This is a genomic window from Bartonella sp. B10834G3 (assembly GCF_016102505.1).
GTDB classification, from domain to species: domain Bacteria; phylum Pseudomonadota; class Alphaproteobacteria; order Rhizobiales; family Rhizobiaceae; genus Bartonella; species Bartonella choladocola.
This window is the reverse complement of record NZ_JACFOM010000001.1, coordinates 115,344-173,014: the sequence shown is the minus strand read 5'-3', so window position 1 is coordinate 173,014 and position 57,671 is coordinate 115,344. Positions and strand designations below refer to the sequence as shown.

Below are 57,671 nucleotides of genomic sequence, written 5' to 3'. Positions count from 1 at the left end.
CTTGCGTTTGTCAGCAAATTTTTCGCCTGTATTCGCATCATAAAATTTTGCAAAACGATCAAGAAAATTATCAGCGTTTACGGTCAAGTCCATGCTCTTTGCATGTATGACAAGACCTGCCGCGGCAATAGTCATAACATTATCCGAGAAAAATGCCGGATCGACATTGACGAACGAGCCTTTAAGAGACCAACGTCCTATGTCGGGATAATCCATAGTCAACTCCTTAATATCAAGAGTTTCATTGTCGGCGTTCCATGAACCATCAAAAATAAAATCCTCTGATATTGTCTTATAGCCGAGCTGACTGAGCAATCCACTGTTTGTTGTTTTAGAAAAGCCTAACTCGGTTAAAATGGGGAATTTCTTATCCCAATCTGCCGCAGAGCCTTGCAACCCTTTCCAGTCTATTTTCAGTGATGTCGGAATGGCTCCCAAGCTGAAATTCGCTTTCACGTCCAGAGAATTGAATGTGACAGGCGAGTTGTCAGAGCCGTTTTCCGAAGGCGGAGGCAATAATGAAAAACCGGACAGGTGAATAGTGTCGAATTGCGGCATCAAAGGAAGGTTCTCACTTTGAAGAAAAGCTTTGAAAACACGGCTGATACTATCAAAATCGCCTTTGTCCAATTTGTCCAATTTGGTCAGCATGTCGTTAATATGAGGAAAACGCAGTTGCGAGATTGAAAAATCGTCAAGCGTTGCTGTCTCGTTGTCTCTGTCTATGGTTTTTATGCCTTTCAACGCGATGTCGAATTTGCCATTATTGTAAGTAAAAGAGCTGTCTTGAACATTTGCGCTGCTATCGGGGTGTTTTATAGCGAGTCCGGTCAAATGTATATCGGCAAAGCCGATAGACGGGATAACGGCAAGTTTCTCGGTGAGCAATCTTGCCTCATCAGATTTGCCGATGCTGCTATTGCTATCGGCATTGTCAAGCTGTTTGACCATTTCCGAAAGGGAAAATGGCAGTCGACGCACCGAAATTTTTGTTCCGGAAATTTTTTCGATCGTTGTATTGCCGGCGTTCTCGTTATCTATAACGTCGTCAATCGACAAAGTTTGAACTGACCAGTTGCCCGTTATGTCTTTAAACGGGTTTTCTGTTTCGCCAGCAGAAGACGGTTCGCTATAATAGCGAACAAGATAACCGATATTGAAATTGTCAATTTCAGCCTTGCCGGTTTTGGTCGATATAATACGATTGATCGTAGAAGCATCACTTTCACCGGCCAAACGGACTTCGCCCGAAAGACCATCGCTCGTCAATTTTTTGACAATTCCTTTGTCAATATCGTTGAACACAACATTATTATAAGTCATTGCCTCGCCACCGTTACCGGTTTTGCGTGTCACAATCATTGAAGGGGCGACAATTTTTTTTACCGCAATATTTGTAACGTCAAAAACGACATTTCCATTATTGGCGCCGGTCTTTTCATTAAGTGCGAAATTTTGCACACTCATCGCGGGAACCGAGATTTCGGTTTTGCCAAAATGATAAGACAGGTTTTCCAGTTTCAGATTTTTACTGGTTTTACCGGAAAAATTGACCTCACCATTGATTGTTTCGACGTTCAGGCTTTCTTCGGACGAGAGTTTCACCTTTGCATTATGGGCAGTGAAATGACGCCGCCAATTGACGTCAAGTGAACCGACACTGATACCATTGGCTTTAAGAAAATTTTCAACATGCTTTTGTGCCGAGCGTGCAAGATAAAAGACAAAGCCGCCACAAATAAGGGCAATAATAACAAGGCCTGTAATGATCTTTTTCCAAGGCGATTTTTTTATAGTCTTATCTGCGGTCTGTTCACTCATTGAATTCACCCTCGATTGACACAAAGTTTTGTTGCAATACGGCTTGTCCCATTTCTTTTAATGCCAAACAATCGCGACTTTTTTCTGGCAGAACAATCCTTAATATAAGCGAGTGCCGGAGTCTCGTTCTTTTTTAAAACCTTAGCCCGACAATTGCAGTTTAAGAAATGGATTTTGAATGGTTGAACCGGTTTCGGGCTTGAAGTTGCGGTTGCAGAGCCAGACTTTAATCCTCGAAGCTCTTTGACATATTGTCGAAGAAATAATTATTTTCCTGGCAGCAAAAAGGAAGCTTAATTACAAAATTTATTAATTGCTCTTTGGCTATAAACCATAAAGGAACCGTTCTTAGAAAGGCCTATTCAAACGAATATCTTGACATTTTCTGTTTAATGACCGGCTATTCTGTTCTGGTCTTTTCTTTCTAAGGAATAGTTATCGTTGACTGCTATAGAAAATGGACTGACCAAACTTCGAGAAGTCAATTTACCAAGCAATTCAAAAATAATCGGGGTTACCACAATAACCGGAATTTTTCCGGCAACAACGATGCCACTTGTTAAAAATGCCACTTGTTAAAAACCGGCCCAAACGCGATGGACTTCGTTGATACATTCGCTCCCGCCTTGGTCATAATTCATATGATTTATTCGGGAACACCGGATTAAAGCGATTATCAGGCAAGCGAAAAACAATGAAACATCAGGTTTTGCATGAATAAACGGCAAATGTTTTTGAAGCTCAGGCAATAACGCCTTCGGGTTTAATGTATTTTTTTACCGCTTTCTCCAAATTCTTTTCAAGGTGAACCGAAGGTGGCTTGATCCCGTGTGAAATAAGGTCTTTCAGAACCTGTTCGGAAGCTCCACAAATAACAAGGGTAATGGCCTGTTTTTTAGCTTTTTCAGCCAGACTTTCAATGGTATTTGCGCCTGTTGCATCGAGAAAAGGCACTTGGGCAAAATCGAGAATCATCGTGCGATAATTGTCGCCGATGCGATCAAGAACAGAACCGATGGATGCTGCCGCACCGAAAAAGAATGCACCGGAAATATGGTAGATAACCGTATGGCTATTTTTCGATATTTCGCCTTCGTAGTTGTCAACCGGTTGTTTTGTAACATCGGCCATGTCTTCGGCAACCAGCGGCCGGTCTGTTGTGACGCTTGCAGCTTTCGACATGCGATGGATAAATAATAATGCGCCCAAAGCAAAGCCGATGATGATGGCTTCAGTCACATTGCGGAATATTGTCAATGATAGCGAAACAAGAAGGACAACAGCATCGCCCGCAGATGCTTTGAGAAGAAGTAGAATGGCACGTTTGTCAATCATATTCCACGAAATAATGGCAAGAATTCCGGCAAGGCACGCCAATGGAATGAAGTTTGCAAGGGGAGCCAATATAACAAGGAATAAAAGCAGAAAGATCGAGTGACAAATACCGGCTACAGGGCTTCTTGCACCCGCGCGGATATTGGTGGCTGTGCGTGCGATAGCACCCGTCACACAAATGCCGGTAAAAAAGGCCGAAGCGATATTTCCGACACCTTGGGCCACCAGCTCGCAATTCGAGCGATGCCGTCGGCCGGTCATACCGTCGGCAACAACTGCCGATAAAAGGGATTCAATCGCACCGAGCAATGTAAATGTCATGGCATTCGGAAAAACAGCTTGAATCTTCTCGAAACTGAAATCCGGCAATCGCGGAGACGGGAGCGTCGAAGGCATTGTGCCGAATTTTGAACCGATAGTGACAACATCAAGATTGAAAAAGGCTGTGACAGCACCACCAATAATGATTGAAAGCACCATGCCCGGCCAATTCGGACACAGTTTTTTCAGGACAGAGATAAATATGATTGTTCCTGCACAAAAACTGATCGAAAGCAGGCTACAAGTTCCGATATGATTCCAGATAACCGGCAATTTTTCCAAAATCGGTCCCGGCTCTTTTTCGGTAAGCTCAAGTCCGAGCATATTGATAAGCTGGCTTGAAAAAATAATGACAGCAATACCGGCGGTAAATCCTACCGTGACAGGATAGGGAATAAATTTGATATAAGTACCAAGCCGGAGATAGCCGAGCACCATAAGCATCAATCCCGACATCAATGTTGCAAGCAACAGCCCGTCCATGCCGTGTTCGGCGACGGTCGTTGAAACAACGATAATAAAGGCACCGGCGGGACCACCGATCTGAAAACGGCTGCCGCCAAGAAGGGCAATGAAAAATCCCCCCACGATCGAGGTGTATAATCCCTGTACCGGTGATGCACCCGATGCAATGGCGATTGCGATTGAAAGAGGCAGGGCAACGATGGCAACAGTCAGACCGGCAATAATGTCAGCACGCAAATCAACAAAATGATAACCTTCGCGTAAGACTGTTACAAGCTTTGGCTGGAAAAGCTCGCTAAAAGATATTTTGTCGACAGCCGTTTTTGATCGCACCATGATTTAACACAAATGAACCCCGAAAAGTAATTCAGGACTAATAGCATGGATGGTCTGGTCTATCTACTTTATTCAAGCAGAATAAAGCCGCTCTCACATAAATTTTATAGCCTGTTGGAGTAGAAAATAATTATCTCTTCATTATCATCGCAGCAGCAATAATATCGAAGCAAGAATAATAGAACAGTGAGCTTTATGCCTATGGCAGAAGAGTACGATAAAAAAATTGGCGCGGAAAATGTCAGCCTTGCGCGATGGGTTGCAATTCTCGTAGCTGCTGCATTTTTTATGGAAAATCTTGATGCGACAGTTATTGCAACAGCTTTGCCGCAAATGGGGGAAACTTTTCGTACCGATCCGGTCAATATCAACACCGGCATGAGCGCTTACATGTTGACACTTGGCGTTTTTATTCCCGCAAGTGGTTGGCTGACAGACCGGTTCGGTTCGCGCGCTATGTTTTCATTAGCTGTTCTCATCTTTACGCTTGCGTCTTTATTATGCGGGCTATCTTCCAATTTGACTTTTTTTATCTGTGCCCGCATCCTGCAAGGCATAGGTGGTGCACTCATGGTTCCCGTCGGTCGCCTCGTCGTTTTGCGCGAAACCCCGAAGAACAAGCTTGTCGATGCTATTGCACTGCTCACCTGGCCAGGGCTTGTAGCGCCGATTTTGGGGCCGCCGCTCGGTGGTTTTATCGCCCAGCATTTCCACTGGAACCTTATTTTTTATCTGAATATTCCGTTAGGTTTTATTATTCTTCTTTTCAGTTTGAAAATTTTCCCTGATGAAAAAAGTAAAGCACCGCGATCGTTCGATCTTATGGGGTTCCTGCTTACAGGCATAGGACTGGTGACCTTGCTTTTTGCCGCAGAAAAAATCGGTGATAGCCATGGTCTCACACCGCTTGTTATCACTTGTTTTGCTATTGGTGTGACATTGCTTTTGTGGAGTATTTTCCATCTCAAGCATGTCAAGGCACCGCTGGTTTCGTTAAAAGCTCTTTCTTATCAAACATTTGCCGTGTCGATCTATGGCGGGACAGGTTTCAGGATGACAACCAATGCTGTCATCTTTATTCTGCCGTTGATGGCCCAATTGGCGATGGGATATACCCCGACCGGGGCGGGACTTCTGTTAATGCCGATCTTTATCGGTACTCTCGCAGTCAAACCATTTACAACGCCCCTTATGCGCTATTTCGGTTTCAAACATACACTTGTTGTCAATTGTCTGCTCAATGCGTTATTTCTTGCCCTTTGCGGAACCTTTTCCCGTGATATGCCGGTTTCACTTATAGTGGCCGTGCTTACGTTAAGTGGCGTGTTCCGGTCTATCCAGTTCACAGCTTTGAATGCAATTGCATTTGCCGATATTCCGGGCGAGGAAATGAACGGTGCCAACACACTGTTTTCAACAGTTTTTCAATTGGGTATCGGTCTTGGAATTGCATTGGGTGCAATATGTTTGCGAGCAGGCGTTGCAATAACCGGCGCCGAACTCGAGATGTCCCTTCAACCGTTCAAAATGGCACTTTATATCGTTGCTTTTATCAGTCTCTTGCCATTATGGGGATTGTTGCGGTTAAAACGCGACGCGGGGGATCTTGTCGCCGGACATGTGAAGAGCTAGATTTAAAAAAGCCATAAGCCGTCTTCCAGAACAGGCTGGCAAAATAGAACAACAAGAAGGTGGGCGGCATTTCATTATGACAACAGATCAGGTTATGGCTTTTTCCATTATTGGTCTCATGATGGCGGTCTTCATATGGGACCGGTTCCGCTATGATGTGGTGGCGGTGTTGACGTTGTTGCTTGCCTGCGCTGTCGGTATTGTAAGCCCTAAAGAAGCTTTCAGGGGGTTCAGTGATGATATTGTTATCATTGTTGGAAGTGCCCTGTTGGTAAGTGCCGGTGTTGCACGTTCCGGAATAATGGAACTTATTATCCAGCGTGTTTGGCCGGATGTGAAATCGGTGCGTCTGCAACTTTGTTTTCTCGTTATCGTGGTCACAATTTTATCTGCATTTGTGAAAAATATCGGCGCTTTGGCAATTATGCTGCCGATTGCTTTCCAATTTGCCCGCCGTTCCAATGTTTCGCCTTCGGTTTTCCTTATGCCTATGTCATTTGGTGCTTTGCTCGGAGGGCTGATGACACAGATAGGAACCTCGCCGAATGTGGTTGTTTCTGCCATGCGGGAACATCTTGTCGGCAAATCGTTTACGATGTTCGATTTTACACCGGTGGGTGCAACCGTTGCGGCTGTAGGCGTTCTCTATCTGGTATTTTTCTCATGGCTGGTGCCGGCGCGAGCGAGAAAAACTGTCTCGACAAACAGTAGTCTGGCCAATCGTGACTATATTTCGGAAGCACGTGTGGTGACCGGCTCGACAGTCATTGGAAAACAGATCTCCGATCTTGTCAAACCGGCGGGCGGCGATGCAATGGTTCTACAAATTATAAGAAACAAGAACCTTATTTCACCGCTTCCGGATTTTTTACTTGCTGAAGGAGACACGGTGGTTCTTGAAGGCACACATGGCGGGCTTGATTCGGTTATCAATACGGCAAAACTCGATATTGCCAAAGGTCGCGATGTCCAGACAGGTGACAAATTGCGCCAGATAGATGTGGTTGAAGCGGTCGTTACAGACAATTCGCCTCTCATTGGCATTAATGCCAAACGGCTCAATCTGTTTGATCGCTACGATGTCAATCTTCTGGCTCTGAGCAGGCCGCAGGAACGCGTAAGACAGCGCCTCGGTGATATTGTCTTCCGGCTTGGGGATGTCATTGTATTGCAAGGGCGGGACGATATTATTCCCGATCTTTTACAGGAACTGAAATGTCTTCCACTCGCCAAACGCAATATTATGTTCGGTAGTCTGCGTCATGGCTTGGTGCCACTTACCATTCTGTTTATCGCGATTGTAGCAACCGCCTTGCAGATTGTTCCTGTTGCTCTTGCTTTTTTTGCCGCAGCCGCTGCCATGATCGTTTTTCGTGTTATACCCGCGCGTGACGCCTATCAGGCTCTTGACGGACAAATATTGGTCATGCTGGCAGCCCTTATTCCGGTAAGCGAGACCTTGGAAAAAACCGGTTGCACAAAAATTATCGGCCATTGGTTAAGTATGTTTGCCTCCTCGCTCCCACCTTCGGGTGCTTTGGCAGTTATTCTCGTTGCGGCTATGCTGGTTACACCATTTCTCAACAATGCTGCGACCGTTATGGTGATGGCACCGATTGCAACAAGCTTTGCCGAATCGCTTCAATTCAAACCGGAAGCATTTTTAATGGCTGTTGCCATCGGTGCGGGGTGTGATTTTCTCACCCCCATCGGTCATCAATGCAATATGCTGGTTATGGGGCCGGGGGGATATTATTTCAGCGATTATCCGCGACTTGGCGCGCCATTGAGTATTCTGATTGCGGTGGTTTCTGTTCCTATGTTGATGTGGGTGTGGCCACTGACATGATGACAACCGGTTTCAGAATCAAACTCCGGCAGGCGTTCAACCAGGTTCAGGCAAGCTGGAAAGATGCTTTATGTGCAGGTCTTGCTGCCGGACTTGCATGGTTTGTTTCCTTTCATTTCCTCGATCACGAACATCCAATTTATGCTGCAATGACGGCTCTTATCTGCCTTGCACCGGGAATTCCGAGTCATGGGCGGCAGGCGATCTATGTATTGGCTGGTGTCTTGACCGGTGTCGCTGTCGGCGAACTGACATTGTTATTGCCGCCGATGCCGACCGAAGTTCGTATTGCCATTGTGGGTTTTGCAGGAATGACGATTGCTTCGGCTTATTCGATCGTTCCGGCCATTATTATCCAAGCCGGTATTTCGGCGGTCATGGTTTTTGCTCTGGGGGCGGATGTCGCCGGTTGGACGCGGGCAATCGATGTTGCGGTGGGTACGTCGATAGGTCTTGTCTTCAGCCAGATTCTGTTCACTCCCGATCCTTTGAAAACACTGCATTCGGCGGTGGAACGTTTTTTCAAGGAAGTCGCTCTCAATTATACTCTTGCAACCGACGCACTTGAGCGGAATGATGTTGCCGCAGCAATCAAGGCAATGAAGAGTTGTAGTCGTACCCATTCGGCGTTAATCGGATTGATAGGCGCAATTGACGTTACAAGATCCAATGCACGATGGACATTGCGCGGCCGATTTTCGTCGCGCGAGGTTGCTTCGCTCTCGGCACGTTATGACCAGTCGGGTATCAGACTTTACGCTTCGTCCTTGTTGTTTTGCGAAGCAATGGTCAACGCTATACGAAAAGGACGGGAGCCACCGCCCGATTGGCTGGTGGAAGCCTTGAAGCTTATTGTCAAGAATTGCCGTTTCATTGCGGGAGAAGCAAATTCGGGGCAACAATTTGTTTTTCCTGATCGCTCTGACAGAGCCGAAGCTTCGCTTACTTGGCGTGAATGTGTTATCGACATTGAAATGGTAGAAACAACGCTCGCCCGATTCTATAAAAGCCGGACACGCAAACACCGTCTTGCCGCTTACAGAAAAAAGCAGATTCTGGATGCAGTCAGAAAAGAGATTGAAGAACGCAAACGCGAAGAAACGCTTCTCTCTGCTGAAGAGGACGAAAAAAGCAATAAAACACCCCTATAATCGACTTATTCTGTCCTTTTTTTGTGATAAGGACTACCATCTTTGCCAAATTATGCTTAAAAGCCCTAAAACCCCTTTTTTTGACAGGAAAAAATAATGTCGGATGAAAGTTTTATTCGTGAGGTCAATGAAGAAATCCGTCAGGAAAAGGCCAAAGCCTTATGGGGGAATTATGGGCCTTATCTAATTCTGGCTGCTGTTCTTCTCGTGCTGGGAACGGGTGTCTATCAGATTTACGACCATTGGCAGACCTCGAAGGCCGGTCATATCGGCGATACATTTCTTGCAAGTTTCGATCTTGGCAATGAGCAAAGTTTTGACGAAGCCTTGCAAAAACTTGATGACGTCGAAAAATCGGGTTTCGGAGATTATCCCCTGTTGGCCGGATTGAGAAAAGCTTCGATCTACATGGAACAGGGTGATCCGGAAACAGCGGTAGCAGAATTTGACCGGATAGCCGACAATAAAAATGCACCGGAAATGATACAAAAAGTGGCAAAGATCCGCGCAGCTTATATTCTGGTGGATAGCGGCTCGTTCGAGGATGTCGAGAAACGCGTCAAAGATCTTGCCACCGATGTTGACCCTACTCGCATAATGGCGCGTGAGGCTTTGGGGCTTTCGGCCTATAAAGCTGGAAAAATGGATGAAGCACATTATTATTTCCAGAAAATCGTCGATGAGAGACTTGACGGAATCAAGGCAACAGAGCGTTCGCGTCTCATGCTTGAGCTTATGCAAGGTTCCGGTGCTATTGCCAAGGAATAAAAAATGGGCTTGACCATTGCAATTGTAGGCCGCCCGAATGTCGGCAAATCCACACTCTTCAATCGCCTTGTCGGACAAAGATTGGCTCTTGTGGATGATACGCCAGGCGTCACGAGAGATCGTCGCCGTCATGAAGCGCGTTTGATGGATTTGCGTTTCGATGTCATTGATACGGCTGGTCTGGAAGAAGCAAAAAGCGATAGTCTGGAAGGGCGTATGCGCGCCCAGACAAAAGCGGCAATCGATGAGGCCGATCTTATCCTTTTTGTACTTGACGCGAAAAGTGGCATGACATCAAGCGATCTGAATTTTGCTTCGCTTGTTCGCAAGTCGGGTAAGCCGATTGTGCTCGTTGCCAACAAATCGGAATCGAAACAGGCAACGGCAGGCTTTTATGAAGCATGGTCACTCGGCCTTGGCGAGCCTTGCCCGATTTCTGCCGAACATGGCTTGGGGTTGCAGGATTTGCGAGACGCTATTGTTGCTGCCGTTGGCAGGCAAAAAGCTTTCGACCGGACAGAAACGGGCAAGGAAAACCGGCAAAGCGACAACGAATTTGGCGAGAAAATTGACGATCCGGAGGCGGAAGAGCCGGCTTATGATCCGACAAAACCCTTGCGGATTGCAATTGTCGGTCGCCCCAATGCGGGCAAATCCACCCTTATCAATTCAATGCTTGGACAAGACAGGTTGCTGACAGGTCCGGAAGCGGGAATAACCCGTGATTCTATTTCTGTTGATTGGCAGTGGCGAGGGCGGCAAATCAAGCTTTTTGACACGGCAGGTTTACGTCGAAAATCGAAAGTCGAAGGAAAACTCGAAAAGCTCTCTGTTGCAGAAACTTTGCGTGCAATACGTTTTGCAGAAGTTGTCATTATTGTTCTTGATGCAACTATTCCGTTTGAAAAACAGGATTTGCAGATTGCCGATCTTGTTATACGGGAAGGGCGTGCACCCGTCATCGCTTTCAACAAATGGGATTTGATCGACAACCGGCAGGAAACACTTGCCCGATTACACGAAGAATGCGCCCGCCTTCTGCCGCAAGTCCGTGGATTGAGAGCAGTACCGGTTTCCGGTGAACGGGGCGAAGGGATTGATCGGCTTATGGAAAATGTCGAGATGATCCACCGTATCTGGAACCGGCGTGTGTCGACCGGCAAGCTTAACCGGTGGCTTGCGGAAATTACCGCCTATCATCCGGCTCCAGCCGTTTCAGGGCGGCGTTTGAAGGTCAAATACATCACCCAGATTAAAACCCGCCCACCGGTTTTTGTTATTTCCTGCTCGCGACCGGAAGCAATGCCGCAATCCTATTTGCGCTATCTTATAAACGGCTTGCGCGATTCGTTCGATATGCCCGGTGTTCCAATACGGTTGACCATGACAACCTCCGACAATCCATTTGCCGGACGGGCTAAAAAACGGTGAGTCGTTTTTAAAAAAAATTCCGTTTGTACTTTATTCAGAAAGCTTAACACTATCGCTTTGTTTTTTTATCAAAGCCGGTAAATGCGCAATTTTTGCGTTAACCATTATCGTAAATTAAGAAAAAATTAAGCAATAAAATCAACGAATAAAGGGGTTTTTGTTAACCATAAATAAAGGTTGATGAGGCAATCTCCCAATCACAGAAAACAAGTTTTTCTTTTTGTTTTGCGTAAGCGTATTTGCGTTGGAGTGATGTGGTGTTTGAAGTGTCTTTCATACCGTCTTTGCGCCGTCATGGTAACAAAGGAGAGCGGACTGAAATGCTTCGCGCCGCATCCTCTTATTATATGCCGGAGGGGCGCTTTTATGACGCGCCGGTTGTTTTAAAACAGAAAAAACGCAAGTCCCGTGTTTTGCCGGTTTTTTTTGGTGCAAGTCTCTCTGCACTCGCTGCTACATCGGTGCACAAAGCAGATCTTGTCAATCTCGCTTCGCCTTATAAAGCTTTAATGGCGAATGGTTCCGAAATTCAGGCAAATAGCGTGGCAGCGAATGATAAAGAGATCACTTCCAATATAACTTTATCAAAAAACGAGCAGAAAGAGCCTCTTTCAAAAACAGATAAAGTCTACACAGACTATGTCAAAGCTGTTGATGCAACTGAAACAAAAACAACCAAAGAAGAAAAGAACACAGGCAAAAAAGCTGCCACAAAATTTGATCTGTCAGCCTCAACCAGACTGGAATTGCCACATATCGGTATGCGGATACCTTATTCGGAACATCTCGAACAAACCGATACATTCGCGATTGCCCGGAACACGGAAAAATCGGGTGACAAGTCAGGGACTGCCGACAAGAATATGAAGAAAATCGCTGACAAGGCCGAAACAAAGATCGCACTTGTTATCCCGCAGAAAAAACCGGTTGCAAAACTGCCGGTACCAAAGATTCTAAAAAATCTCGTCACCAATGATAATCCCGATATTCTGGCGCTCGGTTATGCCCCTGCCAATGCAAAAGTGGATACAAGTGCATTTGACAGTGTCTTGACCGATCAACATTCGCCAATCGACCGGAACGGGCGCTTTATTCCGCCAATAGGGCGTAACGATCACGCATGGGCTGCAACGCCTTTACCGGCTGAAGCCTTTACAGCGAAAGAACAAAAGTGTCTGGCTGAAGCTGTTTATTTCGAATCGCGCGGAGAATCGATAAAAGGGCAAGCTGCTGTTGCCCAGGTTGTTTTGAACAGGGTCAGAAATCCGGCTTATCCCAAGACAATTTGCGGCGTTGTTTATCAGAATACAAACTGGATCAATCACTGCCAGTTTTCATTTGCTTGTGACGGGCGCAAGCACAAAGTAACCGAGATGGCCCAATGGACAGTGGCTCAACAGGTTGCCAGAGCGGTTTCGGCAGGGCAGATATGGTTTCCCGAAGTCGGTTCCGCCACCCATTATCATGCTGTTTATGTGCGCCCCCGCTGGGCAAGTACAATGATTAAGGTGGACAAGATAGGATTGCACATTTTTTATCGGACCCGCTATGGCGGATGGATCTGATATTACGACTATTCTAAAGCAGAAAATATAATTCAAAACAGCAGAGTAATGCACAGTTTGAAATTCTGTTGGCAGAAAAAACAAGTTAATAAATGTCTTTACTTCCTTTTTTGAAGAAAAATCCTTTTGAACTTGGGGCTTGCGCCTTGACGAATGCCTCTGGTCACAATATGTTGCGCGCAACTCTAGAGGTCAGACCTTTACTTTGCATTCGGGATTGAGGGGCCAGAGATGGCAAAAGATGCCAAACCTGTTAAGCCTGAGAAGGATACTCAAATGCCGGAGCAGGGGAACAGTCCTGAAACTTTGGATCTGGAAACACGCAGACGCAATCTGCAGGAAAAATTGGCTCGTTATCAAAGGGACAAAAAACCGGATCCATCGGAACAGGAATCTGGACCACCTAAAGGAATGGCACAGGCAATCCGGTTATCCAGCGAATTTTTGGCTGGTGTTGTGGTTGGTGTTATACTAGGGTTGGGATTTGATCAATTGGCAGGAACTTCGCCTTGGGGATTGATTATTTTTCTTTTCCTTGGATTTTCTGCCGGAGTGTTGAATATATTACGGTCGGTGGGGGCTGTGGCTCCCAGTCAAATTGGCAAAAACGGCGCATCGCGCCAAGATGATGGGCCCAATAAGCCCAAGTAAAAGAGGTTAAGGTGTCAGCGAGCGGTCCAGATCCTATTCATCAGTTCCAGATGTCTAAGCTGATTAATATTTCCGTCGGAAATATGGATTTATCATTCACGAATGTTTCGCTCTTCATGGCAATAACGGTAGTTTTTTCTTCGATGTTTCTATTTGCATCGTCGTCGAGTCGGGGAATAATCCCGACCAGGATGCAATCAATCTCGGAAATTACCTACGAGTTTGTCGCCAATATGTTGCGCGGTTCGGCAGGGGCACAAGGTATGCGGTTTTTTCCGCTGGTGTTTTCAATATTTGTATTTGTGCTCGTAGCGAACTTTTTAGGATTATTCCCTTATTTTTATACGGTTACCTCCCAGATCGCCATAACTTTCGCCCTCGCCATGCTGGTTATTTTTACAGTGGTTATTTATGGCTTTATCAAAAACGGGTTCGGTTTTCTAAGGCTTTTTGTTCCTTCGGGCGTACCGGTTGTCATTCTGCCGCTGGTGACAATCATCGAAGTTATTTCCTTTCTTTCACGTCCGATCAGCCTGTCGGTTCGTCTTTTTGCCAACATGTTGGCAGGGCACATTACACTAAAAGTATTTGCGGGCTTTGTTGTCTCTATGATAGGCCTTGGTGCAGCAGGCATTGGTGGTTCTGTTTTGCCTCTCATTATGACAGTGGCGGTTACGGCTCTTGAAGTTCTTGTGGCATTCCTGCAAGCTTATGTCTTTACTATTCTAACCTGTATGTACCTTGCTGATGCGGTGCATCCCGGACATTGATGAAACTGGTGGGGTTCCACCGCTTTTAAATGCGATTTTGCTTCAAAGGAGAATGATATGGAATTAGCACTCGCAGCAAAATATATAGGCGCTGGTCTTGCCTGCTTTGGTATGGCAGGTACAGCTCTTGGCCTTGGTAATATCTTTGGCAGTTATCTTTCGGGTGCGCTTCGCAATCCGTCCGCTGCTGATGGTCAGTTTGCACGGTTGGTTTTCGGCTTTGCTGTTACAGAAGCTTTGGGCATTTTCTCATTGCTCGTTGCCATTCTGCTTCTGTTTGCTGTTTAATAAATTGATTGCCTTTGGCTATTGCATTTGGCGGGGCAGGCGTGAAAGCCTGCCACTCGCTTTCGATGCTAAAGCCAATGAAATAGAAAACCTTGAGCTGCCAAAAGGCTGTTACAAATTGTATTAAAGCATTGGAGCTTGTGAGAGGGTAAAACGGGATGTTTCTATCAAGCGCATTTGCGCAAACTGTCGAAACGCCAGTAAAACATGCGGGCGAAGCTGCACAACATGCAAAGGGTGTTTTTCCGCCTTTTGATTTTTCATATTATGAGTCACACATATTTTGGCTTATTATCTGTTTCGGCCTGTTTTATATAATCATATCCAGAATTATTGTGCCGCGCATTGGAGGTACAATTGAAATCCGTCGTGACAGGATTGCATCCGACCATGACAAAGCCGAACGCATGAATATGGAACGTGAAAGTGCTATCGCTTCCTATGAACGCGAGCTTTCTGAAGCCCGTTCACGCGCCATCGCCATCGCCCAGAGCTCTGCTGATGAAATTCGCGGCAAGATAGACGAAGAACGTAAAAAGTCGGAAGCCGAACTGGATAAGAAACTTGCGGAATCCGAAGAGCGAATTAAAAAAATTCGCGACGGTGCTATGGGGAATGTGAACAAGATTGCCGAAACGACAGCAGCCGAAATTGTGGAACAACTGATCGGTACTAAAGTCAGTGCATCGCAAGCAACTGCAGCCGTCAAGTCTGTAAGCGGTGTGGAGTAAAAGCCATGATGACAGATACCTTCTGGGCGCTGATAGGATTGCTTCTTTTTATAGCTATCCTTGTTTACTATAAAGTGCCTGCACTTCTTAACCGTTTTCTTGATAAACGGGCAGAACTTATTCGCAGTGAACTTGATGAAGCCCGCCGCACACGTGAAGAAGCTCAGGAACTTTTGGCGGTTTATCAGGCCAAGCGCGAGCAGGCTGAAAAGGAAGCAAAAGAAATTATTGCCGCAGCAAAACGCGAAGCAGAATTGCTTGCCAAGGACGCACACCAGAAAATGGCCGATTATGTTGCCCGTCGTAATAAGATGGCCGAACAAAAAATTGCACATGCTGAATCGGAAGCTGTCGATGCGGTGAGGTCTTCGGTTGTTGATATTGCGGTCGCTGCCGCAAAAGAAATGCTTGTTAAAGAAATTGATGAGAAGAAATCTGCCAGTCTCATTAAAGAGTCACTGGCCGATGTTAAAGCGCATCTGAATTAGACTATTTCAATCAGGCCAGTTTCCTTTAGCTGAAATCGAACCACGCTTTATGCGTGGTTTTTCTGTGCCTTCCGATAACAAGGTTTTCAGAATTGGAAAAATAGTTCCAATATTATTTCTTTAAAGACACCAAGTTTTTCGGAAAGCGCATCTGCCGCCACAATTGATTTTTTATTTAAAGCCTTTCACGGTGTGAAAAAAATTTCGGTTAGCTGAGTCGAGCCCAAAAAAATCTGGTGAACTGAGGAAATCTCCCAAGAAACCGGTTAGCGACGTAAATCTTTCAAAAAGCAGTTAGCAGCGTAAATCTTGAAGTGACTTTCTTTAAAATTTTTCAGTAAAGATTTGTATTGTGGTGGCTAGTCATAGAGCGGTTCGAGGATTTACGGTAAAACGGCTTCTTCTTCGTATGGGCGATAGTAATTCGCTTAACCTCCAGTGGGCCGGAGCATCAGGTCGGTATATTTTTAAGCAGGATGGACAGCGTTGTCTTTTTAAGAGCCTGCCATGGTCGATACCGTCTGCGAAAGACGTTGTCTTTGCATATTGTAAATTTCCGGTTTTTACAAAAAGATGACGTTAGAATGGGCGCGAGCTCGGTAGAAGGGGGACTGAAAGACCCGAAGTGCTATGACCGGCAAAAAGGGCAAAAGCTTTCAATTGTAAAAAACTTCGGAAACGCAATAGCAGGGCAAGATGAGAAAAAGTCTTTGAAGCATAAAACCTGTGAAAAATTCGTCTCGATATGGAGGCTACGTCAATTTCAAGAGATAGCGGCGTTTGAATATTCTACAGCAACAGCGGCACGTAAAGCGATAGGCGTATGAGGGCATGATAATTCCGTCGGCGAAATGATAAGGATTATTGGTTTAGCTGCATAATTTATTCCGGAGGTTCTTGGCGAGGTTTCTGGGGGAGCAAAATTTCTGGAACGACAGAGGTTTGAATGAAACACATTTTCTCTTTTGATATGAGAGCCTATGTCGAAATGAATGTGTTTATCCGATATAGCTATTGCTACTGGCGGCAGCATCGACCTTCCGGCTTTGTCGTAATCCATTGATCGGCAAAGGCCTATATATTTTTGGTTCAGTATTTTGTGCCGATATATTTCCTATTGATCACCTCGTTTTGCACAAGTGGGATCGAACATTGATATGATCGGAAATATTGATCGGCATTTTTGTTCAAGCTTTGAAAAAACTTAGAAAATAGGTGCATTAGGCGATCTAATTCAGAAATATGAGAACAGAAATAAAATAATTTATTTAAAAAATAAATTCAAACGGGTTTAGATTTTTTAATATAATTAATCTTATATAGAATAAAAATAAAACTGTTGAAATAAGAACTAAAATGTGTAATTATAATTAATAAATATATTATTATTATATAATATAATTATATATATAAAATATAATTCATTATCATGGGATAGGATGTTCCTTATGGCAAAGAATGAAAAAACTTCAGCAGAAGTGGCGAAAAAAGCGGCAAAAATATTGAGAGATCCTAAATCAACCAAAGCGCAAAAATCAGTCGCTGCATCTGCCTTGGCTCAAGCTCCCGATAAAAGCAAAGCAAAAACACCGGCTAAAAAAAAGACAAAATCCGATCAAAAAAATCTTAAAAATACAAAAACAAGCTCGCCGGATAAGCCCTGTATAACCGGTCTTTGTCAAGTCTCCAGTTCAAGGAGCTTTTTATTGATTAACGCTGGCGATGAAGCGTGAAGTTTACTTCAGACGGTAAGGAGTGAAGTTTGATGCGGGCAATGAAGCGTGAAGTTTGGTGCCAGCGAAAAAGCACAAAGTTTCATGCAGACGATAACGCGCAACGTTTATTACCAGCGATGAAGTGTGAAGTTAAATGCGGCAGATAGGGGTGACGGTTAATGTCGCCAATCAAGCTCAAAGTTTAATGCGGGCGATCAAGAGCAAAGTTTAATACTATTCAGCTTTCAGTTTTATGCCGCCGATAGAACGTGAAGTCTAGCGTCACCGATATAGTATGAAGCTTAATGCCGCCGATATAGTGTGAAGGTTTACGTCGACAATAATAGAAAAACCGGAATCGGGAATGGCAATTTGGTTTGTGCTATAAAGCCGGAGCGAGGAGCTGGCAAATGCTTGAAATTCGGTTTTTCGGCGTCAAACAAGTTGTAGGAGAAACTTTTTTCGGCGCTTGGCTTCCGGTTACGAAATCTCTTTCAACTGTCTATAAAAGCTTCTGTTTGAAGAATTTTAAACCGCAGCTCTTCGGGAAATCAAGTGGCAAGGGGAAAATGCCGGAGGGGGGAAACAGGGCAAAGAACTCTAGTTGGCATGTTTTTACCATTTTCAAGTCGGGGGTAAGAATTTCCGCCATTATGGTTGATAGTTTGTAGAACTCGACCCGTCCGGATCGTTATATTGCGACTTTTTCTTAATGTTTACGGCAATTTGCAGGGTGGAGGCGAGCAATTAAATATTTTTCTTTGCCTCATGGACAAATTGTAGAAACCAAAGCTAAAATATCCTCCGCTTAAAGCTTATATATAGTAAAATACGTTTTAAGAGCGGGGAGCTTTTATGACGTTGGTTGTCAAATTGGAGCGTTTAGAAGGATATAAAATGTTTAAAGCTGGCAATATTGTTCGGTTGAAATCCGGCGGTCCTAAAATGACTGTCGATAAAGTCAATAATAGCAAAATTTCTTGCGTATGGTTCAAGGATGAGCATTTGAAGACGGCGATTTTCCGCAAAGATACGCTTGAACTCATGGACGAGGGAGAAAAGCACAAATCTTCAAAGAATAAAGGCAAGATCAAAATTGAAGAAAATGGCAGAGCTATGGCCACGTTCAAGGCGGCAAAAAAAGCCGAGAAAAAGTCTGTCTAGATTTGTCCCGATAAAAGCATCCGGTTTGTTTAAAAAACCGCTTTGAATTTTTGAAAAACCGCTTTGAAACCTGTTTTGATTGAAACAATCGGAACGTTTTAAAGCGGTATTTTATGCCAATATTTTTTTGTCGTTTTCATCATTTTACCAAGCGCAATTCAAATCCCTTTAGTTGTGGGTTCTATTACTTTTGGCGGGACTAGCGCACTACCAATTACCAATGTTCCACTCTCGAAGAGTGATCCTATCTCAATATGAAATCGACCGGTTCAACAGGTTTTGGAAGCGGCAGGTGAATGGCTGCGCAAACATCACGCTCGATTGTTGTAGCCATTGAATACATAGGCAAAACATTATCAATGTTACTGAAAGGCTGTTCCAATTCATCGCTTAGCGCATCAAGACCGAATAGAGTGTAGGCGACAAGAAGGCTGGCAACAGGTGTCCACCATCCGAGTATATCGGTGAAGCCGAATGGAATGAGGAAACAGTAGATATAAGCGGTGCGGTGTAAGAGAAGTGTATAGGCAAATGGTACACGCGTATTGTTCAATCTCTCACAGGATGTCTGGTTCTCGTTAAGTTCGGTCAGACTTTTATCGAACATTTGGAATTGAATGTCGCTCAAAGCTTTTTGTTGGTGCAAAACCGCCAGACATTCGGAAATGTGGTTGAGGATAAAAGAAGGCCTATTGTGACTTGCCTGATAGGCTTTAAGAAATTCCTCCGGATAGTCGGCTATCAAAGAGGGAAGCGAAGAGGTTCCCTTCAAATGGTCTACAAGGCTATGGGAAAACGCCGAAGTCAGTTCCAATATGGTTTTGCGGTCGGCTTCACGGTCGCACAATATCGTCGATTGACGAATCATATCGCGCGAACCTGAAATAATTTTTCCCCAAACCTTCCGTCCTTCCCACCAGCGGTCATAACAGGCATTGTTGCGAAACCCCAAAAAGGTCGACAGCGCAATGCCAAGCATCATGAACGCCGTCCCGTTATTATAGGTGGGGATGACACGGGGATAAAAATGGTGGGCTAATACCAAAGCAGTTGAAAGAACGAGAATTGCGATAAGTTGTGGTGCAATGGCAGGAAGAATAGAGCCATGCAAAACGAAAAAAAGCCGCAAAAAACCCGGCCGCTTACGGATAATCATTTTATTCTCCATTGCCGGTGAGCAAAAACATAATCACCGGCAACAACATTATTTTTAAATTTTTTTACGGCAGTTTGAAGGCATTTGGTGACGACATTGCCTGATTATTGAAGAATATCAATTTGCGTTTTCGTCATTCTCACTTGCCTTCGATAGTTGCGTCGCAAGCTTGGGGTCAAGCGGCTAGTTTGGAAAAATCCGCTACCAAGCCGGATAGTTTGGTAATGCGTTGTAAGAGCGACAATCTGTTTGCCCTGACTGCATTATTATCATCATTGACGAGTACTTTTTCAAAGAATGCGTCAACCGGTTCGCGCAATCCCGCAAGCACGAGCAAAGCTCCCGAAAAATCATTGGAAGCAATGTGCGATTGAACCTTGCTTTCGGCATCGGTAATCGCGTTGAAGAGCCGTTTTTCTTCCTCTTCTATGAAAAGTTCCGGATCAGTATTTTCTGCAATCGACGTCTTTTTCTTGATTTCGGCTTCAAGAATATTGAAGGCGCGCTTGAAACCGGCAATCAGATTATTCCCGTCATCTGTATTGATAAACGAAATCAACGCTTCAACGCGGCGCGCAACCTGCAAGAGGTCATCGGCATCGCTTTGCATGATCGCATCAATCGCATCATGACGTGCTCCCTCGTCTTTGAGGTAAACCTTCAGACGGTCATGGAAGAAAGATAGAAGATCGGCGAGTACCGGTTCGGTTTTCGCAGCTATTTCCTTTTCAAGCTTTTTTTCTTCCATGGAAAGAGCATTGTCTATGTCTTCTGCCGCGTCTGTTTCTTTTGCGTTTTCCCGACGCAAGCCATCTTCATAGAGGCTCAGTGCACGCTCTATTGTGTGACGCGAAATAAGACTGATAGCCTGCTTGAAAATCGGCATGAGGTGGATTGTCCAGTCGCGGGAAAGAAGCAGGCGGATAACACCGAGACATGCGCGCCGCAGCGCAAAAGGATCTTTCGACCCTGTCGGTTTTTCATCAATAAGCCAGAAACCGACCAGCGTATCAATCTTGTCGGCAAGAGCAACAGCAATAGAAACCGGTGCACGTGGAACGCGATCTGTCGGACCTTGTGGTTTGTAATGTTCTTCAATTGCTGCGGCCACACTTGGATCTTCGCCCTGAAGCAGTGCATATTTATGCCCCATGACACCCTGAAGTTCGGGAAATTCACCAACGGCTTCGGTTTGCAAATCCGCTTTTGCAAGGAGTGCGGCGCGTTTGGTGAGTTCAACATCGGCCCCGACCAGTGGAGCAATCAGTGATGAAAGAGCGGCAATGCGTTCAACGCGTGCTCCCTGAGTGCCAAGTTTTGCATGAAAAGTGACGTTCAGGTGGTCAAGGCGAGCCATACGTTGGTCAAGTGGCTTCTTCAAATCGAGGCCGAGTTTTTCGGCCGATAGTGTAAGTTCGGAAAGATCCGGCAGATTGTGCTGGTCGGTATGCCAGAAATACAAGGCATCTGACAAACGCGCGCGCACAACTTTGGCATTTCCAAGGGCTATTTCCTTGCCACCATCAGGTGCTACGATATTCGATACCAGAATGAAGTGATTGGATAATTTTTGCTCTTCACCCTGTTTACGGATGACAAAGCATTTTTGATTGATGCGGATGGTGAGCCTGATAATTTCGGCAGGAATTTGCAAAAAGCTTTCCTCGAACTCGCCCATAAGCACGACCGGCCATTCGACAAGATTCGACACTTCTTCGGCAAGACCATCATCTTCAACCAGATCAAGACCTTTGGCAAAGCACAGATTGCGCGCATCCGCAAGGATGATTTCCTTCCGGCGATCACCATCAAGAATGACTTTTTCGTTTTCGAGCTTCGTCACATAATCTTCAAAGCGGCGAACCTCGATCGGTTTGCCATCGCTCATGAAACGGTGACCATAGGTGATATTATTGCTTTCAAGTCCTGCAACCTCGAATGGAACCACCTCGGTCGCGTCATTTTCAGGACCAAAGACACACAGAATGTTTTTTAAAGGACGGACCCAGCGCAGCGCATTCTGTTTTGTGGATTGCTTTCCCCAGCGCATGGATTTCGGCCACGGGAAATTGCGAATGATGTCAGGCATAATATCCGCAATAATTTCTTCGGCAGTACGACCTTTTTTGACGATCCGCGCAATATAGAAATCACCCTTTTTGGGGTCGGTTCCGATTTCGGCTTCGCTAATATCGGAAAGACCGGCAGACCGCAAAAAGCCGTTAATAGCTTGTTCGGGAGCCTTGGTGCTTGGACCTTTACGTTCTTCATGAACGTCTTTCGAGCGGGCAGTCACGCCCCTTATATCGAGAGTAAGACGACGCGGGGTCCAATATTCTCTGGCAGCTTCATAAACCAGACCATTGTCGACAAGACCGTTGGTGACAAGTTTTTTCAAATCGCCCGCAGCTTTGCGTTGCATACGAGCCGGAATTTCTTCACTAAAAAGTTCCAGAAGAAGGTCGGGCATCAGGCTTCCCCTTTATAATTTGCGCCACCGGCATCGGTTAACAGAAATGCTTCACCACAACGGCGTGCGAGATCACGCACGCGCAGAATATAGCTTTGTCTTTCTGTAACGGAGATGACACCGCGCGCCTGCAAAAGATTGAAGACGTGACTGGCTTTGATACATTGGTCATAAGCCGGCATAACACAAAGGTGAAGGCCGCCTTTTTCCTGCGGTTTTCCTGCTTCCAGAATAGCCGCACATTCGCGTTCTGCATCAATAAAATGGCGGTGCAACAGTTCGGTATTGGCAAATTCAAAATTGAACCGCGAATATTCCTGCTCGGCTTGAAGAAATATATCTCCATAGCTTATTTTATCTTTGCCTTCGCGTCCGTTGAAATTGAGGTCGTAAACATTGTCAACGCCTTGAATATACATGGCAAGCCGTTCAAGACCATAGGTGAGTTCTCCCGATACCGGCGAGCATTCGATGCCGCAAATTTGCTGAAAGTAAGTAAACTGCGATACTTCCATACCGTCACACCAGCATTCCCAGCCAAGCCCCCATGCTCCCAATGTCGGGCTTTCCCAGTCGTCCTCGACAAAGCGCACATCATGAATATCGGTATCAAGCCCGATAGCGCGCAATGACCCCAGATAAAGATCCTGCAAATCATCCGGCGACGGTTTGAGCAGAACCTGAAACTGATAGTAATGTTGCAAACGGTTCGGGTTTTCACCATAGCGACCGTCGGTCGGACGGCGCGAAGGTTGCACATAGGCGGCTTTCCACGGACGCGGTCCCAATGAACGCAACGTTGTTGCAGGATGGAATGTACCAGCTCCCACTTCCATGTCATAAGGTTGCAAAACGGCGCAACCATATTGCGCCCAATAGTTTTGCAACGTCAGAATGAGACCCTGGAAAGAGCGTTTCGGATCAAGATATTCGGGCAGGCTCACAATATTACCCTTTTAAGATTGATAAAAGAACAACCGGAAAGAGAAGGTCCGGCAAAAAATGTCTATTCTTTCGCGCCTCTATGGTCAAGGGACGAGACAAGTCAAAACAAATGTCGGACTTAAGCTTTATCCTTTTCAGTGTTGTGCGCTATCGGTTTTTTCGACCGTTTTTTCTTCAGGAATGTCTTTCAACCCCGTTTTCAGTTTTTCCTGAATTTTTGCCAGTTCCTCCGGTTCCGGTTTTCCTGCAATTGCATGGTTCCACTGGAATGTGGCTTCAAGTTTGCGCCCGACACGCCAATATGCGTCGCCGAGATGGTCGTTGATGGTTGCGTCTTCAGGGCGTAGTTTGACAGCATTTTCCAGCGTTTTTACAGCTTCATCGTAACGCTTGAGCTTGTAATAGGCCCAGCCTAGCGAATCGACAATATAGCCGTCCTGCGCGCGCAGCTCGGCTGCTTTTTTGACCATATTCAAAGCTTCGTCGAGTTTTTCATTCCGGTCAATAAGTGAATAACCGAGATAATTCAAAACCTGAGGCTGGTTAGGGTAGAGCTCAAGTGCTTTGCGGAAATCCGGTTCGGCTTTATCCCACTCTTTCAATCTCTCTTCTGCCATGCCGCGTTGATATAACATCAACCAATTTTGTTTTTCGAGATGGGGGATGCGGGAGATCGCCCGATCCATGACAGCAACGGCTTTATCATATGCCTTGTCCTGCATATAAACGCCGGTCATTGCCATAGAAATGCGTTCGTCTTCCGGAAAATCTTTTTCCAGCGCCGCAAGATGGCGGATTGCTTCTTCACTTTTGCCTGTATCGGCTAAAATGAGAGCAAGCCTCAATTCCGCATCGCGATAATATGGCGATTTGACCGGAATTTCCTGGTAAGTATCAATAGCCCGCTCGTTTTCTTCCAGTTTTGAGGAAATATCGGCAAGTTGGAAGAGTGTAGCATCATTGTGCGGACGCAGGGCCTCAGCCAATTGTAAAAAAATGCGGGCAAATGCTTCTGCACCGCCCCGATTGATAGCAGTACCGAGGTCATAAAATACTTCTCCTGCACCCTCTTGAGGTGTTTTTACCAGCATATCAAGCGAACCGCCGGCTTCGACGCGTTGTCGAATATTCTTTAAAGCATCACGCCCTGTGAGCATTTTTTCACCTTCGCGCAAAGTGGCGAGAGCTTCATCGCGCTTGTTGTTGCGAAGTTCAAAAGATGCATAAGAAATGATGATTCGTTCATAGGTATCAGGTGCTGCTATACCACCCTGTTGGTCGTTGAGTGCCTGTTTGTAATAACGCTCGGCATTGTCTCTATGACCGGCAAGATCACTCATCAAGGCCATATGATAACTTAAAAACAAATCATACCAGACCGGTCCAAGCAATTTTTTGACTTCATCAACCGCTCCAGCCGTGTTGCCACGCCCGAATGTTGCCCAAGCCCCCAGCAAACCGGATGTCAGTGTATCCATGTCGGAAGGGTCGGAAAATTTAAGCTCGCTTTTTGCTGTGATGTAGTTTTTCCGTATGAAGGCGTCGCTTGCAAGAGTAAGCCTTACATAACGTTCGACGTCGGTATTGCCTTTCAGTCGCTTTGCCTGTTTGACAGCTTCCTTGAAATCGCCTGCCGACAGCAGCGTCAAAAGCATATCCTGCTGCATAGAGACATTGTTCGGTTCAAATCCCAGCGCCTGTTTGAAATAGGAAATAGCAAGATCGACTTTGTTGTCGCTTGCAGCGATGCGACCCGCCAGATAGGCTCCGGCAAAAGACCCTGCTTTTACGGGTTCTTCCTTTTTTGCAACAGCAGATGCTGTCATCAATATTGTACCCGCAGTAAATAATGCAATCAGACGGGTTGCTTTCGCGGCTTGCATGAAAAAATCCTCTTTTGACTTAAAACAGGTTGGCCATATTTATAGAATATATCCAGCCAAAATATGCAAAAATATCATCCGCCACCGGTCATTTTTACGCGAACACTGTTTTATGGAAGATCAGTTTACGCGTGAAATACAAAATTCGATGACTTCGCAAAGTGCGGCTTTTTCTTTACTTGGAGCCAATCCGTCGAGCGCTTTCAAAGCTTCATTGCCATGGTGACGGGCGGCTTTGATTGTATCTTCAAGACTATGATGTTGTTGCATCAATTTTTGTGCGTGGGCGAGTGCATCATCATCATTTTTTCCCTCTTCAAGGGATTGTTTCCAGAATTTTTTTTCCGTCTCGTCGCCACGAATATAGGAAAGAATAACCGGCATGGTAATTTTGCCTTCACGAAAATCATCGCCGGTGTTTTTACCTAAATTTTCCGAATTGCCACCATAATCGAGCGCGTCGTCGACAAGCTGGAAGGCAAGTCCCAGTGACGTACCGTAATGTTTTAATGCCTGACGTTCCTGTTGCCCGCAACCGGCGATAATCGGCCCGACTTCTGCGGCCGCAGAAAAGAGGGCAGCCGTTTTGGCATTGATAACTTTCAAATATTCGTCTTCAGTTGTCGTCAAATGTTTGGCGGCGGCAAGCTGCATGACTTCACCTTCGGCAATAATTGCGGCAGCATTGGCGAGCACCGACAAAGCATCCATGGAATTGACTTCAACCATCATTTTGAATGCTTGTCCGAGTAAAAAATCGCCGACAAGGACACTCGCCTCATTGCCCCAGATCATTCTGGCGGTCGATTTGCCACGCCGCAGATCGCTATCATCAACAACATCGTCATGAAGAAGAGTTGCTGTGTGCATGAATTCAACTGCCGTTGCCAGTTTGATATGCCCCGATCCCTGATAACCGAACAAGCGGGCAGAAGCCAAAGTCAGCATCGGTCTTAATCTTTTACCACCGGAAGAAATCAGATGATTTGAAACTTCAGGAATCATTTCCACATCGGAGCCGGCCATAGCAATGATGAGCTTGTTTACTTTATCCATATCACTTTTTGTAATATCGATAAGCGGCTTTATCGACGCCTGATTATCGGTTTTTTTAACTGTATTATTGTCAGCAACCAATGCTCATACTCCTGAAAAATCTTTTGATTTTTGCTTGCACCTTAATAAACCAAGCTCATCAACTCAAGCGTGATGTTGCTTGAGATAGCGCGTTTCAAAAGATATTTAAGGAAAAATGCTGATTTCTTCTGCGACCGGGTGCCGCACAATCGTTAAATATGTAACATAGCTTCATGATCGAATTATTTGACACCAACGATATTGTCCTGATTTCCTTTGCCGAAAGCCTTATGAAATCGGCCGGAATACTCTATTTGGTAACGGATCAGAATACCAGCGTGGCGGAGGGTTCACTCGGAGCTATCCGTCGCCGTTTTCTGGTTGATAGAGAAAGTGCCGATGAAGCACGACAAATTATGATAGATGCCGGCCTGGAACATGAACTCGCGCAAGGATAATAAATTGGAAACTTCTTCTATGAACGAAACAATAGATGTCTTCCATCGTGGCGGGTTTTATCTGGTTCAGCCAAAAAATGGCGGGCATCGTTCCGGCATGGATGCAATGTTGCTTGGTGGACTGGTGCCGACCGATTTTTGCGGAAAGCTTGCAGATCTTGGTGCCGGTGCGGGGGCTGCCGGTTTTGCTGTAGCCGCGCGTTGCAAAAAAGCCGAAGTTACGCTTGTCGAACGCGAAGCCGAAATGGTTGTTTTTGCCAGAAAAAGCATTGCTCTTGCTCAAAACGCGGCCATTGCCAATCGCATTGACGTTATTTCTGCCGATCTAACCTTGCGCGGTAAAGAACGGCAGAACGCAGGACTTTTTGATAATGCATTCGATTTTGCCATAATGAACCCGCCTTTCAATTCGCCAATGGACCGGAAAACGCCTGATGATCTCAAAGCTGCCGCACATGTCATGACTGACCGGATGTTTGAAAACTGGATACGGACAGCTTCAGCAATTGTGAGGCCATCCGGTTTTTTAGGCTTGATCGCACGACCACAATCGTTATCCGACATTTTGAAAGCATGTGAAGGGCGGTTCGGCAATATTTTGGTGTTTCCGGTCCATTCACGCAAAAATAGTCCCGCAATCCGAATTCTGATCCACGCAAAAAGAGCAAGTAAAGCGCCTTTGTCATTGATGCCGGCTCTTTATATTCATGATAGTGACTTACATGCTTTTTCTCCGCTTGTAGACGCAATCAATAATGGAAAGAAGAGCATCTGGCAGAGTTTGTGAACACGATTTTAACAAAATATTGCTTTTTGCCGTTTACAACTTAAATGACAATGGTGCAGTTTTTTAGCAATAGAAGCAGATTTTCTTATCAGGAGTTCAAACTTTGTCAGGTTTTTTCAAACGTTTTATTCCACGCCGGTTCCGTTCCAACGCCGTAGAAATACCGGTAGTGCGGTTGCAGGGAATGATTATGGAGGCATCATCGCCTTTGCGCCAGACTTTGTCCCTGAGTTCTTGCGCCAATGCTCTGGAAAAAGCCTTTTCGGATAAAGAGGCACCGGCTGTTGCCATCGCTATCAACTCTCCGGGTGGTTCACCGGTGCAATCACGGCTGATTTACCGTCGTATTCGTGATCTTGCCGAAGAAAAACACAAACGCGTTCTCGTCTTTGTTGAAGATGTTGCAGCCTCTGGTGGTTATATGATTGCCTGCGCAGGCGACGAGATTTTTGCAGATCCATCTTCAGTTGTCGGCTCTATCGGTGTGGTATCTTCTTCATTCGGTTTTCCCGAATTGCTCAAAAAAATCGGTGTCGAACGCCGCGTTTATACAGCCGGCAAGAACAAAGTCTCGCTTGATCCGTTCCAGCCCGAAAAAAAGGCCGATGTCGATCATTTGAAAGCTTTGCAGCTCGAAATTCATGAAACTTTTATCAATCTCGTCAAGGAAAGTCGTGGTTCCAAACTTGTCGATGATCCCGATCTGTTTACCGGCATGTTCTGGACCGGCAAAAAAGGTAAGGAACTGGGGCTGGTTGATGAACTTTCCGATTTGCGTTCGCTCGTCAAACAACGTTATGGGCGTGATGCCAAGATGCGTCTTGTTTCGGCATCCAGAAGCTTGTTAGGACGCAAAACTCCGGCGATTTCGGCTGGCCTCGTTTCAACTCTGGTAGACGGTGTTGTCCAATCGGCGGACGAACGTGCATTGTGGCAGCGTTATGGACTTTAAAAAGACAAATTCTTGAACGAAGATCAGGGAAGATTCATATCAAGGCTTGATTTGCGCTCGTAAATTATCAAATAATGATAAGGGAGCGAAAGGTGAAAATGTTGAGATTAATTGTTTATGGTCTTATTTGTGCTGCTGCACTTTATGCCTATCGTGCATTCAAGCGCGAATCGCAACGTGTTGCTTTGCGTGTCAAACATGCAGAAGAAGAACGTCGTACAGGCGCGAATGGCACATTGGTCAAAGATCCGGAGACCGGTGAATACTACGTCGAGCGGGATTAAACGTGGCTTCGGGAGTTGCAGGTCGAGCAACAGTAGTAACGCCGATCAAAATCAATTTGGCGCTCCATGTGGTGGGGGAGCGCGATGACGGGTATCACCTTCTTGACAGTCTGGTTTGTTTCAGCTTTGAAGGTGATGTTCTCCATTATGAAGCTGCCGGAACAAACAGTTTTTCCATTATTGGACCGGAAGCGGGTGCGCTATCAGTAGACACGAATAATCAAACGCAGAATCTGGTTGTGCGGGCGCGCGATATTCTTATTAGAAATTTCCCTTCAAAGTCAAAATCCTGCCGGTTAAGCCTTGAAAAAAATCTGCCTGTTGCTTCCGGTATCGGAGGCGGCTCCGGCGATGCTGCCGGTGTATTTGCTCTATTGAAACAGCAATGGCAAATTGAAGCTTCCGATGAAAAGCTTCTTGAACTCGGACTGGAACTTGGTGCCGACGTTCCGATGTGCCTTTCCGCATTTTTCAATCATGAACCGCTTCGTGTTTCCGGCATCGGTGAAAAACTTCAGCCTGTCGATTGCTGCAAAATTCCGATGGTGCTTGTCAACCATAGAAAATCCATTTCGACACCGGAAATTTTTAAACTTCTAGGCAATAAAAAAAGTCGGCCTCTTGCGATGGATTTTGCAAAATTGGCAAATCTTCATTCACTTGTGAACGAGCTTAAAAAAACGCATAACGATCTTTATGAATGTGCACGGCATGTCGAGCCGGAACTCGGAAATGTATTGGAAATACTCGACGTAAACGGTGCTCTTTTATCGCGTATGTCAGGATCGGGAGCGACGTGTTTCGGCATTTATGAAAATATCGAGACAGCGGAAGAGGTGGCACGAAAGATAAAATCACAAAAACCGGACTGGTTCGTTAAAGCAGTCGAGACAACGGGCAAAATAGACGAATAATCAGGAATAGAAATCATGAGTCATATTGATGAAAATGCAAAGATGGAATCGCTCAATATTGCGGTTTTGTCAGTGTCGGATACACGTAATTCCAGCGATGACCGGTCCGGAGATGTTCTGGAAGAACGGATCAAGTCGGCAGGCCATAATTTGGCTAAACGTGATATTGTGCGCGACGAAATTCCTGAAATCCGCAAAAAAATCGTTGATTGGGCAGCCGATCCCGATGTTGAAATTATCATCACGACCGGTGGTACCGGTTTTACCGGACGCGACGTTACACCGGAAGCAATCGAACCACTGTTTGACAAGCGGATGGACGGTTTTTCGGCGATGTTCCATAAAGTTTCCTATGAGACAATCGGCATGGTGACGATACAATCACGTGCAACAGCAGGACTTATCAATGGAACATTCGTGTTCTGCCTGCCCGGTTCAACAGGTGCCTGCAAAGATGCGTGGGATAATATATTGAAAGGCGAGCTTGATAGCCGCCAGCGTCCGCATAATCTGGTGATGCTTATGCCACGCTTGACAGAACGATAAACTAATTGTTTTCATTCAACAGTTTTTCGTATTGGCGGAAAATTAAAACTTTCTCCGTGTTTGTTCTTCCGTAATATAAAATAGAAGAAATATTTGGTCAGTTCCGAGTTGAAGTTTAACACTCCTGAGCAATATTGTATTGCTCAGTTTGCTAACCGGTTTGCAACTATTGACTTGATGAACCGCAACATATAGAGCATCGATCCAGACGCAAGAACTTTAAACTCTGTTTTATTTGGTAGATGACAACCGGCTTTTTTGTTGGGAGCACAATAACCGGCATTTGAACTATAATCGGATGAGTAAACTGTGAAAACCGGATTATATAAACGTTTAGAAAACAAATTTAGTGACAAGATACGTTATCTGATAAAAGAAACTCCGTCTTTTTTAAAAGATAATTATTTATTTTTATGTCTGCTTATCACTTTTATATGGTTAATTTATATTTTCTACCCCGGTTCAATCGTACATGATACTTTTTTTATATTTTCAGATGCATATCACAATAGAATAAGTAATTGGCATTCCGCATTATTAGGTAGATTTTGGCAAATTATATTGTATTTTACAGAAAATCGCGGAATCTTTGTGATAATTCAGTTGATACCATTATTCATAGGTATGTATATAATATGTAAAAATATAACAAAAGGTATAATTACCGGTGTTATATGCTCTTCGCTTTTTTTGGTTGTTACGCCAATTTTTTCATATATTATAATTGTACTAAAAGATACATATCTTGCGAGCTTTACTTTCTTTGTCTCCGCCTTAATGCTCGACGCAGCGATTTCCGGAAAAAAGAAGACGTTCTGTTTTTACTTGTTAACCGGAATAATTCTGGTTTTCTGCTTTTATCTTCGAGCAAATGGTTGCTTTATCGCAGCACCGTTGCTTGTTGCTATTTGGATGGGGTGGAAGTCTCCGATTATCTATCGTTACATAACGTGTTTTATCCTTGTTCTATGTATTGTAGCAACAGCATCTTTCGTTGATATCAAATTACTTAAGGCTAGAGACGAAACTCCAGATTTTTCGCTCATGGTTTTTGACTTGGCAGGAATTGCGAAAAATACCGGACACCCTACATTTCCTGATATCCCTGGAGTTCCCGATCAAATGGCAGTGATTAATCAATGCTATACACCGATAATGTGGGATACAGTTTCGCATTGGAGAAGAGATAGCATTTGTGGCTCGATCGCTGTCCATTATTTCGACAAAATATTTGAAGGACAAGAAGCCCTGAAAGAGGCGAGAACCGAGCTTCGTAGAGCTTGGGGTTCAGCGATCGTCCATCATCCGTTAGCATATTTGAAACACCGGATTTCACATTTTAACCGATTTATGGATTATCAGGGGCATCGGCCTGTTATTCGGCCACTTTACACAACCAATATTGGCTACGTTAATTATCTGGACAAAAACGATACCTTAACCCTCCCGGTTTCTGCACCGAACATCTGGGTTGATTATATCATGAATAGAGAACCTTCATTGGGCAAGGAGCTATGGTTTCATCCTTATGTAAGCCTGCTTATTCTATTGTTTTTCTATCTTTCAACGCTTGCCACCAGCGACCGTTTTAACAGGACGTTGAATGTCGTTTCATTTGCCGGTTTGATCTATCTTGTCGGATTTTTATTCGTCGGTGTTGCAAGTGACTTCAGATATTCCTATCCGAGTTTGATGATAAGTATTTTATGCATCCTTGCAGCATTCGGCTATTATAGTCAGAAGCGGCAATTGTTCGGGACCAAGACAACAAGGATCATAGCGGCCTCGATCACTGTTCCTTTATTTTTAATCGGCATAATCCTATGAAGCGGTGACTTTGGAACTTTTGGCATTTGATACGAACTGGAAGAAGAAATATGGAAAAGTGTTCGATCGCAGTTGTTATTCCTTGTTATAACGAGGAAATCACTGTCAAATCTGTAATCATGGATGCGAAGCGTTACATTAAAGGCGCGACAATTTATGTCTATGACAACAATTCTTCTGATGACACCGTCAAAATAGCAAAAGAAGCCGGCGCAATTGTCCGTAGTGAAAAACGACAAGGTAAGGGTAATGTTATCAAACGTGCATTCAGAGACCTTGATGAAGATATGATAATGATCGTCGACGGTGATTCAACTTATGATTTATCTATCGCCCAATCTGCGATTGACAAATTTGTTGATGAAAAACTTGATTACATGAATATTCGTCGGGTTTCCGAGGCAAAAGAATCCTATCCTTTCGGCCATCGTTTCGGAAACAAAGCATTAACCGGCGCAATACAATTTATCTTCGGACGGCAAATTACCGATATGTTATCCGGATATAAGATTTTTTCACATAAATTCGTCAAATCATTTCCGATTTCTTCCAACGGTTTTGAAATCGAAACAGAAGTCACTGTTCATGCCTTGGAAATGAATGTTGCACTGGATGAAATCGAAGCTCCCTATGGAGAACGTCCGGAAGGTTCCGAAAGCAAGCTTTCAACGATTAAAGACGGTTTTCTGGTTGGTCTTACCATCATCCGCCTCATCCAGTTGGAACGTCCCTTTTTGTTTTATTCCATGATTGCGCTGTTGTTCTGGATTCTCTCTTTTGCATTCGGCATTCCGGTCATTACCGAATATGCAAGAAGCGGGCTTGTCCCACGGCTGCCAACAGCAATTCTTGCTGGCTTCCTCGGACTTTTAGGTGCGATGAGCTTTATGGTTGCGCTTATTCTGGATCTCGTTAAGAAAACACGGGGCGATATGAAGAAACTTGCCTATCTTTCGATAAAATAACAATCATAATTATAGATGCGGTAGATTCCAGTGTTGTACTTCAAACTGGAATCTACCTTATAGAAAATCGCCTTTGTTGTCTGTTGTGTTTTTTCCGTCAATTTGTAGAGAACAAATGGTGTTTTAACAAATTGTATTTGCGGTCTGAAATTATTGGCTGGAATCCAAGATCTGTATAGGCAGGGTGACGGGATTAAGCTTTCGCAAATATTTATGTAGTGGCGTTTGATTATTATAAATCGAAGCAATCTGATTTTTTGTAATGAGAAGCCCGCCTTCAAGTTGGCGATTTAACCCCAAAAATCGGCGTAATTTCGTAACCTTTTTCGTTCCAATTAATCGGAACTGGGCAGGTCTTGTTTCATTTTCAATATAACGACTTAAAATTTCCCGCCATTGGTCGAGTAACCGTGCACCCGGTACCAGAAAAAGCAACCATTTGCTTTTTGCCGACATGATCGCAGTGCCTAAATCGCTGCGGGAGAGATAACGGCAGCCGGTATCATCGGCAACTGTCTTCAAGACATTGCTGTGATTTTCCGACCACAAAATAACCTCGCTAACAAGACCGAACACGCTGCCCGATACAAGCATTGCAAGGGTATCGGCCAAGGGATCTATGTCTTCATTTGCGTGAATAATAACACTAACCATAATCTTTCAATTAAATCATTATTTTGTCAAAAGCACGATAATTTATGTTCTTGTTTTGTTCGTATCACCATGGTAGATCGAAAGGATGGGAAAAGTACAAATCGATCAACATTTGGTAAAAGTCATCACCGAGGCCGACCGGCTGGCATTTGACGCAATGTCGGCCGCTGGCGGGAGTGCTTTTCTCGATCAATCCATGATAAGATTGGAAGACAAAAAAACAAGGGGAAGGGGAGCGGCGCTCAATCCTGCCGGAAGGTTCGAGAAACAGTCATGCGAACGTTTTTATGACGGTTGGGATATGGATGAACAGCTTTCCCCGCTTCAAACGTCTGTAGAAACCGAGAAAGCCCGTACGATTATTACCCACAATGATTCGCCCGATATTTTCTTTGATCGGTCAATCAATCCTTATCGCGGGTGCGAACATGGTTGTATTTATTGTTTTGCGCGCCCGACACATTCTTATATGGGGCTGTCGGCAGGGATTGATTTTGAAACAAAATTATTTGCCAAACCCGACGCGGCAAAACTTCTGGAACGGGAATTGTCAAAACCCGATTATAAAGTCCGGCCAATTGCTATAGGAACCAATACAGACCCCTACCAGCCAATTGAAAAAAACTGGCAGATTATGCGGCAAATTCTTGAAGTATTGGATAAATGCAACCATCCGGTTTGTATCACAACAAAATCGGCACTAATTGTAAGGGATTGCGATATTCTTGAAAAAATGGCTGAGCGAAAGCTTGTCCGCGTGGCTTTATCCATCACAACATTGGACAGAAAGCTTGCCCGCCTCATGGAACCACGCGCCGCAACGCCGGAACGGCGTCTATGGGCAATCAAAGAATTGACAAAAAAAGGCGTGCCCGTGAGCGTTATGATGGCGCCGGTTATTCCGGGATTGAATGACCATGAAATAGAAAACATATTGACCAAGGCAAAAGATGCCGGTGCGATTGACGCCGGTTACGTTATGCTCAGGCTACCTTATGAAGTTGCTCCGCTCTTTAAAGACTGGCTGTTGCGTGAATATCCCGACCGTTACAGGCGGGTTATGCAGCTTCTGCGTGATATGCGTGGTGGCAAGGATTATGATGCGGATTGGAAAACACGCATGTCCGGCGAGGGGCCGTTTGCAAAACTCGTTGCCGACCGTTTTCGCTTGGCGCGGCAAAGATCGGGCTTGCATGAACGCCATCCAAAGCTTGAGACCGGATATTTCAAGCCACCGCTGAAAGTCGCCAAACAATTATCTTTTCTTTTTGACGAAAAAGATTGATTAAGGATTTATTTCCCGCAATTCATACGAATGGCCGGACTTGCGCGAAATCTCCTGTAATGCAATTGGATTGTCCATGTCTCACAAAAATGATCTGCCGCTATTTCAAGATATTCCTTTAATGCCCGATTACGCGATCGAGGAAAGTCTTATTGCAAAAGGCTATCGGAATATAGCCGGAGTGGATGAAGTCGGGCGGGGACCTCTGGCCGGTCCGGTGGTGACGGCTGCGGTTATTCTTGACCGGAATAACATACCTGACGGCTTAAATGATTCCAAAAAGCTTTCGGCAAAGAAACGCGAAGCGCTTTATGACGGGATTTTGCGTTCGGCAGTAGCCGTGTCAATTTGTAGCCTGTCGGCAACGGAAATTGATCGTACCGATATCAGAAAAGCCGCACTTGAGGCCATGAGAAGAGCGGTTTGCAGTCTTTCTGTCAAGGCGGATTATGTTCTGGTGGACGGGCGCGATATTCCCCCGAAACTTGCTTATCCCGCTCAGGCACTAATAAAAGGTGACGGGCGGTCCCAATCTATTGCGGCGGCATCCATTATAGCAAAAGTCACGCGTGACCGGTTAATGGAAAAAGTGGGGGAAGTTTATCCCGCTTACGGTTTTGAAAAACATGCCGGATATGCAACGGCGTTTCACCGAGCCGCGATAGAACATGAAGGGCCGGTCAAAAAATTGCACCGTTTCAGTTTTGCCCCGATCAAGGGCGCGTTCTAGAGGATTGATATAATGATTATTCTTGCCTCGTCAAAAGACGCCGTTTCAAAAGCTGTTTCCTATCTTGATAAAGGGGAGCTTGTGGCATTACCGACCGAGACGGTCTACGGGCTTGCGGCGGATGCTACAAATGGCAAAGCGGTTGCCAATATATTCAAAACCAAAGGACGCCCCCAATTCAATCCGTTGATTGCCCATGTCAGCGGTGTGGATATGGCGGAAGACATTGTCGAAATTGATGCAATTTCAAGAAAGCTTATGGACACTTTCTGGCCGGGACCGTTAACATTGGTTTTGCCGCTGAAAAATCCGACACCGATAGACCCGCTTACCAGCGCGGGTTTGAAAACTTTGGCGGTTCGCAACCCTGTCGGGATATTCGCGACAATAGTAAAAGAACTCGGCCGGCCGGTTGCAGCACCGAGCGCAAATATTTCCGGCCGTTTGAGCAGTACAACTGCGCAGGATGTTGCCGACATGTTTGGCGAAAAAGTGCCGCTTATTATTGATGGCGGCGCAACGCGTGTCGGCGTTGAATCGACAATTATCAAGGTAATGGAAGGGCGCATCCTGCTGCTTCGTCCGGGTGGTCTGGCGACCGGAGAAATCGAGAAAGTAACAAGACTGAAGCTTGAACGTGTAGACCAGCGAGCAGCCATCGAAGCACCGGGCATGTTGAAATCCCATTATGCACCCAATGCATTTGTGAGACTTGACGCCAAAGACGTCAAAAGCGGTGAAGCACTTTTAGCCTTTGGAAAACAACAAACCGTAAATGCTGCACATGCTGTTGCAACGCTCAATTTAAGCGAGAGAGGGAATCTTGAAGAGGCGGCGAGCAACCTGTTTCATTATCTGAAGGAACTTGATAGAAAAGATGTTGAATGTATAGCTGTCGAGCCGATACCGTTTACCGGCTTGGGCGAGGCTATCAATGACCGGCTTCAACGCGCGGCAGCACCAAGGAAATAGAAATGATAGACAAAAAGCTGATTGAACGTTTTATAGAAATTGTCGGAGTCAATCACGCTTTGGTGGATCAGGATGTGATTTCATCCTATCTTGTCGAACAACGCGGGCTTTATCACGGGCGCACACCGCTTGTTTTGCGCCCTTCCTCGCCACAAGAAGTTTCGGAAATTATGAAACTTGCGAGCGAAAGCGGAACCCCTATTGTTCCACAAGGAGGGAATACCGGTCTTGTCGGGGCGCAACAACCGGACGAGAGTGCTAACGAGATTATTGTTTCTATGGAGCGGTTGAACAGAATCCGCTCGATTGATGTCGAAGGTAATCTGGCTTTGGTGGAAGCGGGTGTTGTTCTTCAGACATTACAGGAAAAGGTTGACGAGAAGGGGCGCTTTTTTCCTTTATCACTTGGTTCGGAAGGGACTTGCCAGATCGGGGGCAATCTTTCATCCAATGCCGGTGGTACGGGTGTTCTTGCCTATGGCAATACGCGCGAACTCTGTCTGGGTCTTGAAGTTGTTCTGCCGGACGGGCGCATTCTCGACGATTTGCGCTATGTGAAGAAGGATAATAGCGGCTATGATCTGAAAGACCTGTTTATCGGCGCTGAAGGAACGCTTGGTATTATCACCGCTGCCGTTATGAAGCTTTTTCCAAAACCGCAAGGAAAAGCGGTTGCCTATGCGGGCATGAAAAGTCCGGAAAAAGCGTTAGAACTTCTGCTTCTTGCCCAGAAAAAAGCCGGTTCCATGCTTACCGGTTTTGAACTTATGGCAAAGGTCGGAATGGAAATGTCTTTGCGCTACGTCAAAGGCGCTCATGCTCCAATTGAGCATGAAAGTGAATGGTATGTACTGCTTGATCTTTCTTCTTCCCATAGTGATGGTGAGGCGAGCAACACGATAGAAGATATTCTGGCAGATGCACTCCAACAGGGGATTATAGAAGATGCCTCCATTGCCCGTTCGGTGAGCCAGCAGAAGGAATTCTGGCGGCTTCGCGAAGATATGTCACCGGCACAGAAATTGGAGGGTGGTTCGATCAAACATGATATTTCTGTTCCTATCGCCTCGATTCCCGATTTTATCAGTGATGCGGCGAAAATCATTGAAGCCATCTCGCCGGGTGCCCGCATTGTCTGCTTTGGTCATATGGGCGATGGTAACCTGCATTATAATGTGTCGCAACCGGTTGGTGCCGACAAACAAGCCTATCTTTCCCTTTGGGGGGAAATGAATCACCGTATCCATACACTGGTTATGAGTTATAATGGTTCATTTTCGGCCGAACACGGGATCGGGCAATTGAAACGCAAAGAACTTGTTGCCTTCAAATCTCCGGTAGCACTTTCTCTCATGCGTTCGATCAAACAGCTATTCGACCCGAAAAACATCATGAATCCGGGCAAAATGCTATAAGTTTTGGTGAATAATAATTTAAAGCGCTGTTTGTAATTCGATAACCAAAAAACAAACCAATAATTTTTTAACCTAACCTTTTAACAAACCTATTAACAAAGCTCGCTAAGGTGTTCCCGATTGAATTGAAGAGGATATTGGGGACAAATATATGGCCACTCAATGGGCTAATCGGGCAAAAGCAGGGCTTGAACTGAGACTGGATCCCTGCCATCTGCCACAATATGTTTCTTTCGATGTTCAGGATAAGACCATTGTCTGTTCACTGAACGAGCGTGGAGCAGCGTTAAAAATCGAAGATGAAAACGGTGCTTCACGTGTGTCGCGTCTGGTGCTTGCCCATCAATTCAAAGGTGTTGCTGCGCGCGCTGTTGTGACTTCTTCAGGGCAAAAAGCGGTTTCTCTGGAGTTGTTACACCGAAATCATGATATATGCATTCCGCTTCTTGTTTCGCGCGATCTTGATGATGTGCTTCTCGATTGGCGACTTTGGGCAGATACCTATGATTTGCCGATGCTTCTTCTCAATGATGATGGTTCGGTTATTCCTGTCAAAGATCGCTCGCCGCTTGAACATTTTTTTGGTAAACACCCGCACCAACACGCAAAAAAGAACTTTTCATTGAGGTGTCGGGGATGCTCTCTGGGCATAAGACTGGTTATCAACAATCAGGTTATGCTTGGATAACGCAATTAAACCACATCCGGAAACGGTCACACTTTTCGCTGCAAGCCTGTCTTTGGTGGAACGGATCATGAAAAGCTTGTAATTTCGATCAAATCGCATTTCTTTAAAGACGACAATGATCCGATAATTTTGAAGGATAATGGTGTTCGGTTTCGGCAATAGAAAATAAAATTTGCGGAAATTTTCGTTTATTTTTTTGCCATTTGACAGTGAACCGGTGTTAAGCTTACCAGCGGTTTTAAACCGGAGGACCGAATGACGCGGCAAATTATTTTTATACTTGAAAAGCAGGATGCGATTGAAGCGCTTACAGCCTATTATCGCGATCATGCCCTATCAAAACGGACATTTACCAGTCTTTTTCTCCTATGGATAACGGCAGTTGCTGTCATGTCGGCGGTTCTTGTGGTGATTGATGGTGCCGATTGGTATCAGAACTGGGGGCATTCGCTCTATAGAATTTCAGCCATTTATGCCGCGATTATCATTGCAATCTGGGCACTGAATTATTTTGTTCTCATCCCCCACCATGTCAAACAATTGGTGAAAAATGACAAACAGATCGGGCTTGAACAAACCTGGGTGTGGGATGACCATGCAGTAGCAATAAAGAGCTCCTATATCCGCGGGACATATCCTTTCCGCTTATTTTCCGGTTGGCGGGAATATCCGACATTCATCGCATTATATATATCGCCCAAAAAATTCAATGTATTGCCCAAAGCACCGATAAACGAAGAACAGTTGGAAGATTTGCGCAGCATTTTCAAACGCGAAATAGCGGCTGAAGAAAAATAGAATAAGCGACTTTTGATAAATTCACTTTGAAACCGGATCAGAAGAGCCCGCCACGTTGTAAATAAAACGATTTTGTTAAACCCAACCGGTAAAATGAATACCCGTACTATAAAACCGTCGAAAGTGAAGCTGTCTTTTTTGAAAATGCTTCACGTTATCCGACACACCCTTTAATGCCCGATTTCCTTGATGACTTTTACCGGACAGGCAACGAATGATGCACTGTTTGAAAGATCCTGTTTTATAGTCATTCTGGTTTCATTATCCAGTATCGGGAAATTATAACGCACGAAACGGAATGACAGCCCGCTTATATCAAATGATGTTTTTTCCGGATATTCGGCGTTTTACCCGATCAATCGGTTTTTAGCTGCTTCTTCCCGCTCGATTGCGCGCCAGCCTATATCATGGCGATAAAATCCCTCCGGCCAATCAATCAATTTTATCGCTTGATAGGCTTTTTGCTGCGCCTCTTTTACAGTTTTACCGGTTGCTGTGACATTCAAAACCCTGCCGCCATTGGCTATGATCTTTCCGTCTTTCAATGCCGTACCGGCGTGGAAAACTTTCACGTCAGGAAGTTTATCCGCTTTTTCTATGCCGGAAATAATACTGCCACGTTGAGGCGCTTCCGGATAACCTTTTGCGGCCATGACAACAGTCAAAGCCTTATCGGTTTTCCAGTTGAGTTCGACATTTTCGAGATTACCCTTTGCGAGGGAATAGAGAACCGGTAGAAGATCGCTTTTTAACCGCATCATCAGAACCTGACATTCAGGGTCACCGAAGCGGACGTTGAATTCGATAAGTTCGGGACCTTTTTTTGTAATCATCAATCCGACAAACAGAACGCCGCTGAATGGACAACCAAGATCGGCCATGCCACGAATGGTGGGTTCGACGATTTCATTCATAACGCGCTTGGTCATATCTTCGGTCATAACGGGTGCCGGAGAATAAGCACCCATGCCACCGGTATTGGCTCCCTTGTCACCATCACTCACGCGTTTATGGTCTTGTGCAGAACCGAAAGGAATGGCCGTTTTCCCGTCACAAAGGCAAAAGAAACTCGCTTCCTCACCTTCAAGAAATTCTTCCACAACAATTTCAACCCCCGCTTTACCGAAGGCTCCGGCAAAACAGGCGTCAACCGCTTCAAGAGCTTCCTTTATTGTCGTGGCGACTGTTACACCTTTACCGGCAGCCAAACCATCGGCTTTGATAACGATCGGCGCGCCTTTTTTTTCGATATAACTTTTAGCGTCGTTTGCATTTTTAAAACGTTGGTAAGCGCCGGTTGGAATATTATATTTGGCGCACAAATCTTTGGTAAATCCTTTTGATCCTTCAAGCCGCGCAGCGAGTTTACTTGGCCCGACAACAAGAATCCCGGCATTACGAAGGGAATCTGCAAGCCCATCGACAAGAGGTGCTTCCGGACCGATGACAACGAGTTGAATGGCATTGTTCTTGCAAAATTCGCCAACCACCTTATGGTTTTTTACATCAAGTTCGATATTGTCGGCCAATTCGAGTGTTCCGGGATTTCCGGGTGCACAAAAGAGCTTGCCAAGAAGGGGAGAAGACGAAATTTTATATGCCAATGCATGTTCGCGTCCGCCTGAACCAATGAGAAGAACGTTCATTGCTTGCTCCTGCTGAAGAAGATGTTAAAACCGTTGCTCTTGTCATAGAAACGAAATGCTTTAGCTTCAAGGTAAAAGGTGTGCTGTTATAAATGGTAAACAACAAAAATATGACTTCCGCGAGCTTGAGCAATGGTGAAACAGTCCAAAAGGAAGGTGTGAGAGGGCGTGTCTTTGATGCGCCATCCGGTCATTGGGTCTATCACTTTTTACCGCGTTCCCTTTGGCCTTATGCCCAATTGGCACGTTGGGACAGACCTATTGGTTGGAAGCTTCTGATGTGGCCGTGTTTCTGGTCATTGATCCTTGCCATGGATGCGCCGGTTTTTGCCGCACAACCGCATCCATATGCGTTTATTCGGGCAATATGGTATCTTTTTCTTTTCTTTATTGGTGCGGTTGCCATGCGGGGCGCCGGTTGCACATGGAACGATCTCGTTGACCAGAAAATTGATGACAAAGTCGAACGGACACGGTCGCGGCCTTTGCCATCCGGCCAGGTCAGCCGGCTTCAGGCGAAAATTTTTATGGGGCTGCAATGCCTCGTCGGGCTTCTCGTACTGGTACAATTCAATCTGTTCAGCATTATACTGGGTATTTCATCGCTTGTTGTTGTGGCGATTTACCCGTTTATGAAACGTGTCACAGACTGGCCGCAGTTTTTCTTGGGTCTTGCCTTCAATTGGGGGGCATTGATGGGGTGGGCGACAATTTTCGGCCGTCTTGATTTTGCACCTCTGTGCCTCTATTGCGGTTCGGTTTTGTGGACCATCGGATATGACACCATCTATGCCCATCAGGATAAGGAAGATGATGCAATTGTCGGGGTTCGTTCCACGGCAAGGCTCTTTGGTGAAAATACCAAACCGGCTCTTATCGTCCTTTATAGCGGTTTTATAGTGTTGAGCCTCGGTGCGTTTATTCTGGCCGGTGTTCCAACTTTAGCCTATCTTGGCATCGCCCTTGCAGCCATTCACATGTTTTACCAGATTATCACAATCGACATTGACAATAATAGCGAGTGTCTCCGGTTGTTCAAATCCAATTCCATTGTCGGCTGGCTGATATTCCTTGGTCTGGTGTCAGGCTATTTCGCACGCTAATTTTGTGACAATCAAACCAAACGCGTCAATCAATCAGATGTATCAATCCGGCTCTGTAATCTAATCAAAGCCGGACATAGCCGTTTGTTGGAAAGCGTGCCATTCGTGGCTGAAATGCTTACGGGTATAAACGGTGTTTTTCCCACGATTTCACATCGGGTGAAGGACGGGAAAAAACCACACGGTCATGAAGCCTGAATTGCCTGTCATGCCAGAATTCTATTGAAAGCGGCTTGATTCGGAAACCCGACCAGTAAGGCGGGCGGGGAATGTTGCCGATCGCATATTTGGCCGTATATTCTGCAACTGCTTTTTCTAGTGCAAAGCGGCTTTCAAGCGGTCGGGATTGTTTGGATGCCCATGCACCGATGCGGCTTCCTCTTGCACGGGATTGATAATAGGTATCAGCTTCTTCATCGCTGACTTTTTCAACCAGTCCACGTACTCTCACTTGCCTGCGCAATGATTTCCAATGGAAGCATAAAGCGGCCTTCATGGTAGCAAGTATTTCGCGGCCCTTATTGCTTTCATAATTGGTATAGAACACAAAACCATCCGTGTTGACAGCCTTCAAAAGCACCATACGCACATCCGGAAGCCCGGTCGGATCCACCGTTGCAAGAGCCATGGCATTGGGGTCGTTAACCTCGCTTTTTTCCGCATCATCCATCCATGTTTTGAACAGTGCGAAAGGTTCATGGGCCTCGACAAAGTCACCAGTTTTTAACGTTTTATCTGTCATAATGCATCCGAATTATGTGTTTTGCGTATCATAAAGTGTTGTCAAACTACATGGCCGACACAGAAAAAAGTGAGCTATGGAAGCTTTTTTTAATTTAAAAAGCCGGCTTTGTCGTTTTGTTATTTTTGTCACGATCATGTGGCCAATGCAAGGCTGTATCATATCGGGTGACAAACTTGATAATATGGGTTCGGCGCTCTCGTCGCGAGAAAACAATGTTGATACATCGCTTGTCACTGGTTCGGTCAATTCTCAAGCCACATTGCCGGGCGATCCTATCGTCCAGTCCGACGAACTTGTTATTCGAGACGAAATCAGAACAATCGCAAATCTGGCCACTGCCCCCGAAGAATTGAAATGGGATAACAGCATTACCGGTAGCGAGGGGACAATCAGCGCGATTGTCGAAAACACCGATAAGGGACGCAAATGCCGCCGGTTCAAAACAACCCGTTCAGCTTATGATGGCGAGAACCTCTATCACGGGCAAGTCTGCGAAATAGCACCGGAAGTCTGGACAATGACCGCCTTTGATATGGTGCATTGAAGTTCGTAATCGGGGCAATCAAAAACGTTTAAAAAAACATTTAATGATCTGGTATTTTTGCTATTTGATAGGCATATAGAGAATGAGATATTTTCCACCTTCGGGGTGGAGTAGTTTTTATAAAGCCGTTTTGGGTAAAGCCCATTTTCGGCTGGAAAGAGGATAAATATGCGTGATCCCTATACGGTTCTGGGTGTGGCGCGCACTGCCAAACCGCAAGAGATTAAGTCTGCATTCAGAAAACTGGCTAAACAATATCATCCTGATCTTCATAAGGATGATAAAAGTGCTCAGGATAAATTTGCCGAAATCAATCAGGCCTATGAAATTCTAGGAGACAAGGAAAAGAAAGAAAAGTTTGACCGTGGCGAGATTGATGCCGAAGGCAAGCCGGTCTTTCAGGGGTTTGCCGGTGGCGGGCAAGGTTTTGGCGGCGCTCAAGGATTTGGCAGTCGCAGCAACCCGTTCGGCAATGGCTCCAGTCATTTCGAGTTTCGTTCGGGCGGCGGAAATAGCGGCTTTGACGCGGGCGATATTTTTCGCGATCTCTTTGGTGCAGGAAATGGCGCGAACAGGGGCGGCGGTTTTTCGGGCTTTGGCAGTCGCAGCCGTGCCCAAGCTCCCAGACAGGGAGCCGACATTCATGCAAGTCTCGATGTAACATTGGAGCAACTTGTCGGTGCCGATAAAGTCGAAGCCATTTTCCCGAATGGCAAGAAACTTAAAATCAAACTTCCCGATTATGTCGAGGATGGTCAGACAATCCGGTTGAAAGGGCAGGGTGAAACGACACCTTACGGTCGGCCGGGTGACGCTTTGGTGACGATCCACATCAGAAAGCATCCCCATATCCATGTCGAGGGAAGAGCACTTCATCTCGATTTGCCAGTCTCTCTTAAAGATGCTGTTCTGGGTGCCAAGATTCCGGTTGATACGCTTGACGGGCGCATTATGTTGACGATACCAGCATGGTCGAGTTCGGATAAAGTCTTGCGCTTGAAAGGACGGGGGCTACCTCTCAAAACGGGTGGTCGGGACGATCTTTATGTTCATGTCCGCATTATGCTTCCGGAAGGTGGCGATGCGGGACTTGAACAATTCATGAAAATGCAAGCTTGAAAATTAACGGTTGGAGCGATCACAACAACGCTGCAATAAAAGCGGGAATGAGGATTGTCATGAAGATAAATTTGGTTCTCGCTTTTTTGCTTTCACATCTGTTTTGCCTGCCTGCATTATCTGAAAACTTCACTAAAGGTGATATTACGGTTGAAAGCCCGTGGGTACAAAAATCCGATACGGGCGAAAATCGTGCAGAAGGATTTGCCCTTATCCATAATGGCGGTTTCAATGAAGATCGCTTGTTGTCGATAAGCGCGGATATTTCCGATCACGTGGTGATTCACGAAACCATCAAACAATATGGCAAGGTCAAGATGCAAAAGGTTGTAGAACCTCTTGCAATCGAGCCGAACGGTTATCTGGAATTCAAACCCGGTGATTATCATTTCATGTTTTTCAACTGTCGTGATGAATTACGCGAAGGTGAAATGATTCCCGCTGTTTTGCATTTTGAAAAAAATGGAGATGTAAAAGTCAATTTTACCATCGAAACACCCGACGATGTTCCCGATAATCCTTGACGGGAAAGTCGGCTGTTCTTTTAAAACCGATAACCAGCGCAATCGAAACTCTTGTCACCAGCGCCTCCGAAATCCGGCCTTATTGTAAGGGGGTTAATGTCGGGCAAATGGTCTTTTTCATCCAATTATAGATTATTATAGACATTTTATCGGCAATCAGGGGGCACGATAGGCAACAATTTTCTGATTTTTCCGATTAAAGGCAAGCAGGCAAAATAAAACGGAATTGTCTGTTTTTTTTAACTCTGATACCATTCGGGTTGCAGGTTTGATTGTTAAGGGGGTCGCTTGTTTCCTGTCTGTTTTCCAATCTTTATTGCAACGTTATCTTGGCGGCAAAAAAATCAGTTATAAGGGAGCCGCAAGATAGCTGCCATTGTCGGGGTCTTTACCGGTTAAAACTTGAAACTGGTTGGCATTTTTAACAATTTTTTGTGTTTACGTTGCATAATTATAGGTTTCCACGAACAAATTGCACCAATTACTTGAAGAAATGCGTGAGCTATGTCATAGGGCAAAAAGCGAAAACTGATATCAAGCAATTATGAGGCAATACCAATGGGTGACAGTAACGGTTTGTTGCGTGGCAAGCGCGGTTTAATTCTTGGGCTTGCAAATAATCATTCAATTGCATGGGGTATCGCAAAAGCTGCACACAATGCCGGTGCCGAACTTGCTTTTACCTATCAGGGGGAAGCACTTAAAAAACGTGTGGTACCGTTAGCAGAAGAGGTCGGGGGATTTGTTTGTGGCCATTGTGATGTAACGGATGCAGCGTCAATTGATGCAGCATTCGATGCGGTAAAACAGAAATGGGGGAAAATCGACTTTCTCGTTCATGCAATCGGCTTTTCCGACAAGGATGAGCTGACAGGACGTTATGTTGATACGACGGAAAGAAATTTCAACATGACCATGAATATTTCTGTCTATTCCCTTACAGCAGTGACCCAAAGGGCAGAAAAATTGATGCCTGATGGTGGTTCCATTCTGACTTTGACTTACTATGGTTCGGAAAAAGTCATGCCGAATTATAATGTTATGGGGGTTGCCAAAGCCGCACTTGAAGCGAGTGTAAAATATCTTGCTGTCGACCTTGGGCCTAAAAAAATTCGTGTCAATGCTTTATCGGCTGGTCCGATCAAAACATTGGCTGCGTCAGGTATCGGTGACTTCCGGTATATACTCAAATGGAATGAATACAATGCGCCCCTTCGTCGGACAGTTACGATTGACGAGGTTGGCGATTCCGCACTTTATCTTGTTTCGGATTTGTCCCGTTCGGTAACCGGCGAAGTTCACCACGTCGACGCCGGATATCATGTCATTGGTATGAAAGCAGTCGATGCACCGGATATTTCTGTTGTAAAGGATTGAGAAAGTGTCCAAGCGTCCACTTATTTATTTTTCCCGTCATGGTCAGACAGACTGGAACATTACCAAACGCATTCAGGGGCAGATTGATCGGGATATTACCGAATATGGTCGCCAGCAGGCTGCACGTAATGGCCGGTTATTGAAAGAGCTGTTGGGGGAAGCCGAAGGCTTTGATTTTGTTGCCAGTCCGCTGCGGCGCACCCGTGAAACTATGGAAATCATCCGTGGTGAAATGGGGCTTGATATTCGCGGCTATCGCACGGATCCGCAGTTGATGGAAATGCATTTCGGTGATTGGCAAGGCACAACCGAGGATGACATAGCAAAAGTTCATCCCGAATTGATTGCCGCACGTGTGGCCGACAAGTGGAATTTCTTACCCCCTGGCGAAAAGGCGGAAAGCTATGCCATGCTTGCCAGACGTGTCAAGGATTGGGTCGAAAAGGTTCAAGGTAACACGGTTTGTGTGACCCATGGCGGGTGTCTGCGTTCAATCATGCATATTTATGGCGGATTGAGCGAAGCGGAAGCTGCCAATTTTATGGTCGATCAGGATCGTATTTTACGTTTTGACGAACACGGGTTGGAATGGCTTTAAGTTATTGCCCGACCTTGCGGTAAAATAATTATATGCACACCGGATTCGACAGAAAGAAACGGTGTGCAACCGCGGGATTTATATGAAACTTCGGCGTTATGTGTGCAACTGCACGATTTTGCGTGTTTTATTGAATAAAATAAAAGCCGGTCGGGAACGATTATCAACCTTCCTGCGGTTCAATATCGGTGACGTAACGGTTGTTACCTTCTGTGTCATAAAATACAATGACTTTCATACCTTCATTGAGCACGGAATAATCGAATTCACCTGGTAAACTATATGTTTTTCCATTATCAAGCTCGATCGTATTATTGTCCTGGTCGATAACTGTTATCGTTCCCTTGACATCATCAGCAAAGGCTAACGCTGGAAAAAGAAACGTTGCTAGTATACCCGCAAAAACCAGTTTTCTCATAATAGACCTTTCAAAATTATCGGATTTCAATTCCAAATCAGCCTAATTAATGTCAACCGATTGTGTCGAAACCATAGCCATAGGTCAATCAAAAATCGAGTATATGAAATAATACGGCAATTTTGTCGAAGAATTGCTATTCCGGCCTCATTATAAAACAAGGTCAAATCGGAATTGGCAGGAATTGTGGAAAAATTTCCAATTATCGAGCAAAATTGTTCTTATCCCGCTTTGCTAATGTTTGACCGGAAGCAAAAAGGTTAATAGAACAAACAAGGTTGCAAAGTTGGATTGGCGTTTTCATGTCATATAATACATTCGGTGAATTGTTCCGCGTCACAACATGGGGCGAAAGCCATGGACCGGCTCTCGGTTGTGTCATCGACGGCTGCCCTCCGGGGATTAAATTCTCGGTTGCCGAAGTGCAAAGCTATCTTGATAAACGCAAGCCCGGACAGTCGCGTTACACAACACAGCGTCGCGAGGCCGATCAGGTCAAAGTTTTATCGGGCGTGCTCCCCTGTGATGACGGGGAAAAATTGGTTACGACCGGCACGCCTATTTCCATGATGATCGAAAATACCGATCAACGGTCAAAAGATTACGGGAATATAGCCCGCGAATATCGTCCCGGACACGCCGATTACACTTATGATGTAAAATATGGCATTCGGGATTATCGGGGCGGCGGGCGTTCTTCTGCCCGCGAAACGGCGGCGCGTGTGGCTGCCGGCGCGATAGCGCGCAAAGTTGTTCCGGATGTGCGTATTCGGGGGGCAATCATCGCCATTGGTACGATTGATATTGACCGCTCACGCTGGGATTGGGATGAAGTCGAAAAAAATCCTTTTTTTACGCCTGACAAGGTCGCTGCTGAAAAATTTGCGGCCTATCTGGACGATATTCGTAAAAAAGGTTCTTCAATCGGTGCTATAGTGGAAATTGTTGCAGAAAATGTACCGGCCGGTCTTGGTGCACCCGTTTATGGGAAACTCGATCAGGATATTGCGTCTTTTCTCATGTCGATCAACGCAGTCAAGGCTGTCGAAATCGGTGAAGGATTTCATGCTGCACGCTTGACAGGCGAAGAAAATGCAGACGAAATGCGCCATGGGGAAAATGGAAAACCGGTTTTTTTAAGCAATCATGCCGGTGGTATTCTGGGAGGAATTTCCAACGGTGAACCGATAATTGCACGTTTTGCTGTTAAACCGACATCATCAATATTGATACCGCGGCGTTCTGTGGATGTTGACGGAAATAATGTTGATGTTGTGACAAAAGGGCGGCACGATCCTTGTGTTGGAATAAGAGCTGTACCGGTAGGAGAAGCAATGGTGGCATGTGCTATTGCCGACCATTATCTTAGACATCGTGGCCAAACTGGCCGGATCTGAAAGGACTATTATGACATTCAACCAGAAATCGGTCGTTGACGCTATAAGGGCATTTGAACGGGGTGAAATTGTCGCTGTTACGGATGATGACGGACGTGAAAACGAGGGCGACCTTATTGTTGCAGCCGTTCACTGCACACCGGAAAAAATGGCGTTTATTGTGCGCAATACGTCCGGTATCATCTGCGCACCAATGACGGGTGAAGAAGCAAAGCGCCTCAATTTGGCGCCAATGGTTTCAAATAATGATTCGGCCCATCACACAGCTTTCACAGTTACAGTCGATTTTTTGCACGGCACGACAACCGGAATTTCCGCCGAAGACCGGACGCTGACGGTGCGAAATCTCGCAAACCCGAATGCCAGCGCATCCGATTTCAGTAGGCCGGGACACGTATTTCCGCTTATTGCCCGTGAAGGTGGCGTGTTGATGCGCTCCGGTCACACCGAAGCTGCCGTCGACTTGTGCAAACTTGCAAATCTCCCGCCTGTCGGTGTGATCGGCGAATTGATGAATGACGATGGAACCGTCAAGCATGGCCCCGAGGTGAGAAAATTTGCGAAAGAACACAATCTCCATGTCGTAACAGTGGCCGATCTTATTGCCTATCGTCAACGCAAGGAAACCCTTATCGAACATGTCGATGAAATGAAGATTGATACACTTGTGGGACCTGCCGTTGCACATAGCTATCAATTGCCTTGGGAACCGATGCAACATGTTGCAGTTGTCTTCGGCGACATACGCGATGGTGAAAATATTCCTGTCCGTTTGCAACGTGAAAATGTTGTTGCCGATGTTTTTGGCAAAAAACACGAAATTGAATCTGTTCTGCGGCTTATGGCCGAAAAAGAAAAACGCGGCGTATTTGTCTATCTCAGAGCCGGGTCTGTAGGGGTTGGTTCTGCCGATGAAATACGCGACCGCGAAATGGCTATGGAGGGACTGGAGACGCATGAACAGGCTGTTGCGCGTGAGGAAGAATGGCGCCAGATCGGCTTGGGCGCACAAATTCTCAAAAGCCTCGGTATTACTTCGGTCATTCTTTATGCCTCGCGCGAAAGACATTATGTCGGTCTTGAAGGCTTTGGTATCCATATTGAAAAAACAGATATTTTGTGAGGCTTGAATGGCAGAAGAGAAAGACAATGCGGACGTTTCGCAAATGAGCTTCGAGAAAGCACTTGGTGCTTTGGAAGAGATTGTTGAAAAGCTTGAACGGGGAGACGTTGCGCTTGATGAGACGATCCGCATTTACGAACGCGGCGAAGCATTGAAAAAGCATTGCGACCAGCTTTTGAAAGCAGCAGAAAACAAGGTTGATAAAATCCGTCTGTCACGTGAAGGTCAACCGGAAGGTTTGGAACCGCTTGATGCCGAACACTAACCGGAACGTTAACCGGAAGGGCGGAGCCGCTTGATGCAGACCCCTCGTCAAAAGAGGAATTTTACGAGATAGGGGCCGCCTCCCCAAACAAGAGTCCACGAGGCTGCCCCGATAATATTGGCGACCAGAAATTTCGGAAAAGCCATGCCGCCGGAACCTGCAATAATCCCGTTCAATTGGCGTAAAACCACAATGAAGCGGGCTGTTGCGACAAAGAAAAAGCCGCGTTTGTCAAGCATAGCCTCGAATTCTTCAAGACGTTGTGGTGTCAGTTTGACGTAATGTCCGTAGCGTAACAACAGTTTTTTGCCACCGAAATGGCCGATGGCATAACCTGTACAGTCGCCCAGTACGCTACCAGAAAACGCGCATATCAACATGGGTAACAGATCAAGCTTTCCGGCAGCCGCCATAAGCGAACCGGCAATGAGGCCGCTTTCTCCGGGAACAGGCGCTCCGAATGATTCGAGATAGAGGATAAAGAAATAGGCAAACGGGCCATATTGCGAAATCCAATGCTCTAAATATTGTTCAACCATTGCCTATCATCTAACTTACGCTAATCTTATAAGAATAATCAGAAAGCCTGACTATAATTTGGCCATATGTCGCATTTTCGTTCGTAATCAAGTTCATCATAAAACCCGAAAAATGTGTAACGTCGATCAAATCGGGTGGGGGTGAGGAGATAATCATCACAATTTGATGAACGGCGGAACATAATAAATTAAATTTTTTGAGTTTTGAGGTGCAAATATCTTCCAAAAGCTGTAAAGCTTCAACAGTCGGTAAAATATGTTAACAGTTGAAAAAACCAAGGAAAATAATTTGTCGCGACCATCAACACCATTGTTGGACAAGATACATCTGCCGGAGGATCTGCGCCGTTTGCCGGAAAGCTCCTTGACAGAAGTCGCTAATGAATTGCGGGCAGAAACTATTGATGCTGTATCGGTAACAGGGGGGCACTTGGGCGCGGGGCTGGGCGTGGTAGAACTGACTGTTGCCCTGCATTATGTTTTCAACACGCCTGAAGATCGTATCATTTGGGATGTCGGCCATCAGGCTTACCCGCATAAGATATTGACCGGAAGGCGGGATCGTATCCGCACTCTTCGTCAGGAAGGCGGGTTGTCGGGTTTTACCAAACGCAGTGAAAGCATTTATGATCCGTTCGGGGCTGGGCATTCCTCTACGTCCATTTCTGCCGGATTGGGTATGGCTGTAGCCAGTGAACTTAAACAGGAAAAACAGCGCAATGTTATAGCCGTTATCGGTGACGGTGCAATGTCGGCAGGTATGGCCTATGAGGCGATGAACAATGCCGGTTCGCTTGACGCACGCCTCATTGTTATTCTCAACGATAATGATATGTCGATTGCTCCGCCAACCGGTGCTATGAGCGCTTATCTTGCACGGCTGGTTTCAAGCCCCTCTTACAGGAATTTGCGCGAGCGTGCCAAAGCTTTGAGCAAAAAGCTTCCCAAATTTTTCTGGGATAAAGCCCGTCGCGGGGAAGAATTTGCACGTGGTTTTCTAACCGGCGGAACACTGTTTGAAGAGTTGGGGTTCTACTATGTCGGACCGATCGACGGCCACAATATCGAGCATCTCCTGCCGGTTTTGAAAAATGTCCGCGAGCATCCGAACGGTCCGGTTCTTGTCCACGTTATTACGCGCAAAGGCAAGGGCTATGCACCGGCTGAAGCAGCAAGTGACAAATATCACGGCGTTAGCCGTTTCAATGTTGTAACCGGCGAACAAATAAAGGTTCAGAGCAAAGCTCCCTCCTACACCAAAGTATTTGCCGATTCTTTGATTAAGGAAGCAACGCTTGACGACAAAATTGTTGCGGTTACGGCTGCAATGCCTACCGGAACGGGGCTAGACAAGTTTGCCGCAAAGTTTCCTGAACGTATGTTCGATGTCGGTATTGCCGAGCAACATGCAGTCACTTTTGCAGCCGGCATGTCTTGCGAAGGTATGAAACCTTTTGTGGCTATTTATTCCACATTTCTCCAGCGTGCTTATGACCAGATTGTTCATGATGTTTCCATACAACAATTGCCGGTGAAATTTGCAATAGACCGTGCCGGTTTTGTCGGAGCCGACGGTTCAACCCATGCCGGAAGTTATGACACGGTCTTTTTGTCCGCACTTCCGGGGTTTGTCGTCATGGCACCTTCGGACGAGCGCGAATTGATGAATATGGTGCGCACAGCCGCAGCCTACGATCAGGGGCCGATTTCATTCCGTTATCCACGTGGTGAAGGTGTCGGTTTGAAATTGCCGGAACGCGGCGAATTGATTGAAATCGGTAAGGGGCGTATTGTGCGCGAAGGCAATAAAGTTGCACTTTTGGCCTTTGGTACCAGATTGCAAGAGGCGCTTGCTGCCGCTGATGAACTTGCCGCTGCCGGTCTTTCGACAACTGTTGCAGATGCCCGATTTGCAAAGCCTCTCGATGAAGATCTTGTTCGCCGTCTTGCTCAGGAACATGAGGTTCTTGTCACGATTGAAGAAGGCGCGGCGGGAGGTTTCGGTGCACAAGTCTTGCAATTCCTTGCAAAAGACGGATTGCTCGACAGGGGATTGAAAATCCGCACTCTGACATTGCCGGATAAATATCTCTATCATGGCCCGCAAGCGAAAGTTCTTGCCGATGTTGGTCTTGATAGACGCGGCATTGTGAACACGGTTTTTGCTGCTCTTGGGCGCGAAGCATTGGCAACACCGCAAATCAGAGCTTGAAATGCCCGAACGGCCAAGATTGGACACGCTTCTGGTTGAAAGGAATTTCTTTTCAACGCGTTCACGTGCCAGAGACGCAATTTCAAGAGGCACGGTAACAATCAACGGCATTGTTGTAAAAAAGCCGGGTCAGCCTGTTTTGGAGAACGCCGATATTGCGGTTTTTGACCCTGCACAACATTATGTATCCCGTGCTGCTTTGAAACTGATTGCTGCAATTTCATATTTCCCTGTCAAAACAAAGGGTGTGACTGCTCTCGATATCGGTTCTTCAACAGGTGGATTCACTGAGGTTTTGCTTGAAAAAGGAGCAAGCCACGTCATAGCAGTCGATGTCGGACACGGGCAACTCCACCCTTCGCTTGTCGGTCACCCTGCTATTACCCTTTACGAGGGGCTGAACGCCCGCGACCTTGAAGGCAGGCATCTCGAAAATCGCCAAATCGGGCTTGTGGTTTCAGACGTGAGTTTTATTTCGTTAAAATTGGCTTTACCACCAGCCTTGGAACTGGCAAAACCGGGTGCTCAGGCGGTGCTTCTTGTCAAACCTCAATTTGAAATCGGGCGAGAGGGCATTGGCAAAGGCGGGATTGTCAAAGACCCATCCCGCGCCGAAAGTGTGGCTCGCGAGCTTTTTAACTGGCTTGACGCACTTGATAACTGGCATGCAAAAGGGCTGATTGCGTCACCGATCGAAGGTGGTGACGGAAATCGCGAATATTTACTTTTTGGAGAAAAAAGCAATGATTGAAGAGGTCGTGATCGACCATGTCGGTGTCGCCGGTGATGGTGTTGCAAAGACGAAGCATGGCGCAGTCTATGTCCCGTTCGCGCTTCCTCACGAAGTTGCCAATATCGCCGTCGAAAATGGTCACGGGACTATTATTGCTTTAAAAAAAAGCTCGCCCGAAAGGGTTGAAGCAAAATGCAGACATTTCGAGGACTGTGGTGGTTGTGCCTTGCAGCATTGGGCCGATGAACCCTACCAAATGTGGAAAAGGTCTTTGGTTGTTGAAGCATTGGAGGGGAGAAAAATAACAACCGATGTGGAGCCGATTATTCCATGTGAGCCGCATACACGCCGTCGCATGATATTGACTGCCCGCGTAACGCCGAAAGGACAAATTGTCGGGTTCAATCGTTATCAGTCACATGATGTTATAGCAATCGAGGAATGCCCCGTCTCGCGTCCGGAGCTTGTTGACGAACTCGCCGCTATCAGATCGCTTGCTGCTTTATTGGCAAATTACGCGAAGGAAATACGGATTAACGTGACATTGGCGGAAAACGGAATTGATGTCGCATTGGAGGGTTGTAAAATCAATGACGAAAGATTGCGCCAGCGGCTCGTAGAAGAGGGCTTGAAGCAATCCTTCATACGTTTGACGGCGGATGGCGAGATCATCATAGAGAAAGAAAGGCCGGAACTCCATTTCGGTTCGGCTACAGTCGAACTTGCAGCAGGTGGTTTTTTACAAGCAACCAAAGAAGCAGAAGAGTTTATGGCGAGCCTTGTCATGCAAGGTTTGAAGAAAGCAAAAAACGCGGCCGATCTTTTTTCCGGTGCGGGCACATTTACATTCCGCATGGCCGAAAAGATGAAAGTTCATGCTGTCGAAAATGATGATAGCGCTTTAAAAAGCCTTGATCGTGCCTATCGGCAATCGGTCGGGCTGAAGACTGTAACCTATGAGAAGCGGGATTTATTCCGTCGCCCGCTCCTGCCGCGTGAACTGGAAGCTTTTGACGGGCTTGTTTTCGACCCGCCGCGGGCAGGTGCAGAAGAACAGGCGCGGGAAATTGCCAAAACGAATATCCCGCATGTGGTTGCGGTTTCCTGTAATCCGGTCACAATGGCGCGTGATTTGTCTATTTTGGTCGAAGGCGGTTATACAATCGAAAAACTTGTGCCGATAGACCAGTTTTTATGGTCACCCCATGTCGAGGCCGTCGCTTTGCTTAAAAAGCGCAAGCCCAAACCGGGCTGGCACCTTTAAAGAATTAAAACAGCTATAATCTCTAGCAGGATTTGATTTGCGGTGCGGTTTGCGGATTTTTGTAGAACACCGGCCTTAAATAAACGCCGGCAGTGTTTCCGAAAAATGCCGCTGCAACCCAGAGCCAACCATGCAAGCTTCCCGACGCAATGCCTGAAAAATATGCGCCGATATTGCAGCCGAAGCCAACGCGGGCACCATAGCCGAGAAGCAATCCGCCGATCACGGCAGCGCATGCAGAGCCGATGGGCATACGGAATTTGAAAGCAAAACGACCGGCTAGACCAGCGGCCAACATTGCACCGGCAATAATACCGAAATCCATGACCGACGTGACATTGGAAAATATGCTTGAGGCGAGATTTTTGGCATTTCCGGGGTTTTGCCAGAACTGCCAACTTGCGACATCGACACCGAGAGCAGAGCTGATCTTCGCGCCCCAAATCGGAAAAGCGCCGGCAATGCTCCACGGTTTACCGGAAATGACCAGTGTCAGATAATTGAGGAGCGCCAAGGCAACGCCGCCCCAAACCATTGGCCAAGGGCCGCGGAAAAACCGTTCAAGACCTTTATGAGTTGTCGCCTTTTCCTGTTCAAGTGTGCCATGACGACGTTTTTCGATGACAACGGTCAGTGCGGCAATAATTGCAAAAAGGACGAGCGAAACAACAATGCCTAATGGCGCGCCAAGGGTTTTAACGAGTGACACGGGTTGTAAGGCGGGCATATTTGCCCAGAATGATGCATGTGCCGTTGAAATAAAGCCGCCAAGCACAAAAAATGCGAGAACGAGAAGCATACGGGCATTACCGCCCCCAAGGGTAAACAGCACACCCGAAGCACAGCCACCGGCAAGTTGCATTCCGATGCCGAACATAAAGGCTCCGATGATAACCGAAAGGCTCAAAGGGGCGAGCGAGCCATTGACGGGATGCCCAAAAACTTCGCCAAGGCTTAAAGTCGGGAAAAAAAGCAGGACGGCAATTGCCAGCATCAGCATTTGCACGCGCAAGCCACGCCCGCGGCCATCAAGGATGAAATTGCGCCAGGCGGATGTAAAGCCGAATGATGCATGGTAAAGCGTTATTCCAAGGGCTGCACCGACAAGAAGCAAAAGCCCTTGCTCGACACTATAGGCAGCCGAGAGCCAAATTGCGGCAAGCACAATGAATAAAGCGCTGATAATTTTTGGAAGTGTAAAATGATGAGACAGCTTTTGAGGCTGACCAGACACGACCGTGTACATGGAAGTTCCTTTCAATCATGAAAACCCACATGGGGCGATTTCATTACTTTGCCTACAAAATTCGGTTTCTATTTTCAACGCAAAGTACAGAAAAAACAAGATAATTACGTCACAGAAACAAATTTTTCCGATTTATTTTTTGCGAAATAAAAGGCCAGTTTGTACTATCGGGTCGGCGTCTCCCAATTTTCCATGTTGTCGGTCAACCACCGGATAGGAAAAGGAAATTATTTTGAATTGAAATCTGAAGAGCAAATTGAACTATAAATAATAGAGGCGCGAGCCTGTTCGGGAGACATGAAAAACAAGTGCTTCCTCTTATTGTCCGGCGCCGGAAGAGGTGGTCTTTGGAAACCACTTTGTTCTATCGGGATTTGAAGCATAACGGTGACGGCGGGTTCAAAAGATTTAAACCGTTCCCATCAGGATTCGACGCTCCCGCATGCATTGCCCCCCGCACCGGTCATTCGGCCAGAATAGAGGGCGAATGTCCGGCAATTGCTATAGATGCAGAAATGGAACTACTATAGATGTAGAAACGGAACAGGTTTTTTGAACAACTTTGCATCAAGCCGTTCAAACGGCAGTGCCACCAATCGTCATTGCATTGATACGCAAATGTGGAAGTCCAACGCCGACAGGAACACTTTGACCATTCTTGCCACATGTACCGATACCATTATCAAGTTTCGGGTCGTTACCGATCATTGTGATGCGTTTCATGGCTTCAGGGCCATTGCCGATAAGTGTAGCCCCTTTAATCGGGGCAACGATTTTGCCATTTCTGACGCGGTAAGCTTCGGTGCATTCAAACACAAATTTTCCGGAAGTAATATCAACCTGTCCGCCGCCGAAGGAAACGGCATAAATCCCATCTTTCAAGGAGCCAAGCACTTCTTCAGGTGTGTATTGGCCGCCTAACATCATTGTATTGGTCATTCTGGGCATTGGCGCACAGGCATAGGATTCACGCCGTCCGTTGCCGGTGGGGCGCATACCCATCAAACGCGCATTAAGCCGGTCTTGCATATAGCCGACAAGCTTTCCGTCTTCGATGAGAACATTACGTGCGGAAGGTGTTCCCTCGTCATCAACCGTGAGCGAGCCGCGCCGCCCTGCTATCGAACCGTCGTCAATAACAGTCACGCCTTTTGCGGCAACCTGTTGCCCCATGAGGCCTGAAAATGCAGAAGTTTTCTTCCGGTTGAAATCACCTTCAAGCCCGTGCCCGACTGCTTCATGCAACATGACACCGGGCCACCCGCTTGCAAGAACAACGTCGAACGTGCCTGCCGGCGCAGGCTCCGCTTCAAGGTTCACCAAAGCCATGCGGAGCGCTTCGTCGGCTGCCATTTGCCAATTGTCTTCGGTAACAAAGCGGTCGAAAGCTTCACGACCGCCACAGCCATAAAAACCGTTTTCAAGCCTGTCGCCTTTGGCGGCAACCACAGATACGGCAAGGCGCACAAGCGGGCGAACATCATGCACAAGCTCGCCATCGGCGCGCAAGATTTCGACTTGTTGCATCGAA

53 protein-coding genes and 1 pseudogene (2 of these 54 cut by a window edge) are annotated in these 57,671 nt (G+C 46.0%); 40 read left to right on the top strand and 14 right to left on the bottom strand.

From position 1 onward, the window contains the following. Both H3S94_RS00765 and H3S94_RS00760 read right to left on the bottom strand, forming a co-directional pair. Positions 1 to 1,821, bottom strand: the 5' portion of a protein-coding gene (locus H3S94_RS00765) for a hypothetical protein (RefSeq protein ID WP_198240015.1). Its footprint begins 228 nt before the window's first position; the window shows 1,821 of its 2,049 coding nt (coding positions 1-1,821); it begins with the start codon at positions 1,819 to 1,821; the stop codon falls past the left edge of the window. Positions 1,822 to 2,562: 741 nt separating this feature from the next. Continuing rightward, entirely contained in the window at positions 2,563 to 4,278 is a 1,716-nt protein-coding gene (locus H3S94_RS00760) for a SulP family inorganic anion transporter (protein ID WP_198240014.1), read from the bottom strand. A 201-nt stretch (positions 4,279 to 4,479) separates the two neighbouring features. On the opposite strand from H3S94_RS00760, the gene H3S94_RS00755 reads away from it, so the two are divergent. The 14 genes and pseudogenes from H3S94_RS00755 to H3S94_RS00690 all read left to right on the top strand — a co-directional run bounded on the left by H3S94_RS00755 (position 4,480) and on the right by H3S94_RS00690 (position 18,481). Beyond that, positions 4,480 to 5,910: a DHA2 family efflux MFS transporter permease subunit gene (locus tag H3S94_RS00755; protein WP_198240013.1), complete on the top strand. Its 1,431-nt coding sequence runs from the start codon at positions 4,480 to 4,482 to the stop codon at positions 5,908 to 5,910. A gap of 76 nt (positions 5,911 to 5,986) precedes the next feature. Then, complete coding sequence (locus H3S94_RS00750; RefSeq protein WP_198240012.1) at positions 5,987 to 7,759, top strand: SLC13 family permease; 1,773 nt, start codon at positions 5,987 to 5,989, stop codon at positions 7,757 to 7,759. Beyond that, positions 7,756 to 8,910, top strand: a complete 1,155-nt coding sequence (locus H3S94_RS00745; RefSeq protein WP_077991338.1) for an aromatic acid exporter family protein — start codon at positions 7,756 to 7,758, stop codon at positions 8,908 to 8,910. The genes H3S94_RS00750 and H3S94_RS00745 overlap by 4 nt, the downstream gene beginning before the upstream one ends. A 96-nt stretch (positions 8,911 to 9,006) precedes the next feature. Beyond that, positions 9,007 to 9,678, top strand: a complete 672-nt coding sequence (locus H3S94_RS00740) for a tetratricopeptide repeat protein (RefSeq protein WP_198230751.1) — start codon at positions 9,007 to 9,009, stop codon at positions 9,676 to 9,678. A gap of 3 nt (positions 9,679 to 9,681) precedes the next feature. After that, positions 9,682 to 11,109: a ribosome biogenesis GTPase Der gene (gene der / locus H3S94_RS00735; protein WP_198230752.1), complete on the top strand. Its 1,428-nt coding sequence runs from the start codon at positions 9,682 to 9,684 to the stop codon at positions 11,107 to 11,109. A gap of 917 nt (positions 11,110 to 12,026) precedes the next feature. Next, positions 12,027 to 12,674, top strand: a pseudogene (locus tag H3S94_RS11855) (cell wall hydrolase); the annotation flags it as partial. 231 nt (positions 12,675 to 12,905) lie between these two features. Beyond that, positions 12,906 to 13,325, top strand: coding sequence for an AtpZ/AtpI family protein (locus tag H3S94_RS00725; protein WP_198240011.1), 420 nt, complete (start codon positions 12,906 to 12,908; stop codon positions 13,323 to 13,325). 11 nt (positions 13,326 to 13,336) lie between these two features. Continuing rightward, a complete protein-coding gene (locus H3S94_RS00720; protein ID WP_198240010.1) occupies positions 13,337 to 14,095 on the top strand; it encodes a F0F1 ATP synthase subunit A in 759 nt (252 codons plus the stop codon). 57 nt (positions 14,096 to 14,152) lie between these two features. Further along, entirely contained in the window at positions 14,153 to 14,383 is a 231-nt protein-coding gene (locus H3S94_RS00715; RefSeq protein WP_075870187.1) for a F0F1 ATP synthase subunit C, read from the top strand. Positions 14,384 to 14,541: 158 nt separating this feature from the next. Continuing rightward, positions 14,542 to 15,114 carry a F0F1 ATP synthase subunit B gene (locus tag H3S94_RS00710; protein ID WP_198240009.1) on the top strand — a complete coding sequence of 191 codons (573 nt, stop codon included), beginning with the start codon at positions 14,542 to 14,544 and terminating at the stop codon, positions 15,112 to 15,114. 8 nt (positions 15,115 to 15,122) lie between these two features. After that, entirely contained in the window at positions 15,123 to 15,602 is a 480-nt protein-coding gene (locus H3S94_RS00705) for a F0F1 ATP synthase subunit B (RefSeq protein ID WP_077994464.1), read from the top strand. 476 nt (positions 15,603 to 16,078) lie between these two features. After that, entirely contained in the window at positions 16,079 to 16,429 is a 351-nt protein-coding gene (locus H3S94_RS00700) for a hypothetical protein (protein ID WP_198240008.1), read from the top strand. 621 nt (positions 16,430 to 17,050) lie between these two features. Beyond that, the gene (locus tag H3S94_RS00695; protein ID WP_198240007.1) at positions 17,051 to 17,335 is read left to right on the top strand and encodes a hypothetical protein; all 285 of its coding nucleotides are present in this window, start codon (positions 17,051 to 17,053) and stop codon (positions 17,333 to 17,335) included. Positions 17,336 to 18,214: 879 nt separating this feature from the next. Further along, the gene (locus H3S94_RS00690; protein WP_198230753.1) at positions 18,215 to 18,481 is read left to right on the top strand and encodes a YodC family protein; all 267 of its coding nucleotides are present in this window, start codon (positions 18,215 to 18,217) and stop codon (positions 18,479 to 18,481) included. A 244-nt stretch (positions 18,482 to 18,725) separates the two neighbouring features. Here the strand turns inward: H3S94_RS00690 and H3S94_RS00685 are convergent, their stop codons facing one another. The 5 genes from H3S94_RS00685 to H3S94_RS00665 form a co-directional block, all read right to left on the bottom strand. Next, positions 18,726 to 19,637: a bestrophin family protein gene (locus H3S94_RS00685; RefSeq protein WP_077991359.1), complete on the bottom strand. Its 912-nt coding sequence runs from the start codon at positions 19,635 to 19,637 to the stop codon at positions 18,726 to 18,728. Positions 19,638 to 19,812: 175 nt separating this feature from the next. Next, on the bottom strand, positions 19,813 to 22,107 hold the full coding sequence (gene glyS, locus H3S94_RS00680; RefSeq protein ID WP_198240006.1) for a glycine--tRNA ligase subunit beta: 2,295 nt from the start codon (positions 22,105 to 22,107) through the stop codon (positions 19,813 to 19,815). Further along, positions 22,107 to 23,051, bottom strand: coding sequence for a glycine--tRNA ligase subunit alpha (locus H3S94_RS00675; RefSeq protein ID WP_198230756.1), 945 nt, complete (start codon positions 23,049 to 23,051; stop codon positions 22,107 to 22,109). Before H3S94_RS00675 ends, glyS begins: the two co-directional genes overlap by 1 nt. Positions 23,052 to 23,186: 135 nt before the next feature. Further along, the gene (locus tag H3S94_RS00670; protein ID WP_077991373.1) at positions 23,187 to 24,935 is read right to left on the bottom strand and encodes a tetratricopeptide repeat protein; all 1,749 of its coding nucleotides are present in this window, start codon (positions 24,933 to 24,935) and stop codon (positions 23,187 to 23,189) included. A gap of 120 nt (positions 24,936 to 25,055) precedes the next feature. Beyond that, the gene (locus H3S94_RS00665) at positions 25,056 to 26,072 is read right to left on the bottom strand and encodes a polyprenyl synthetase family protein (RefSeq protein ID WP_246786384.1); all 1,017 of its coding nucleotides are present in this window, start codon (positions 26,070 to 26,072) and stop codon (positions 25,056 to 25,058) included. A 173-nt stretch (positions 26,073 to 26,245) separates the two neighbouring features. Between H3S94_RS00665 and H3S94_RS00660 the strand changes: the two genes are divergently transcribed. The 8 genes from H3S94_RS00660 (at position 26,246) to H3S94_RS00625 (ending at position 32,745) form a co-directional block, all read left to right on the top strand. Continuing rightward, positions 26,246 to 26,470, top strand: a complete 225-nt coding sequence (locus H3S94_RS00660) for a DUF2007 domain-containing protein (RefSeq protein WP_198240005.1) — start codon at positions 26,246 to 26,248, stop codon at positions 26,468 to 26,470. Continuing rightward, positions 26,451 to 27,257: a methyltransferase gene (locus H3S94_RS00655; RefSeq protein ID WP_198240004.1), complete on the top strand. Its 807-nt coding sequence runs from the start codon at positions 26,451 to 26,453 to the stop codon at positions 27,255 to 27,257. The genes H3S94_RS00660 and H3S94_RS00655 overlap by 20 nt, the downstream gene beginning before the upstream one ends. 103 nt (positions 27,258 to 27,360) lie before the next feature. After that, positions 27,361 to 28,209 carry a S49 family peptidase gene (locus H3S94_RS00650; RefSeq protein WP_246786382.1) on the top strand — a complete coding sequence of 283 codons (849 nt, stop codon included), beginning with the start codon at positions 27,361 to 27,363 and terminating at the stop codon, positions 28,207 to 28,209. A 98-nt stretch (positions 28,210 to 28,307) separates the two neighbouring features. Next, entirely contained in the window at positions 28,308 to 28,493 is a 186-nt protein-coding gene (locus H3S94_RS00645) for a hypothetical protein (RefSeq protein WP_198240003.1), read from the top strand. Between the two features lie 2 nt (positions 28,494 to 28,495). Further along, complete coding sequence (locus H3S94_RS00640; RefSeq protein WP_198240002.1) at positions 28,496 to 29,407, top strand: 4-(cytidine 5'-diphospho)-2-C-methyl-D-erythritol kinase; 912 nt, start codon at positions 28,496 to 28,498, stop codon at positions 29,405 to 29,407. A gap of 15 nt (positions 29,408 to 29,422) precedes the next feature. Beyond that, positions 29,423 to 29,953 carry a molybdenum cofactor biosynthesis protein B gene (gene moaB / locus H3S94_RS00635; RefSeq protein ID WP_198230761.1) on the top strand — a complete coding sequence of 177 codons (531 nt, stop codon included), beginning with the start codon at positions 29,423 to 29,425 and terminating at the stop codon, positions 29,951 to 29,953. A 309-nt stretch (positions 29,954 to 30,262) separates the two neighbouring features. Beyond that, positions 30,263 to 31,780, top strand: a complete 1,518-nt coding sequence (locus H3S94_RS00630; RefSeq protein ID WP_198240001.1) for a hypothetical protein — start codon at positions 30,263 to 30,265, stop codon at positions 31,778 to 31,780. A gap of 50 nt (positions 31,781 to 31,830) precedes the next feature. Next, a complete protein-coding gene (locus tag H3S94_RS00625) occupies positions 31,831 to 32,745 on the top strand; it encodes a glycosyltransferase family 2 protein (RefSeq protein WP_198240000.1) in 915 nt (304 codons plus the stop codon). 150 nt (positions 32,746 to 32,895) lie between these two features. Here the strand turns inward: H3S94_RS00625 and H3S94_RS00620 are convergent, their stop codons facing one another. Further along, positions 32,896 to 33,399 carry a hypothetical protein gene (locus H3S94_RS00620; protein WP_198230768.1) on the bottom strand — a complete coding sequence of 168 codons (504 nt, stop codon included), beginning with the start codon at positions 33,397 to 33,399 and terminating at the stop codon, positions 32,896 to 32,898. A gap of 85 nt (positions 33,400 to 33,484) precedes the next feature. On the opposite strand from H3S94_RS00620, the gene H3S94_RS00615 reads away from it, so the two are divergent. The 6 genes from H3S94_RS00615 (at position 33,485) to H3S94_RS00590 (ending at position 39,287) form a co-directional block, all read left to right on the top strand. Continuing rightward, complete coding sequence (locus tag H3S94_RS00615; RefSeq protein WP_198239999.1) at positions 33,485 to 34,684, top strand: PA0069 family radical SAM protein; 1,200 nt, start codon at positions 33,485 to 33,487, stop codon at positions 34,682 to 34,684. A gap of 76 nt (positions 34,685 to 34,760) precedes the next feature. Next, entirely contained in the window at positions 34,761 to 35,414 is a 654-nt protein-coding gene (locus tag H3S94_RS00610; RefSeq protein WP_198239998.1) for a ribonuclease HII, read from the top strand. A gap of 12 nt (positions 35,415 to 35,426) precedes the next feature. Next, positions 35,427 to 36,386 (top strand): L-threonylcarbamoyladenylate synthase, encoded by a 960-nt coding sequence (locus H3S94_RS00605; RefSeq protein ID WP_198239997.1) that lies wholly within the window; start codon positions 35,427 to 35,429, stop codon positions 36,384 to 36,386. Positions 36,387 to 36,391: 5 nt separating this feature from the next. Then, a complete protein-coding gene (locus tag H3S94_RS00600; RefSeq protein ID WP_198240455.1) occupies positions 36,392 to 37,801 on the top strand; it encodes an FAD-binding oxidoreductase in 1,410 nt (469 codons plus the stop codon). Positions 37,802 to 37,952: 151 nt separating this feature from the next. Then, positions 37,953 to 38,489: a DUF6101 family protein gene (locus tag H3S94_RS00595; protein ID WP_077991397.1), complete on the top strand. Its 537-nt coding sequence runs from the start codon at positions 37,953 to 37,955 to the stop codon at positions 38,487 to 38,489. 255 nt (positions 38,490 to 38,744) lie between these two features. Beyond that, positions 38,745 to 39,287, top strand: a complete 543-nt coding sequence (locus tag H3S94_RS00590; RefSeq protein WP_077991401.1) for a YcxB family protein — start codon at positions 38,745 to 38,747, stop codon at positions 39,285 to 39,287. Positions 39,288 to 39,634: 347 nt separating this feature from the next. Here H3S94_RS00590 and purD read toward each other — a convergent pair whose 3' ends face one another. Next, entirely contained in the window at positions 39,635 to 40,933 is a 1,299-nt protein-coding gene (purD, locus tag H3S94_RS00585; protein WP_198239996.1) for a phosphoribosylamine--glycine ligase, read from the bottom strand. Between the two features lie 92 nt (positions 40,934 to 41,025). Here purD and ubiA point away from each other — a divergent pair, with 92 nt between their 5' ends. Next, positions 41,026 to 42,036 carry a 4-hydroxybenzoate octaprenyltransferase gene (gene ubiA, locus H3S94_RS00580; protein WP_369805679.1) on the top strand — a complete coding sequence of 337 codons (1,011 nt, stop codon included), beginning with the start codon at positions 41,026 to 41,028 and terminating at the stop codon, positions 42,034 to 42,036. Positions 42,037 to 42,154: 118 nt separating this feature from the next. Here the strand turns inward: ubiA and pdxH are convergent, their stop codons facing one another. Beyond that, positions 42,155 to 42,778 carry a pyridoxamine 5'-phosphate oxidase gene (gene pdxH / locus H3S94_RS00575; protein ID WP_077991406.1) on the bottom strand — a complete coding sequence of 208 codons (624 nt, stop codon included), beginning with the start codon at positions 42,776 to 42,778 and terminating at the stop codon, positions 42,155 to 42,157. Positions 42,779 to 42,923: 145 nt separating this feature from the next. On the opposite strand from pdxH, the gene H3S94_RS00570 reads away from it, so the two are divergent. The 5 genes from H3S94_RS00570 to H3S94_RS00550 all read left to right on the top strand — a co-directional run bounded on the left by H3S94_RS00570 (position 42,924) and on the right by H3S94_RS00550 (position 46,943). Continuing rightward, entirely contained in the window at positions 42,924 to 43,325 is a 402-nt protein-coding gene (locus H3S94_RS00570; RefSeq protein ID WP_198239995.1) for an RT0821/Lpp0805 family surface protein, read from the top strand. Positions 43,326 to 43,493: 168 nt separating this feature from the next. Beyond that, positions 43,494 to 44,444: a DnaJ C-terminal domain-containing protein gene (locus H3S94_RS00565; RefSeq protein ID WP_198230772.1), complete on the top strand. Its 951-nt coding sequence runs from the start codon at positions 43,494 to 43,496 to the stop codon at positions 44,442 to 44,444. Between the two features lie 59 nt (positions 44,445 to 44,503). Then, positions 44,504 to 44,968, top strand: a complete 465-nt coding sequence (locus H3S94_RS00560; protein ID WP_198230773.1) for a copper chaperone PCu(A)C — start codon at positions 44,504 to 44,506, stop codon at positions 44,966 to 44,968. Between the two features lie 558 nt (positions 44,969 to 45,526). Continuing rightward, a complete protein-coding gene (gene fabI, locus H3S94_RS00555; protein WP_077991416.1) occupies positions 45,527 to 46,345 on the top strand; it encodes an enoyl-ACP reductase FabI in 819 nt (272 codons plus the stop codon). A 4-nt stretch (positions 46,346 to 46,349) separates the two neighbouring features. Further along, positions 46,350 to 46,943 (top strand): histidine phosphatase family protein, encoded by a 594-nt coding sequence (locus H3S94_RS00550; RefSeq protein WP_077991418.1) that lies wholly within the window; start codon positions 46,350 to 46,352, stop codon positions 46,941 to 46,943. A gap of 163 nt (positions 46,944 to 47,106) precedes the next feature. On the opposite strand, the gene H3S94_RS00545 is transcribed toward H3S94_RS00550, so the two are convergent. Further along, positions 47,107 to 47,361 carry a DUF1344 domain-containing protein gene (locus H3S94_RS00545; RefSeq protein ID WP_077994475.1) on the bottom strand — a complete coding sequence of 85 codons (255 nt, stop codon included), beginning with the start codon at positions 47,359 to 47,361 and terminating at the stop codon, positions 47,107 to 47,109. A 302-nt stretch (positions 47,362 to 47,663) separates the two neighbouring features. Between H3S94_RS00545 and aroC the strand changes: the two genes are divergently transcribed. The 3 genes from aroC to H3S94_RS00530 are packed head-to-tail and all read left to right on the top strand — an operon-like array spanning position 47,664 to position 50,146. After that, entirely contained in the window at positions 47,664 to 48,758 is a 1,095-nt protein-coding gene (gene aroC, locus H3S94_RS00540; protein ID WP_198239994.1) for a chorismate synthase, read from the top strand. Between the two features lie 10 nt (positions 48,759 to 48,768). Next, positions 48,769 to 49,881, top strand: a complete 1,113-nt coding sequence (gene ribB / locus H3S94_RS00535) for a 3,4-dihydroxy-2-butanone-4-phosphate synthase (protein ID WP_198239993.1) — start codon at positions 48,769 to 48,771, stop codon at positions 49,879 to 49,881. A 7-nt stretch (positions 49,882 to 49,888) separates the two neighbouring features. Continuing rightward, positions 49,889 to 50,146, top strand: a complete 258-nt coding sequence (locus tag H3S94_RS00530) for an exodeoxyribonuclease VII small subunit (RefSeq protein ID WP_077991421.1) — start codon at positions 49,889 to 49,891, stop codon at positions 50,144 to 50,146. Between the two features lie 47 nt (positions 50,147 to 50,193). On the opposite strand, the gene H3S94_RS00525 is transcribed toward H3S94_RS00530, so the two are convergent. Beyond that, positions 50,194 to 50,685: a DedA family protein gene (locus H3S94_RS00525; RefSeq protein WP_077991423.1), complete on the bottom strand. Its 492-nt coding sequence runs from the start codon at positions 50,683 to 50,685 to the stop codon at positions 50,194 to 50,196. Positions 50,686 to 50,974: 289 nt separating this feature from the next. On the opposite strand from H3S94_RS00525, the gene dxs reads away from it, so the two are divergent. The 3 genes from dxs to H3S94_RS00510 are packed head-to-tail and all read left to right on the top strand — an operon-like array spanning position 50,975 to position 54,894. Beyond that, positions 50,975 to 52,897, top strand: a complete 1,923-nt coding sequence (gene dxs / locus H3S94_RS00520) for a 1-deoxy-D-xylulose-5-phosphate synthase (protein WP_198230775.1) — start codon at positions 50,975 to 50,977, stop codon at positions 52,895 to 52,897. 1 nt (position 52,898) lies between these two features. Next, entirely contained in the window at positions 52,899 to 53,648 is a 750-nt protein-coding gene (locus tag H3S94_RS00515) for a TlyA family RNA methyltransferase (protein WP_198230776.1), read from the top strand. Further along, positions 53,641 to 54,894 carry a class I SAM-dependent RNA methyltransferase gene (locus tag H3S94_RS00510; RefSeq protein ID WP_198230777.1) on the top strand — a complete coding sequence of 418 codons (1,254 nt, stop codon included), beginning with the start codon at positions 53,641 to 53,643 and terminating at the stop codon, positions 54,892 to 54,894. Before H3S94_RS00515 ends, H3S94_RS00510 begins: the two co-directional genes overlap by 8 nt. Positions 54,895 to 54,916: 22 nt before the next feature. Here the strand turns inward: H3S94_RS00510 and H3S94_RS00505 are convergent, their stop codons facing one another. After that, positions 54,917 to 56,140 carry a YeeE/YedE family protein gene (locus H3S94_RS00505; RefSeq protein ID WP_198230778.1) on the bottom strand — a complete coding sequence of 408 codons (1,224 nt, stop codon included), beginning with the start codon at positions 56,138 to 56,140 and terminating at the stop codon, positions 54,917 to 54,919. Positions 56,141 to 56,716: 576 nt separating this feature from the next. Continuing rightward, positions 56,717 to 57,671, bottom strand: the 3' portion of a protein-coding gene (tldD, locus tag H3S94_RS00500; RefSeq protein WP_198230779.1) for a metalloprotease TldD. The gene runs 458 nt beyond the window's last position; the window shows 955 of its 1,413 coding nt (coding positions 459-1,413); its start codon lies beyond the right edge, outside the window — the gene reads right to left on this strand; it ends in the stop codon at positions 56,717 to 56,719.

What these genes read in the sequence shown, in the direction of transcription:
- H3S94_RS00760 (WP_198240014.1), bottom strand. Translation starts at nt 4,278, where the DNA reads ATGGTGCGATCAAAAACGGCTGTCGACAAAATATCTTTTAGCGAGCTT.
- H3S94_RS00755 (WP_198240013.1), top strand. Translation starts at nt 4,480, where the DNA reads ATGGCAGAAGAGTACGATAAAAAAATTGGCGCGGAAAATGTCAGCCTT.
- H3S94_RS00750 (WP_198240012.1), top strand. Translation starts at nt 5,987, where the DNA reads ATGACAACAGATCAGGTTATGGCTTTTTCCATTATTGGTCTCATGATG.
- H3S94_RS00745 (WP_077991338.1), top strand. Translation starts at nt 7,756, where the DNA reads ATGATGACAACCGGTTTCAGAATCAAACTCCGGCAGGCGTTCAACCAG.
- H3S94_RS00740 (WP_198230751.1), top strand. Translation starts at nt 9,007, where the DNA reads ATGTCGGATGAAAGTTTTATTCGTGAGGTCAATGAAGAAATCCGTCAG.
- der (WP_198230752.1), top strand. Translation starts at nt 9,682, where the DNA reads ATGGGCTTGACCATTGCAATTGTAGGCCGCCCGAATGTCGGCAAATCC.
- H3S94_RS00725 (WP_198240011.1), top strand. Translation starts at nt 12,906, where the DNA reads ATGGCAAAAGATGCCAAACCTGTTAAGCCTGAGAAGGATACTCAAATG.
- H3S94_RS00715 (WP_075870187.1), top strand. Translation starts at nt 14,153, where the DNA reads ATGGAATTAGCACTCGCAGCAAAATATATAGGCGCTGGTCTTGCCTGC.
- H3S94_RS00710 (WP_198240009.1), top strand. Translation starts at nt 14,542, where the DNA reads ATGTTTCTATCAAGCGCATTTGCGCAAACTGTCGAAACGCCAGTAAAA.
- H3S94_RS00705 (WP_077994464.1), top strand. Translation starts at nt 15,123, where the DNA reads ATGACAGATACCTTCTGGGCGCTGATAGGATTGCTTCTTTTTATAGCT.
- H3S94_RS00700 (WP_198240008.1), top strand. Translation starts at nt 16,079, where the DNA reads ATGGACAGCGTTGTCTTTTTAAGAGCCTGCCATGGTCGATACCGTCTG.
- H3S94_RS00695 (WP_198240007.1), top strand. Translation starts at nt 17,051, where the DNA reads ATGGCAAAGAATGAAAAAACTTCAGCAGAAGTGGCGAAAAAAGCGGCA.
- H3S94_RS00690 (WP_198230753.1), top strand. Translation starts at nt 18,215, where the DNA reads ATGTTTAAAGCTGGCAATATTGTTCGGTTGAAATCCGGCGGTCCTAAA.
- H3S94_RS00685 (WP_077991359.1), bottom strand. Translation starts at nt 19,637, where the DNA reads ATGATTATCCGTAAGCGGCCGGGTTTTTTGCGGCTTTTTTTCGTTTTG.
- glyS (WP_198240006.1), bottom strand. Translation starts at nt 22,107, where the DNA reads ATGCCCGACCTTCTTCTGGAACTTTTTAGTGAAGAAATTCCGGCTCGT.
- H3S94_RS00670 (WP_077991373.1), bottom strand. Translation starts at nt 24,935, where the DNA reads ATGCAAGCCGCGAAAGCAACCCGTCTGATTGCATTATTTACTGCGGGT.
- H3S94_RS00660 (WP_198240005.1), top strand. Translation starts at nt 26,246, where the DNA reads ATGATCGAATTATTTGACACCAACGATATTGTCCTGATTTCCTTTGCC.
- H3S94_RS00655 (WP_198240004.1), top strand. Translation starts at nt 26,451, where the DNA reads ATGAACTCGCGCAAGGATAATAAATTGGAAACTTCTTCTATGAACGAA.
- H3S94_RS00645 (WP_198240003.1), top strand. Translation starts at nt 28,308, where the DNA reads ATGTTGAGATTAATTGTTTATGGTCTTATTTGTGCTGCTGCACTTTAT.
- moaB (WP_198230761.1), top strand. Translation starts at nt 29,423, where the DNA reads ATGAGTCATATTGATGAAAATGCAAAGATGGAATCGCTCAATATTGCG.
- H3S94_RS00625 (WP_198240000.1), top strand. Translation starts at nt 31,831, where the DNA reads ATGGAAAAGTGTTCGATCGCAGTTGTTATTCCTTGTTATAACGAGGAA.
- H3S94_RS00620 (WP_198230768.1), bottom strand. Translation starts at nt 33,399, where the DNA reads ATGGTTAGTGTTATTATTCACGCAAATGAAGACATAGATCCCTTGGCC.
- H3S94_RS00615 (WP_198239999.1), top strand. Translation starts at nt 33,485, where the DNA reads ATGGGAAAAGTACAAATCGATCAACATTTGGTAAAAGTCATCACCGAG.
- H3S94_RS00610 (WP_198239998.1), top strand. Translation starts at nt 34,761, where the DNA reads ATGTCTCACAAAAATGATCTGCCGCTATTTCAAGATATTCCTTTAATG.
- H3S94_RS00605 (WP_198239997.1), top strand. Translation starts at nt 35,427, where the DNA reads ATGATTATTCTTGCCTCGTCAAAAGACGCCGTTTCAAAAGCTGTTTCC.
- H3S94_RS00595 (WP_077991397.1), top strand. Translation starts at nt 37,953, where the DNA reads ATGGCCACTCAATGGGCTAATCGGGCAAAAGCAGGGCTTGAACTGAGA.
- H3S94_RS00590 (WP_077991401.1), top strand. Translation starts at nt 38,745, where the DNA reads ATGACGCGGCAAATTATTTTTATACTTGAAAAGCAGGATGCGATTGAA.
- purD (WP_198239996.1), bottom strand. Translation starts at nt 40,933, where the DNA reads ATGAACGTTCTTCTCATTGGTTCAGGCGGACGCGAACATGCATTGGCA.
- ubiA (WP_369805679.1), top strand. Translation starts at nt 41,026, where the DNA reads ATGGTAAACAACAAAAATATGACTTCCGCGAGCTTGAGCAATGGTGAA.
- pdxH (WP_077991406.1), bottom strand. Translation starts at nt 42,778, where the DNA reads ATGACAGATAAAACGTTAAAAACTGGTGACTTTGTCGAGGCCCATGAA.
- H3S94_RS00570 (WP_198239995.1), top strand. Translation starts at nt 42,924, where the DNA reads ATGCAAGGCTGTATCATATCGGGTGACAAACTTGATAATATGGGTTCG.
- H3S94_RS00565 (WP_198230772.1), top strand. Translation starts at nt 43,494, where the DNA reads ATGCGTGATCCCTATACGGTTCTGGGTGTGGCGCGCACTGCCAAACCG.
- H3S94_RS00560 (WP_198230773.1), top strand. Translation starts at nt 44,504, where the DNA reads ATGAAGATAAATTTGGTTCTCGCTTTTTTGCTTTCACATCTGTTTTGC.
- fabI (WP_077991416.1), top strand. Translation starts at nt 45,527, where the DNA reads ATGGGTGACAGTAACGGTTTGTTGCGTGGCAAGCGCGGTTTAATTCTT.
- H3S94_RS00545 (WP_077994475.1), bottom strand. Translation starts at nt 47,361, where the DNA reads ATGAGAAAACTGGTTTTTGCGGGTATACTAGCAACGTTTCTTTTTCCA.
- aroC (WP_198239994.1), top strand. Translation starts at nt 47,664, where the DNA reads ATGTCATATAATACATTCGGTGAATTGTTCCGCGTCACAACATGGGGC.
- ribB (WP_198239993.1), top strand. Translation starts at nt 48,769, where the DNA reads ATGACATTCAACCAGAAATCGGTCGTTGACGCTATAAGGGCATTTGAA.
- H3S94_RS00530 (WP_077991421.1), top strand. Translation starts at nt 49,889, where the DNA reads ATGGCAGAAGAGAAAGACAATGCGGACGTTTCGCAAATGAGCTTCGAG.
- H3S94_RS00525 (WP_077991423.1), bottom strand. Translation starts at nt 50,685, where the DNA reads ATGGTTGAACAATATTTAGAGCATTGGATTTCGCAATATGGCCCGTTT.
- H3S94_RS00515 (WP_198230776.1), top strand. Translation starts at nt 52,899, where the DNA reads ATGCCCGAACGGCCAAGATTGGACACGCTTCTGGTTGAAAGGAATTTC.
- H3S94_RS00510 (WP_198230777.1), top strand. Translation starts at nt 53,641, where the DNA reads ATGATTGAAGAGGTCGTGATCGACCATGTCGGTGTCGCCGGTGATGGT.
- H3S94_RS00505 (WP_198230778.1), bottom strand. Translation starts at nt 56,140, where the DNA reads ATGTACACGGTCGTGTCTGGTCAGCCTCAAAAGCTGTCTCATCATTTT.